Annotated in this window: 32 protein-coding genes; 14 read left to right on the forward strand and 18 right to left on the reverse strand. The window is 38.4% G+C overall.

All coding sequences use genetic code 11. From position 1 onward, the window contains the following. From QNJ50_RS15430 to QNJ50_RS15445, 4 genes are all read right to left on the reverse strand, one after another. A partial coding sequence (locus QNJ50_RS15430; RefSeq protein ID WP_300636707.1) for a WD40 repeat domain-containing protein occupies nucleotides 1–3,408 on the reverse strand: 3,408 nt, incomplete at its 3' end. After that, nucleotides 3,369–4,382: a MoxR family ATPase gene (locus tag QNJ50_RS15435; protein ID WP_300636709.1), complete on the reverse strand. Its 1,014-nt coding sequence runs from the start codon at nucleotides 4,380–4,382 to the stop codon at nucleotides 3,369–3,371. The genes QNJ50_RS15430 and QNJ50_RS15435, both read right to left, overlap by 40 nt. Before the next feature lie 14 nt (nucleotides 4,383–4,396). Beyond that, entirely contained in the window at nucleotides 4,397–5,737 is a 1,341-nt protein-coding gene (locus QNJ50_RS15440; protein WP_300636711.1) for a hypothetical protein, read from the reverse strand. Nucleotides 5,738–5,762: 25 nt separating this feature from the next. After that, on the reverse strand, nucleotides 5,763–6,701 hold the full coding sequence (locus tag QNJ50_RS15445; RefSeq protein ID WP_300636713.1) for a CHAT domain-containing protein: 939 nt from the start codon (nucleotides 6,699–6,701) through the stop codon (nucleotides 5,763–5,765). Nucleotides 6,702–7,472: 771 nt separating this feature from the next. Here QNJ50_RS15445 and QNJ50_RS15450 point away from each other — a divergent pair. From QNJ50_RS15450 to QNJ50_RS15465, 4 genes are all read left to right on the forward strand, one after another. Further along, entirely contained in the window at nucleotides 7,473–13,553 is a 6,081-nt protein-coding gene (locus QNJ50_RS15450) for a translocation/assembly module TamB domain-containing protein (RefSeq protein ID WP_300636715.1), read from the forward strand. A gap of 361 nt (nucleotides 13,554–13,914) precedes the next feature. Continuing rightward, nucleotides 13,915–14,109 carry a 50S ribosomal protein L33 gene (rpmG, locus tag QNJ50_RS15455; RefSeq protein ID WP_300636717.1) on the forward strand — a complete coding sequence of 65 codons (195 nt, stop codon included), beginning with the start codon at nucleotides 13,915–13,917 and terminating at the stop codon, nucleotides 14,107–14,109. Between the two features lie 19 nt (nucleotides 14,110–14,128). Further along, nucleotides 14,129–14,344 (forward strand): 30S ribosomal protein S18, encoded by a 216-nt coding sequence (gene rpsR, locus QNJ50_RS15460; protein WP_058184284.1) that lies wholly within the window; start codon nucleotides 14,129–14,131, stop codon nucleotides 14,342–14,344. A gap of 245 nt (nucleotides 14,345–14,589) precedes the next feature. After that, nucleotides 14,590–16,635, forward strand: a complete 2,046-nt coding sequence (locus QNJ50_RS15465; protein ID WP_300636721.1) for a ribonuclease R family protein — start codon at nucleotides 14,590–14,592, stop codon at nucleotides 16,633–16,635. A 343-nt stretch (nucleotides 16,636–16,978) separates the two neighbouring features. Here the strand turns inward: QNJ50_RS15465 and QNJ50_RS15470 are convergent, their stop codons facing one another. From QNJ50_RS15470 to QNJ50_RS15480, 3 genes are all read right to left on the reverse strand, one after another. Beyond that, a complete protein-coding gene (locus QNJ50_RS15470) occupies nucleotides 16,979–17,530 on the reverse strand; it encodes a pentapeptide repeat-containing protein (protein WP_300636723.1) in 552 nt (183 codons plus the stop codon). A gap of 218 nt (nucleotides 17,531–17,748) precedes the next feature. Further along, complete coding sequence (locus tag QNJ50_RS15475; protein ID WP_300636725.1) at nucleotides 17,749–18,312, reverse strand: adenylate kinase; 564 nt, start codon at nucleotides 18,310–18,312, stop codon at nucleotides 17,749–17,751. A gap of 960 nt (nucleotides 18,313–19,272) precedes the next feature. After that, nucleotides 19,273–20,553: an ankyrin repeat domain-containing protein gene (locus QNJ50_RS15480; RefSeq protein WP_300636727.1), complete on the reverse strand. Its 1,281-nt coding sequence runs from the start codon at nucleotides 20,551–20,553 to the stop codon at nucleotides 19,273–19,275. Nucleotides 20,554–20,958: 405 nt separating this feature from the next. On the opposite strand from QNJ50_RS15480, the gene QNJ50_RS15485 reads away from it, so the two are divergent. Continuing rightward, on the forward strand, nucleotides 20,959–21,423 hold the full coding sequence (locus tag QNJ50_RS15485; RefSeq protein WP_300636729.1) for a DUF4079 domain-containing protein: 465 nt from the start codon (nucleotides 20,959–20,961) through the stop codon (nucleotides 21,421–21,423). Nucleotides 21,424–21,524: 101 nt separating this feature from the next. Further along, nucleotides 21,525–21,689, forward strand: a complete 165-nt coding sequence (locus tag QNJ50_RS15490; protein WP_300636731.1) for a hypothetical protein — start codon at nucleotides 21,525–21,527, stop codon at nucleotides 21,687–21,689. 151 nt (nucleotides 21,690–21,840) lie between these two features. Here QNJ50_RS15490 and QNJ50_RS15495 read toward each other — a convergent pair whose 3' ends face one another. Together QNJ50_RS15495 and QNJ50_RS15500 are read right to left on the reverse strand one after the other, a co-directional pair. Further along, the gene (locus tag QNJ50_RS15495) at nucleotides 21,841–22,209 is read right to left on the reverse strand and encodes a group 1 truncated hemoglobin (RefSeq protein ID WP_300636733.1); all 369 of its coding nucleotides are present in this window, start codon (nucleotides 22,207–22,209) and stop codon (nucleotides 21,841–21,843) included. A gap of 1,023 nt (nucleotides 22,210–23,232) precedes the next feature. Then, on the reverse strand, nucleotides 23,233–23,877 hold the full coding sequence (locus QNJ50_RS15500; RefSeq protein WP_300636735.1) for a DUF1997 domain-containing protein: 645 nt from the start codon (nucleotides 23,875–23,877) through the stop codon (nucleotides 23,233–23,235). Between the two features lie 191 nt (nucleotides 23,878–24,068). Between QNJ50_RS15500 and QNJ50_RS15505 the strand changes: the two genes are divergently transcribed. Further along, nucleotides 24,069–24,728: an NAD(P)H-binding protein gene (locus QNJ50_RS15505; RefSeq protein WP_300636737.1), complete on the forward strand. Its 660-nt coding sequence runs from the start codon at nucleotides 24,069–24,071 to the stop codon at nucleotides 24,726–24,728. A 347-nt stretch (nucleotides 24,729–25,075) separates the two neighbouring features. Continuing rightward, a complete protein-coding gene (locus tag QNJ50_RS15510) occupies nucleotides 25,076–25,783 on the forward strand; it encodes a glycoside hydrolase family protein (protein ID WP_300636739.1) in 708 nt (235 codons plus the stop codon). On the opposite strand, the gene menH is transcribed toward QNJ50_RS15510, so the two are convergent. Then, entirely contained in the window at nucleotides 25,784–26,611 is an 828-nt protein-coding gene (gene menH, locus QNJ50_RS15515; RefSeq protein WP_300636741.1) for a 2-succinyl-6-hydroxy-2,4-cyclohexadiene-1-carboxylate synthase, read from the reverse strand. 261 nt (nucleotides 26,612–26,872) lie between these two features. Continuing rightward, entirely contained in the window at nucleotides 26,873–27,328 is a 456-nt protein-coding gene (locus QNJ50_RS15520; protein WP_300636743.1) for a metal-sensitive transcriptional regulator, read from the reverse strand. Between the two features lie 247 nt (nucleotides 27,329–27,575). Here QNJ50_RS15520 and QNJ50_RS15525 point away from each other — a divergent pair, with 247 nt between their 5' ends. After that, the gene (locus tag QNJ50_RS15525) at nucleotides 27,576–28,802 is read left to right on the forward strand and encodes an HhoA/HhoB/HtrA family serine endopeptidase (RefSeq protein ID WP_300636745.1); all 1,227 of its coding nucleotides are present in this window, start codon (nucleotides 27,576–27,578) and stop codon (nucleotides 28,800–28,802) included. 102 nt (nucleotides 28,803–28,904) lie between these two features. Here QNJ50_RS15525 and QNJ50_RS15530 read toward each other — a convergent pair whose 3' ends face one another. Both QNJ50_RS15530 and QNJ50_RS15535 read right to left on the reverse strand, forming a co-directional pair. Further along, complete coding sequence (locus tag QNJ50_RS15530) at nucleotides 28,905–29,288, reverse strand: hypothetical protein (protein ID WP_300636747.1); 384 nt, start codon at nucleotides 29,286–29,288, stop codon at nucleotides 28,905–28,907. A gap of 183 nt (nucleotides 29,289–29,471) precedes the next feature. Continuing rightward, entirely contained in the window at nucleotides 29,472–29,741 is a 270-nt protein-coding gene (locus QNJ50_RS15535) for a hypothetical protein (RefSeq protein ID WP_300636749.1), read from the reverse strand. Between the two features lie 238 nt (nucleotides 29,742–29,979). Here QNJ50_RS15535 and QNJ50_RS15540 point away from each other — a divergent pair, with 238 nt between their 5' ends. Then, complete coding sequence (locus tag QNJ50_RS15540; protein ID WP_300636751.1) at nucleotides 29,980–30,519, forward strand: tetratricopeptide repeat protein; 540 nt, start codon at nucleotides 29,980–29,982, stop codon at nucleotides 30,517–30,519. 340 nt (nucleotides 30,520–30,859) lie between these two features. Here QNJ50_RS15540 and QNJ50_RS15545 read toward each other — a convergent pair whose 3' ends face one another. Then, nucleotides 30,860–33,052, reverse strand: coding sequence for a prolyl oligopeptidase family serine peptidase (locus QNJ50_RS15545; RefSeq protein WP_300636753.1), 2,193 nt, complete (start codon nucleotides 33,050–33,052; stop codon nucleotides 30,860–30,862). Here QNJ50_RS15545 and QNJ50_RS15550 point away from each other — a divergent pair. Beyond that, nucleotides 33,046–33,357, forward strand: a complete 312-nt coding sequence (locus QNJ50_RS15550; protein ID WP_300636755.1) for a hypothetical protein — start codon at nucleotides 33,046–33,048, stop codon at nucleotides 33,355–33,357. The genes QNJ50_RS15545 and QNJ50_RS15550 overlap by 7 nt on opposite strands. A 291-nt stretch (nucleotides 33,358–33,648) precedes the next feature. Further along, nucleotides 33,649–35,175: a ferredoxin:protochlorophyllide reductase (ATP-dependent) subunit B gene (bchB, locus tag QNJ50_RS15555; RefSeq protein WP_300636757.1), complete on the forward strand. Its 1,527-nt coding sequence runs from the start codon at nucleotides 33,649–33,651 to the stop codon at nucleotides 35,173–35,175. A 138-nt stretch (nucleotides 35,176–35,313) separates the two neighbouring features. On the opposite strand, the gene QNJ50_RS15560 is transcribed toward bchB, so the two are convergent. The 3 genes from QNJ50_RS15560 to QNJ50_RS15570 all read right to left on the reverse strand — a co-directional run bounded on the left by QNJ50_RS15560 (nucleotide 35,314) and on the right by QNJ50_RS15570 (nucleotide 39,295). Further along, the gene (locus QNJ50_RS15560) at nucleotides 35,314–35,694 is read right to left on the reverse strand and encodes a group 1 truncated hemoglobin (RefSeq protein WP_300636759.1); all 381 of its coding nucleotides are present in this window, start codon (nucleotides 35,692–35,694) and stop codon (nucleotides 35,314–35,316) included. Nucleotides 35,695–35,846: 152 nt separating this feature from the next. Further along, complete coding sequence (locus tag QNJ50_RS15565; RefSeq protein ID WP_300636761.1) at nucleotides 35,847–36,320, reverse strand: GNAT family N-acetyltransferase; 474 nt, start codon at nucleotides 36,318–36,320, stop codon at nucleotides 35,847–35,849. A gap of 542 nt (nucleotides 36,321–36,862) precedes the next feature. After that, nucleotides 36,863–39,295, reverse strand: a complete 2,433-nt coding sequence (locus QNJ50_RS15570) for a transglycosylase domain-containing protein (protein ID WP_300636763.1) — start codon at nucleotides 39,293–39,295, stop codon at nucleotides 36,863–36,865. A gap of 264 nt (nucleotides 39,296–39,559) precedes the next feature. Between QNJ50_RS15570 and folK the strand changes: the two genes are divergently transcribed. Together folK and QNJ50_RS15580 are read left to right on the forward strand one after the other, a co-directional pair. Next, nucleotides 39,560–40,069 carry a 2-amino-4-hydroxy-6-hydroxymethyldihydropteridine diphosphokinase gene (gene folK / locus QNJ50_RS15575; protein WP_300636765.1) on the forward strand — a complete coding sequence of 170 codons (510 nt, stop codon included), beginning with the start codon at nucleotides 39,560–39,562 and terminating at the stop codon, nucleotides 40,067–40,069. Between the two features lie 100 nt (nucleotides 40,070–40,169). After that, nucleotides 40,170–40,721 (forward strand): NUDIX hydrolase, encoded by a 552-nt coding sequence (locus tag QNJ50_RS15580; protein ID WP_300636769.1) that lies wholly within the window; start codon nucleotides 40,170–40,172, stop codon nucleotides 40,719–40,721. Nucleotides 40,722–40,784: 63 nt separating this feature from the next. Here the strand turns inward: QNJ50_RS15580 and QNJ50_RS15585 are convergent, their stop codons facing one another. Next, the gene (locus QNJ50_RS15585) at nucleotides 40,785–40,949 is read right to left on the reverse strand and encodes a hypothetical protein (protein ID WP_300636771.1); all 165 of its coding nucleotides are present in this window, start codon (nucleotides 40,947–40,949) and stop codon (nucleotides 40,785–40,787) included. Nucleotides 40,950–41,112 lie beyond the last annotated feature (163 nt).

Here is a 41,112-nt window from a genome sequence, read left to right on the forward strand (position 1 = left end):
GACGATTTTACTAGGATTGTAGTCCCATACTCTCACTGTTCCATCTTCACTGGCAGAAACAATAAACTTGTTATCATTGCTAATCTCTACTCGATTAACGGAGTCTGTATGCCCTTTTAAAACTGTTACAGTTTTATCATCTTGTTTGATTGTTTGATTATTTTGATATTGCTTGAATACTTCCTCTAACTTCCAAATTTTTATGCTGTTATCGCTACTACTGGAAGCAAGAATCTTGTTGTCGGAACTCAACCAGACACTCCGAATATCATCATGCCCTTTAATAATTTCTGCTAATAACTGAGGTTTTTCAGAATCTTCAAAATCCCAAATTTTTATAGTGCCATAATCCCCGACAGATGCAAATCTTGTGCCATCAGGACTAAATCGTACAAGAGTAACTGACTCTCTACTATCTTCACTTTTCCTAATGTTACCAATAGGGCTGAGTTTATTTTGATTCTGCTGCCAATCCCAAATACCTATGCTACCGTCATGTCTTCCATAGGCTACTAAGGTATTATTGGGCTGGAAATCGACACTGTATATAGACTCATTTTGCTTTTTTGCATCAATTTTCCCTTTATTTTTCCCTGCATTTTCTCCATCTATTATCCATAAACTTATTCCGTCATTACCAGAAGACACTAGCAATTGATTATCTTTACTAAAGCTAATATCATAAGCCTCTTTATGAGCTGTAAAGGTATACTTAGGTTCTTTTTCTCCCTGCTTAATTTCTTCTACATCCCAAACATTAACTGTCCCATCAAATCCTGCTGAAGCGATCAATTTACCATTGTGGCTAAACCTAACACTCCAAATCAATTTACTGTTATGTCCCTTAAATCGTGCTAGAAGCCCACCTTCTATAGTCCAAAGATTAATTATTCCATCTGAGCCAGAGGAGGCTATCATTTTAGAGTCAGGGCTAATGGTGACGCTAAAAAACATTGGATTATTCCCTTGTAGTCGATTGCGTTCCCTAACGCTGTATATAACTGATTGAAGTCGTCGAAGATAAAAATTTCGATTAATCATTGGATTAATCGGCGTTTTTCTCAGTGTATCGAGAACTTTCACACTGAATTGTAGTGCCTCAAGTTGCTGATGATTATTAAGATGCGTTTCAGCTAATATTGTTAATATTTCTAAGTGTCCTTTCTGGGCAATTCCTCCTGCAATTAATCCTCCTGCAGCAATAGCAGCGAATAGCCCTGTTAGCAGCAGCCAGATACTGCGTTCTCGCCTCAGTTTTGCTTTTTGTTCGCGATCGCTAACTTTAATAAAATCTTGCTTAGAAGTTGACGATCCATTTTGTCCGATTTTGAATATCTGTGATACTAGATAGTAGGTTCCAAAGGACAAAGTCTTAGTAATAATAATTACTATTTCAAGTAACCAGTTAAATCTTTTTTGTTTTTGTATTAGACGACTGAAAGCATCTGGGATCTCAATAGCGAGTTTAGGTTTCCCTGTCATAAAGCTTAAAAACAAATAGTCCCGCAATGGACTATCTTCTGGCGCTCTTCTAGATAAGATATGGAGTATCGACTTAGCAAGTTTAGGCAGAAAATTATGATGCTTGTTTGCGATTTCTAATTGCAGTCTACCTACATATCCCTGAACAGCAGCGACCAATAAATTTTGGAATACAGTGCGGATTGTATGGTTCTGCTCGTTTGTAAGGTTTTTAATCAGAATAGAACGCAACCAATCTGGCATATAACCATAGCGAAACCAAGGTAAGCGAGCCAAATTCGTCAGCGAACACACCTCAATAAGAGAATGTCCCCTACTAGTTTTGAGAACATTACCCAGATAAATTGTAATGTTCCAATGTAACTCTGGAAAAACAGCACAAGCACTAAGCCAGTAAAAACAATCTTTGCCGAGATATTCTTGCAATGAGTTTAACATTGCATTTATCTGCTCAGGTTTGGGTGAATTGCGCTCAATCCAGTAATCTGGTCGAAGACGCAACGCTTCTGGTAGAGGAATTTGGGCTTGTTCAGAGAGAACATAGGTTGCGTATACCTGGTGTATAATTTGACTAAGCACTTCCATCCCTTTAGGTGTTGCGGGTAAAACAATAAACTTCTGTACAAGTTCTAATTCCTGATAACCCCAATTTTCCACAGGTTTTGGGGTGAGAATAGCCCGATTACCCCAGGCGATCATTTGGTTTACCCAAGATTCTATTTCACCAGTTTGAGCACTAAATAACTTCTCTGTATCTGAGACAACAACAAGGTAATGTTGAGGATATTTTGCTGCTAGTTGCTGGAGTTTTTGTGGAGAGCTTGTAGCATAACTTGGGAAGCAAATTCGCGGATCGTCATCAAAGAAATAACTTGTGATAAAAACTCCATTATGTCTGAGGTGATCGAGCATCTCTTCTATAAATTTAGCCTGATGATCGCGATAGCTGGTACGATTAATCAGAAAGAGATATTCTGGGAGAATTTGGCGAGTACTATATACTGGTGTCAGCCATACACCTTGGTGAAGAGTTGCGTCAATGGTTTTATCAATATCAAGTTTATGAGATGGGATACGGATTCTATGCCTTAAACCTTGAGCAGTACGTATAAACAGAGTTGTAGGAAATAAGTTTTGCTCAAAGTCAGGAATGGAAATTTGATGTAACTCAGGCTGTTCCATAGTCCCATGACGTTGCAGGAACAGGTGAGCACGCCACAACCACCATAACCGCCAGACTAGAAAAGCGAGAAAGGGGGCGAGCAACAAAAGGTAAAATTGTGTTTGCCAAGCTGTTGGTGTATCAGTAGTTGTTGGTGTATCAGTAGTTGTTGGTGTATCAGTAGCTGTTGGGGTGGGAGTAGGTATTGGTGTATCAGTAGCTGTTGGGGTGGGAGTAGGTATTGGCGTGGGAGTAGCTGTTGGGGTGGGAGTAGGTATTGGTGTGTCAGTAGCTGTTGGCGTGAGAGTAAGTATTGGTGTGGATCGTGTATTTTTCTGTGGGTGAACTGAAGACCGCAAAATCCCCGGTAGAGCAAGGATAATAATTATTAGTAGAATTTTTTTTAATAGTCGGGAACCCCTCTGTATTTTTCCCAATTCTTCTGACAGTGTTTGGTCTTTTACATCTACTGTTGCTGGGGTGTGACTAGCATGACTGACGATTTCAGACCATTTGTCAAAGCGTCGCTGAAAATCTTCCTGCTCAGCAGGCGAACTACAAAATATTGGTCCCAGCAGAGTTTTGAGACGCTCTGGCTCATTCAATCTTTCACTCTGAGTAGTTAGTGCTAAGACCAGATCCTGAGCAGCAATGTACTGATCAACACCAATTCTATACCCTGCATCTCTCAAATCATCAATTAAATCACTTAGAAGATTGGGATTCAACCAGCCTGGGTTATTTTTTTCTGTTCTTGCATCCATCGCTCTACAAGTTTTTTAGCTTTTTCTTGATCTTCAGCAGTTTTGACTAAGCTACTGAGGGTAGGGAGAAGCACATCTAATTCAGCTAAGGGATCGTCTAAATCACTAGAAAGGGTTTTGATTGTCAACAGCCAACTCAACAATTCAGCGGTTGCAGGTTTTTTCCTTAAACCACTTTGAGGAGCCCGTAATCTATAAAATAAGTTAAGGGCATCTTGTAAAAATTTATTGCTATTAGAAGTATAAATCCCTAACCGGTTGGTAATTATTTCTGCAAGACACTCCTGTTCTGGAAAGGGGATATTGTAATAAATGCAACGTCGTAGAAAGGCATCTGGCAAATCTTTTTCAGAATTACTAGTAATAATTAAAATCGGTTGCAGTGCTGGATCTGCCTCAATTCTTTTATTTCCAAACTCTGGAATACAAAAATACATATGTTCTACTTCGTTGAGCAGATCGTTTGGAAAGTCACGGGGAGCCTTATCAATTTCATCAATTAAAATAACAGAACGTGTTTTGCCGGGATGGTGGAAATTTGATGGAAGAAGTTCCTCAACTTCAGTCAGATTTCGGGTTTGTAAAATTGCCAGCCCTAAAGCCTGGTAGGTGATGTAATCTAAGGGACTGCTGGAAACTACACCACTTTGGGCATCTTGGAAACGCTTCAAAGCATCATAGGTATAGAAGAGATCCCGAGCGGTACTAGTAGACTTGGTTTCAAACTTCAACGGTGGCTCAAAACCAAGTTCCCAAGCAAGACTGTAAGCAAATTGAGTCTTTCCAGTTCCCGGCTCTCCTGTAAGGAGTAGGGGCTGTCCCAATAGCAGGGCTACATTACAAGCATCTTTAAGTCCTGGATCGGCAATGTAACATTCTGGCTTGAGCAGTTGAGAACGGGGAGAGACAGGCAATTTTGCTGGTGATTCACTCCTATATCGAGTTCCATCACCGATGTAAAATGGAAACTTCATCTCAATTCCCCGATTTATGAAAAGTTGTACTCATTAACTGCTATGGATGTCAGAAGTTTATTTAAGTTTTCGGCTAAATCATCCATAGGAATAGTATTGGAGGAGTGTGTTTCTTCCCAAAGGTCAAACATATCCCTAATTTCATCAATCAAGCTTTCAGTCATTACTTCATCGACAAGCTTCTGTATTGCGTCACTGTGTGCCCAGTTCTCAACCTGGCTTCTTCTAACACTTGTGAGTTCTGGCAAGACAATACCAGACAAACGATTAAATTGCTTAAAGTTTGATGCAGTAAGTGCTTCTAGCTGTTTGTAAATTTTGTGATTTATATCTTGATAGCAATGACGATTGTATAAGTTTCTACAATAACTGAACCAGGATCTATACCAAAATATTTCACTCTGTTTTTGTCGCTTAATTTGGTATTTGATAAACACACAGACGATTAGCTTTTGTCCTGGAATAAAATCAGGCCAATTCTGCCAAAATTCCAGATACTTATTTAAAATTTCAAATCCTTGCTGCTGCCAGTCCTCAGTAAGTAAATTAGTATGAATAATAACTGGATCTATGTATTTGCAGAAGGTTGTATTAATTTCTTCTAAAGTCGCAAAACTACAGTTTAAAACACTATTTGCTAGATTTATGCATAACCTATCCTTTAGTGAATCTAGATTTTTTAACCCCGCAGGCCAACCTAGAAACTTTTCAATTACTGTCTGTTTTGGGTCTAAGTTTAAAGAATCCGGTAGAAAATACTTTTTCAAACATTTTAAAAACATATCATGACTTTGGTATTCGTCGCCATGAATGATGCAAACCAGAGGATAAGATGGAACTTGATTTAACCACCTTTGAACTGCTGTATCTAGTTCAGCTTTCTGTTCTTTACGATTTGCTAGATAAGGTAAAAGTTTGAGTGGTTTGCTTTTCCCCTGATACCGAAGTGTGAGTGGTTTACCTTTCCCCTGATACCGTATTGTTTGTGTATAATTGCTAAACGAAATGTGCCTTGGAAAATTATCCGTTAGAAAATCAAATTTTGATTTAATATTTTTCAAATCGGCAGCATAATTCCCTGTTTGAAACACAGTTTCAAGTAGATTGCATAGTTTACAAAGAGCTTGTTGATTATCTATAGTATGCAAATAGTTAATTAATTCTAAAGCAAAGTCAGCATCAGCTAGTTCTCTTAAAAATCCAAGTTGATGTGGTTCAATTCCAATTTTTATACATAGGGCTTTTCTTGCCGAATATTCTGCGCGTCCACTACGTGTCAAAAGATCGGCAAATTTTTCTATATCAGAATTAGATAATTGTTTGACATCGCCTTCATTACAATAATCTAGAGACATAAATATTAAAATCCGACTTCTCAGACTACTTAAAATTGAGTTTTGATTTAATATTGTTCAAATCAGAAGCATATCTCCCTGTTTTAAACACCGTTTCAAGTTGATTACAGAGTTTACAAAGAGCTTGTTGATTATCTATAGTATGCAAATAGTTAATTAACTCTAAAGCAAAGTCAGCATCAGTTGATTGCCTTAAAAATCCAAGTTGATGTGGTTCAATTCCAATTTTTATACACAGAGCTTTTCGTGCCGAATATTCGGCACGTCCACTACGTATCAAAAGATCCACAATTTTCTCTAGATCGGAGTTGTTTAGTTCCTCAACGGGCTCAGAACTAGATATTGTAACTGGATTTGGTTTTTTCAACAGTATGGGAATGAAGTGTTCGGGAACCTTAAGTGTTTCAGTTACACCTACTACTTTTCCTTGACGAATTGCTGTTGAACGGTTAATTTCTAATTGAATGCGATCGCAACCCCACTCGAAAGCAAAATTGATCGATTCTCCATTACCCAGTGCTTGATAAAAGCCGCGTGTAAAAGCCCTAGCTGCATCATCTAAAATATCTTGCTGCATACCAATAACATAATTGATATGCTTGACAATTTCTTGTGCTTGAACTTGGGAATAGCAGGCATTGAGTAGAACACATTCTACTTTATCGGTAAAATGCCGAAATAAATTGGCGAGAGCTTCCGTACTCGCGAAATCTTGCTGTCCAGCATTGTTCTCCAAAACCAGTCCTTCGCTCCCCCTACCATGTCCACAAAAGTGAACAATCCAGGGTTTAAGCTCCAATAGAGCAATTGTTAGGTCTTCAATACGTACAGCTTCCCTTATTTCGAGCGTAAATTGTTCTCGGTTGGCTGAACGCATTAGTCCTTCCCGAATATCACGTATTTCTTGTGATATTTTTAAATCTCCTTGGGGATTTGCTGACAAAACCAGGATTTTCTTAAGCATCGTCGAAAACAAGGTTACCTAGCTTGGAAATTGGGAGTCTATAGGACTTGAGAATGAAAGATATTTTTATAGATGATGTTAGAGACTAAAATGCAGCTATCATTTACCAGTATTAAGACTTACATACGTAAATAATTCTGTAATTTTTAATTTACCCTTAAAATGTGAAGAATATGTGAGCAAGTAAATAAAATGACACAATCTCACATATATGGAAATTCTTGAATTTTCGTAGGAAATTAGAAAGTATAAGATACTCTAGGAAATCGTTGCAAAATAGGGTAATTTTAAAACCGTTAATTCAACTGTAAACAGTTACCTATCATTTCCGTTGAATTGCTCAATATATAGCAATTTTTACCTTAATATTTTCCTGTAAAATGTGAGTATGAAAACATTTAATAACAAAACCCAAACCCTGACAGAGGCGCAACGTATTTTCCCACAGGAACTGTAATACCAATTTCATTTAGTGGGGCTACCAAGATGAAACTCAATTACAAGATATGATTTTATTCCTGGAATACCATCTATAGCTTGAATTTAGGAAATTGGTATAAGCTTTTTACTTTTTACTTTTTACTTTTTATTTGCGCGTAGCGCTATAGTTAATCTGGATTAGGGTTTGTATATAAGCTTTTGAGTAATTGAATAGGCGTAATATTAAGCGTAAACTAATTTAAAGTTATATCACTTAAGGTTCAATAACCTAAAATTGATTCAAAATTTATTTTTGTGGGGAAAATACAAAATCTCTAGAACCAAAAAGTTATGACATCTCCAAATAGTCCGGATGAAGCTGACTTTCAAGAACCTCAAAACCAGAATGATACAGGTTCTTGGTTTCGTAAAATTGCGCTTGCAACTGGTATTGCTCTTGTCGGAATGGGTACGGTTGGCTATTTCGTAACAGATTTTTGGATTCGTCGAGAATTACCATCTTTGGTTGAAACTCAACTTGGTAATTTCCTCAATCGTAAAGTTGATATTGGGGAAGTACAAAACTGGAGTTTAACTGGGATTAGGTTTAGTTCGTCTTCCCTTCCTGCGACTACAGAAGATCCAAATCAGGTTTCAATTACAACAGTTGATGTCAATTTTAATCCTATCCCGGTAATATTTTCACGAACTTTACCTGTTGATATTACGCTAATTAAACCAAAAGTCTATCTTCAGCAAGGAAATCAAGGAGAATGGTCTAGGTTCGATCTAGCTTTGGAGGATGAGGGAGAACTTCCTGTCAAGTTAGATACAACTTTGCGGGTACGAGATGCTAAGGTTTCTTTACTTCCTCGCGGTTATAAAACTCCATTGGAAAGTAAATTAAATGGTTCTGTCAACTATAGTGAGGTAGATTCTAAACATCTACTATACGACCTTGATGCAGAAGTATTTCAGGGTAAAGTGAAAGTTAAGGGGAAAACCCAGTTAGAAAATGGTGAAACTTTAGCAAATGCCAAAATTGAAAAATTAACCCTCGCTAAACTTAATCCTTTCCTCCCCCAAGTACCACTTAATATTTCTAATGGTGAGTTTTATGCCGATCTGAAGATTGAACTTCCTACTTTTTCTGATTTACCTTTGGTAGTAGGTACGGCAAATTTGCAAAAATTAAAAGTTAAAAGCAAGCAGTTACCAGTTTCAATCAATGCTGATGCTGTGTTGCGATTTGCTGGACAAAAGGTAAGTTTTGAGAAAGCTAAGGGTAGTTATGGTAGTCTAACAGCCTTACTATCTGGCGATATGGATCTAAATAAAGGATTCAATCTCAAGGTTGATGTCAATCCTTTCGGTGTCCGAAATGTTTTAAAAACAGTACCAGTAAAGTTACCTGTTGGGATTGATGGAAAGTTAAGAGCGAATATGGCTCTGAAGGGAAAATTTGATAACCCAATTTTAACAGGTAATATTTTTAGTGGGGAAAATGTTCGCGGCACATCAGAAGATTCTAAATCTGCAACTGATACAATTATTGTTGACAAAGCGAAGTTTAGTAAAATAAATGCCAGTTTTGTTGGCGACCTATCCCAATTTTTACTTAAAGAATTTCGAGCTACTCCGATAAGTGGTGGTGAAGTAGTCGCCAAAGGTAATGTTAAATTTCCCCAACGTCTGACAGAAGTCAAACATTTGGAAGTCAAAAATTTGGCTCAGTCCCAGTTAGCATTTAATGTCAATGCGAACTTATCCAACCCAGGAGCTACCATCGCTCCCTATGGAGTAACAAATGATTTAGTAAAGTTAAGTGAAATTACCGCAGTTGGTTCGGCTCGGGGTACTCTGCAAAATCCCCAAGCAGTTCTATCTTGGAAGTTACCTAATGCAGATACCGCAGTTGTTGGTAAAGTTTCTGGTGCTGGGGATATCTTGTACGCAGCAAACAAGGTCAGTCTGCGCAACACGACTTTGGAAACAGAAGACGGTAAAGTTAATGTTGATGGTGAAGCAAATCTGGCAAATAACATTTGGCAAGGTTCTGTTAATGCTAATGCTTTATCCTTGACACCATTGTTGTCTAAATTGCAACAAAGTCAAACATCAGTTGATGTGCCATTATTTTTAGAGCGGGGCAATATTAACTTAGCAGGTAAATTGGATAACTTCCAACCAGCTAGTATTGACGCGAATGCAAAATTAGATCTAAATGTTAATGGCGGTAAAGTTGCAGTAGATGGAGTATTAAATCGGGGTATAATCTTAGCTAATGCAAGTACAAACAGAGTTTCTCTAAATAAATTTTTACCCCAGTTAGGAACGTCTGTGACTTTAGCAGACATTCGAGCTAATGCTTCTGGTTCCTTACAACAATTATTATCATTCGCTACTAATAACAATCAAAAAAATCAATCAAGTAATAAATTAAGCGATCGACTAAATAATAAATTAAATAGTTTTCGTGCTGTAACTTCCGGTAAATTAATTGTTTCTGAAAAACGAGGAAGGGGCACAATTAACTTTAATGGTAGAGGCGATTTAGGATCAGAAACTTGGGAAGCATCTATTAATGCGAATTCTGTCACGTTAAATCCTTTTCTCTCCGGATTTCAATCACCTCAATTAAATCTTAATCGACCAATTAATTTGCGACAGGGTAAAGTTAAACTAGCTGGAAATTTAGATATTTTAGATAATCTCAATCCAGAAAATATTGATTTAGCAAAAGTTCAAGCTATTGCTAACCTAGATTTAGATGTCAATAATGGTAAAGTCGCCATTGATAGCAAACTAGAACGAGGTCTTGTAGAAGCGATCGCCACAGCTAAAGGAATTTCAGTTTCCCCATTTTTACCCGATCTACCCGTACCCGTCACCATCGCAGATAGTCAAGTCAATTTTTCCGGTTCTGTAAATCGATTACTATCCCAAGGTGTTGATAACATTCGAGCTAATGCGATCGCCAGACTGGGCGTCCAAGGGGGTACAGTTAATACCGTCACCAAGTTAAATAACGGTATTTTTTCCAGCAATACAACTGCAACAAATATTAACACTCCAGCTATTTGTCAAAACTTTGATCTCTCCTGTCCCGAAGTCGGAAAATTATCTGGTAAATTTAATCTGGCAGGAAATATCAATCCCTTCATAAAAGGTAATTCGCCAGCTACAATCCAAGCTAAAACCATATCTTTGCAAGCAGGAGAACAATCACTTACTGCTGACGGTCAAATATCTTTAAATCCAAATCTAACGACAAGCAAAAATGTAACTTGGGGAATAGGTACTAATTTAAATGTTAATGCCCGTTCCAACTTAAACAAACTTCCCTCCACCTTAATCGCCCGATTTTCCGAACAAACCAATATTCCCATCGCTGGAAATGCTGCTTTTCAAGGTCGCTTCCAAAGCGATAACTTACTTGGAGATCCCCTAGCAGCAGGAAATTTACAATTAACTGGTAACTTACAACTCAGGGATTTTGCAGTCGATAAAATCGCCTTTGAACCATTACTAAAAGGTTCAGTAAATTTACAACCGGGTAAGACTTTAGCAATTAATTTACAGGGTCAAAAAGACCAAATCTCAGCCCAGCTAGAACCTTGCGTTCGGAAAGAATGTATCCTACCTTATCTTCCAGTTTCTTTTAACCTGCAACAAGGAGAAAATTCCAACAACCCTATTTTGGTAAGTGGTCAGCGTAATGACGATCGCTTCAATATCGATCTGAAAAACTTTTCCCTGGCTTTGTTAAATGTATTACCAGCAGTCCAAGAAAATCTCCCTGCACGAGTTGGGGGAATAGTCACCGGAAAACTTGACTTGAACCTGTTTGACTTTACAAACATAGCTGGGAATTTACAAGTTAACAAACCAAGTATTGGATATATTAAAGCAAAAGAAGTTGCAGCAAACTTTTCTTACAATGCTGGAATCGCAAATGTCCCATCAGCTTACCTGGAATTAGGCCAAAGCCGATATAATCTTCAAGGTGAACTAAATCTGAACTCGGGTGATGTCAACGCCAAGATATTTACAAAATCAGCCAAGTTAGAAGATATCTTTGCGACCATCAACGCATACAGATTAGAAGACCTGCAAAGCATTTTCTTTGGCTCCTCTAACTTTACTAAAGCTGCAGCCATTGAAACAGATCCAGTAGGAAAACCCAACGCACCCTTAGCCCGACAGTTCCGCTTACTTAGGAAAGTAGATCAACGGATTAGAGAATATGCAGCCCGCAAGCGAGAAGAAGAGTCAGCAATTCGGTTAGACTTGAGGGGAGAATATGACGCCCAGATCGACATAGCAGGCAAATTTTATAATCCCCAAGTAGACTTTCAGCTAGATGGTAACAACTGGGAATGGCGTCCCCAACCCAAAGTTGTTACTGTCAACCCTCGTAAAGGTCCAGTTGTTCGGGAAGGAAAGCCATTAAATATTAACCAGGTAACAGCGCGGGGAAATTATAAAGATGGAAGTATTAAAGTAGACCCATTACGTGTAGCCTTAGAAGAAGGCACAATTGCTTTTAAGGGAGAACTAACAGGAGAAAAAACATCAGGATTTATCCAAGTACAAAACTTTTCCTTAGATAATCTCAAAAAATTTGCCTTTATTGATGTTCCCGTTGACATTGGTGGAAAAGTAAATCTTCAAGCCAAACTGGATGGTACGATCGCTCAGCCCCAAATTCAAGAAGGAAAAATCTCCTTAATCGACGGTAGCTTCAACCAAGACCCATTGGGAACATTTGCTGGCACGTTCAGTTACGTAGATTCAGTCGCTAAATTTAATACTACGCCCGATTCCTTTACCCAAATTAACGCCAAAATACCCTATCCACCTCAACCTAATACAGATAACTCTATAAATTTAGATGCTAAAATTGGAACTCAAGGATTAGCCTTCTTAAGTACTTTCACTCAAGGCCAATTAGAATGGGTCAAAGGAAATGGAGAAATTGCACTTAACGTTGAAGGACCTTTAAATTGGTCTGCCCAAACTCCTCCTCAACTAATAAAAGATTTAGCAGGTACTTCCAGAATTCAAATTGAAAACGCCACCGTCAAAACCAAGCAACTAGGTGAAGAAATCAATCTGAATGTTGCTGGTGATATAGCTCTGCAAAATCAAAACATTCAAGTAAACCAGTTAGAAGGAAACTTTGCCGGAAGTCCATTTTCCCTTACAGGTAGTTTACCTTTAGTTCGTGCTGGAATTACCAACCCCGATAGTCCCAACTCGCTGATATTAGCCCTAGGTCCGGGAAAACTCAATCTTGAAGGACTTTACAAAGGAAATGTTAACGCCAACCTTGAAGTATCCCAAACAGTTACGCGTCCCATAATTGGCGGAAATATCCTTCTCAGTCAAGGAAGAGTTATTGTCCCAAAACTGAATAATGACGTTGAAGAAAATCAGAAAGAACCAAACAAGCAACAAAAATCAGCTAAAAGAAGAAAAAAACGGGCTAAAGATAATTATTCCTTTGAACCTATCTTCAAGGACTTAGAAATAACTATTGGCGAAGGATTTAAATTTAAACGATCCGTACCCCGAACAAACTTTTTAATTGCGGGTAACTTAACCTTAAATGGTCCCTTGAATAACCTACAGCCTCAAGGAGTTATAAACTTGCGTCGAGGAAGTATTTATTTTCTTGATAACTCCTTCTTCCTTTCACGCGATCGCGAACACTTCATTGTATTTTCCTCAGACCAAGGCTTATTCAATCCATACCTCGACATGGAATTACAAACAATAGTTGTTGACGCTCCCACTTTTGATCGTCCCCAACCCGTTGATTCCGAAATTCGTGACGATGCGATCGCGCCTACCAACTCAGATCAAATTGATGTCAGGATCGGTATTGAAGGAGAAGCCAGTCAATTAATTGGTTCCCTTGACAATTCAAGCTGTCAAATAAATTCTCCCCCAGTAAGTCCCAGTAGTTCTGTGCTGTATTCACCTGAAAGACTGAAACAAATTGAAGACTGTATAAATAAAGACTCTAGAGTTGCAATCCAGAACCAAGACCTACTTAATAATCCAATTGTGGAACTAACGAGTACCCCAAACAGGAACCAAACAGAAATATTATCTCTACTTGGCAACCGTACTGTAGCAATTGTTAAAGAAGTTGAACAAAAACTTGCTGAAGGTCAAGAAGAAGAACTAATTAGATCGGCTTTTGTTGACTATGTTGTACTCCCCATTGCCGATGACTATTACCAAGAATTCCTATGGAATGTTCAAAGACCAGTGAATTCTGTAGGTAAGAAAATTGGTCTCACACGCTTACAAGTTTTTCCTTCAGTCACAGGTCTAAAAGATATAAACGAGAATTCTTCTGTCAGATTTATTTATAACTATGATTTTGGGGAATTTCGGGTCGAGTATCAGAGGAGATTTTAGGGGGTTGGGGATTATCCCCAATCCCTAATCCCTAATCCCCAGTCGCCAATTCCCAATCCCCAATTCCCAATCCCCAATCCCCAATCAATCCCCAACCCAAATATTTTCTGCTACTTTTAGCAATAGAATTAGGAATTCTACTGCTATAGTACTAAGCATTCCCCTAGGATTCCTCTGCAAAATAGCTTTATCTGGGTGTTAGATAAAGCTTTAACTTGAGGTAATGTTAGGACTATCTCAACTTCGTCGCAATGTGGGCACTAAATCGACATTAAAGTCAACATTTTAGTTGAAATATTGTGGCGTCATGTGGGAAAATATTTGATCGTATTTATTCTCTCCTGGCTGTCTATCTAAAATTATGGCTAAGAATAAAGGTGTCCGGATTATAGTGACACTCGAATGCACTGAATGCCGCAGTAACTCAAACAAACGCTCTCCTGGCGTTTCCCGTTACACGAGCACCAAAAATCGTCGTAACACCACCAACCGTCTAGAGCTAAAAAAGTTCTGCACCCATTGCAATCGTCACACCGTCCACAAGGAAATCAAGTAAAAAAGGAAACTGAGCAAAAATGAGTTATTATCGTCGTCGTCTGTCACCAATTAAGCCAGGAGACCCAATCGATTACAAAGATGTGGATTTGCTGCGGAAATTTATCACCGAACGGGGTAAAATATTACCGCGTCGGATAACTGGATTGACATCTCAGCAACAACGGGCTTTAACCACCGCAATTAAACGCGCTCGAGTTTTAGCTTTGTTGCCATTTATCAACGCTGAAGGATAAACTTTGCTGAAGGACTAACTCCTAATTGATTGAGTGTCAGAATACCAGGGATAGTAAAATCATCCCATTGAGTTAGATGTTTTATACGTTAAACTTGGTATTTTGAACTTCAAAATCTAAAATTAATTCAGGAGTTCAAATCAAGCTCCTAATATCTAAGTATTGGCAGTTATTAACTAGATATCAGTCTAAAATAATGCCAGTTATTAAAGTCCAAAATAGAAAACTGATTCACTGCGAGGCTTGTGGAGAAGGGCACATTAGTTGAATTTAGAGTAGGGGGCGATCGCCGTCTGGGAGTTGTAGATCGTCCAGACGGAAAATCCCGTTGGTTTGTGATAGATAAGGGAGGTCAATCCCACAGCCTAGCGCCTCGACAAGTTACCTACAAAGTCGATGGCGGCGACTACAAGCCTTCGCAGATAGACAGTTTTTTAGAACAAGTCAAACCTTATTTGGATCCATCTAGCTTGGAAGTGGCTTGGGAATTACTGGTGGAAGATGGTGAGTCCGTTAACCCCCAAGGTATGGCGAATTTACTATTTTCTGAGTCTGAAGCCCCTCATAGTTATGCAGCCTATTGCTTGTTGTCAGATGACAAAGTCTATTTCAAGCAAAAAGGAGATAATTATGAGCCCCGAAGTGCGAACCAAGTCGCAGAGCGCAAACACCAATTGGAAGTAGAAGCGCTCAAAGCTAAAGGACAAAAGGAATTTTTGGAGCGAGTTTCCCAAGCGCTTAAAGGTGAGAAAGTAGAGTGGCAGCGTCACGATCGCCACCGCTTAGAAGCCTTAGAAAAGTATGCAGCATTGCTGGCTGATATTCCCCGTACTGGTGTAAATTATGAATCATTAGCTCGTGCCTTCCCCCCTCCCGCACCAGTTTTGGAAACGATGGGCATGTTGGGACGTCAGGCTACACCCCAAGGAGCTTTTCAGCTATTAGTAGACTTGTGTTGGTGGAGTCCCCATGAGAATTTATTCCTGCGCCGTTCATCGATTCCGGTTCAATTCCCAACAAAGGTAATAGAAGTGGCGCAACAGCGACTGCAAGCACATCCACCAGATCTAGATGCTAATCGACTGGATCTGACAAATTTAAAAGTTTATACCATCGATGACGAGACAACCACTGAAATAGATGATGGTTTGAGTTGGGATAAACTTGCAGATGGTAGAGAGCGATTGTGGGTACATATTGCCGACCCCTCGCGCTGGGTATTGCCAGAAGATGAATTAGATTTAGATGCTCGAAAACGTGGCAGTACAGTCTATTTGCCCACGGGTATGGTTCCCATGTTCCCAGAACTATTGGCGACTGGGCCCATGAGCTTAGTTCAGGGAGAAGTTTGCTGTGCCCTAAGTTTTGGAGTTGTTTTAAATGAAAATGGCGGTGTTGAAGAATACAGTATTCATGCCAGTCTAATTAAGCCAACATACCGCCTAACCTACGAAGACGTGGATGAGATGTTAGAGTTAGGCGTAACTGCAGAACCAGAAATTGAAGCGATCGCCAAATGGGCACGTCAGCGTAAGACTTGGCGCTACGAGCAGGGAGCCGTCAGTATCAGTATGCCTGAGGCAATGATTAAAGTCAGAGAAGATGAAATCAATATTGATGTATTAGACGATTCTATGTCCCGGCAGTTAGTAGCAGAAATGATGATTCTTGCTGGCGAAGTAGCTGCTCGTTATGGGAAAGAAAACAATCTTCCCTTACCATTTCGCGGTCAACCACAACCGGAATTACCTCCGGAAGAAGAGTTATTATTGTTGCCAGCAGGATTTGTTCGTGCTTGCGCGATGCGTCGTTGTATGCCTAAAAGTGAAATGAGCATTACTCCGTTACGTCATGCTGGTTTAGGTTTAGATACTTATACTCAGGCGACCTCTCCAATCCGCCGTTACAGTGACTTGCTAACTCACTTTCAAATTAAAGCTCACTTGAGAGGAGATTCTCCACCTTTTTCAGCCGACCAACTCAGAGAAGTAATGATGAGTGTAATTAGCACCACACAAGAAGTAACAATGGTGGAACGCCAAACCAATAGATATTGGGCTTTAGAGTATCTGCGCCGCCATGTTGGTAATATTTGGCAAGTAACGGTGTTAATGTGGCTTAGAGAAGACAGTAACTTGGCATTAATTTTAATTGAAGAATTAGGTTTGCAGTTACCAATGTTCTTCAAGCGTATTGTCAAGCTTGGGGAACAAGTATCGGTTAAAGTTATCTTAGCCGATCCACAAAAAGATATAATCCAGTTTGAAGAGATTATTTATCAACAAGCTTAATCATCAACAAGCTTTATCGGTACGCGAAATTCAGTTCTAAATATATTTACGTAAATATTTTCTGCTGTGTACAGATATATAAATCAATTAGAGACGTTCCATGGAACGTCTCTACTTATTCGTAGCAGTAACCATTTAGATAATTTCCACTCCTCGCATATTCTAACCTTCTAAATTCAAGCAAGTCTTCCAAATTCAAAACCTAACTAAGTATCCAAAACCTAAGTATCCAAAACCTAAGTATCCAAAACCTAAATATCCAAATACTCAAATTTCAAATACTCAAACTCTGAAGAATTGAAGGAACCCCCAATAATCTCATATCCGTAATTTTAGAAGCCTTTCAAGTTCTTACTAGGGGTTCGCTGACACGACCATCAGGCATAATTGCTCCAGTTGTAATCGCACGTGATAATTTCGCCCCAGTTAAATTTGCTCCTCGCAGATTTGCATTCACTAAAAATGCTGCGGTTAGATCTGCTCCGCTGAGGTCTGCTCCGCTTAAATCAACCTGCATTAAATTTGCTTGTTGTAAATTTCCTCCCTGTAAAATTGCACGGGAGAGAATTGCTCCTTGAAGATACGCTCTACGGAGAACGACTTCAGAGAGTACAGACCCTTGAAGTTTAGCTTTTTGTAAATTTGTACGATACAAACAGGCTTTACTCAAATTAGCTGCTGTTAGATCTACTTCCGTAAGAATAGCTTGGGAAAGATCTGCATGATTCAAGTCTATTCCAGTCATAATAGCTAGCGAAAAATCTGTATCCCGAAGTTTGGCTGAACCCAAAGCTACTCCACTCAAATTTACGCGTCTGAAATTTCTTTTCCCTGCTGCATAACTTTGTAATATTTCTGCTGCACCAATCATTTTAGTATCCTCACTGAGAAACATAATTTTCACAGGTCAATTAGTAATTGGTAATTGTTAATTGGTAGTTATTAGTTAGTAATGAGACGCGTCCTGAAGGACAAACGTAATTTGTAATTACCCTTGAATTCTTACTTCTTAACCCTTACTTCTTAACCCTTACTTATCACTTCTGACTTCTGAACGCCGCAGAAGCGGTTTGTTTTGTCTACTGACTATTGCTTTTGAATGCTCTAACGGGTCTAACTTTTTGGTAATGCAATCAATTCCAACAAAGTCTTCGTTACATCAGCAACAGGCGCATTCCCATCAACTATTTTTAGACAACCTTGCTGACGATAAAAGTCAATTAAAGGAAAAGTTTGTTCTTGATACACCTCAAAACGACGGCGAATTGTTACTTCGTTGTCATCTTGACGACCTCGTCCTAACATCCTTTGAACTAAAGCTTCGGTCTCTACTTGGAAATAGATTACGAAATCATAGGTCTTTTGAATGCTCTGTAGTAACTCTTCCAAGGTTTGAGCTTGGGAAATACTTCGAGGAAATCCATCCAAAATCCATCCCTGTTGACAGTCTAACTGATTCAGACGTTCTCTAATCAATTCAATAACCAGAGAGTCAGGAACCAATTCTCCTTTGTCCATAAATGACGAAGCTTGTTTCCCTAAAACATTTTGCTCTGCTACCGCTTGACGCAGCAGGTCACCAGTTGAAATATGGGGTATTTCCCAGGATTCTGCTAAAGCCGCAGCCTGAGTCCCTTTCCCCGCTCCAGGTGGTCCGAGAAAAATTAATCGCAGCATTTGAGTGAGTATGTATGAAAAATTATTAACTTGTGAAATTGGTTATGATTCATAGGCAATGTGTTTATTTTGTCATCTAACTCACACAGACACAGTACCTGTAAAAAATCTATCAATTAGCTAACTACATGCATGCTGTATTTCGCAACAAGCACTCTTGTCATGATTATGACTGGATTCACAACAAGACTAAAAAGCGTAATTAAGAGATTGAATTTAACAGGTTTTTGCAAAAAGTATAAGAAAAACTTCTGAAACTTATCATACACCTTAATGGAATTAAAGTGTTTATTATTCTTTATTTATATGTATTTTTATGTAGCATCTTACCAAAGAGATGTAATTTGCAAGATGTACTTATGAGTTGCAATAAGAACTACCGTATTTAAGATCTGAAATTTATATTACCTTTGGTACTTGATTTGAAGAAAATATTGTTAATATTTTGTGATATAAATTTAGCAATTGCAAAAAAACTCAGAGTAAATACTTGTTTTAAATTACTATTGATCGAACTAATAAATACAAACAAGCGGGTAATAAGTAATGAGTAATGTTAGTGCCTAGCATTAGCGTACCGGATCCGTAGGTAGCGCAGCTATAGCTAGCGCAGCTATAGCTAGAGCCTGCGGCATCGGCGAAGCCTCTAGGTATTGTGGGGCGCGACCTAGCGTAAGCGTACTGTAAGTATTGCGCACAGTAATAAGTAATGAGTAATGTTAGCGCCTAGCGGTAGCGTAATGAGGTTATTACGTTAACTTTGCGTAAGTCCTACAACAATCAAATTAATTTTTATGTTGTCGCGAATAGTCAAGCCTTGAATTTACCTGCCAAGAATTCACGCACTTGTAGGTAAATAAATTTAATATGGTATTTTCCTCCCCTGAGGGAGGTCAGGAAGGATTACAGAATTATCTTCCACCACACTAGGAGCTTAAAACTATAACTATACTGGTGATTTTATGCTGCTCCCAAAGCCTGTAAAATTTCCACCACGTCATCATATTTATTAAATTGAGCGATCGCTAATGCGGTATAACCACCTTGATTTTTCAAATTCACATCAGCATTAGTTTGTAATAATAGCTCTACTGCTTCAAGGTAACCCCTTGATGCAGCCCACATTAAAGCCGTTGCATCAGCTGAATCCTTGATATTTGCATCTGCGCCTTTGACGATAAGCAGCTTTATTACTTCGACATGGTTGCGTTCGCTAGCGTAAATTAAGGCTGTTTTACCATCTTTCCCTTTAATATTTACGTCTGCTTCCCAATCTAATAAAGTCTTGACTACTTCAATATTTCCCCGAGCAGATGCCAAGGTCAGTGGGGACTCTCCTAAATTATTAATATTAGGATTTGCACCACCTTCAAGTAATAATTTGACAATTTGGCTGTATCCCTGTAAAGCTGCAACTAGTAAAGGTGTATCGCCAATGTTATTTTTGAATTCTGGATTAGCACCGCGACTCAATAAATTTTCCACCACATCTGTATGACATTCAACCACAGCAAGATGAAGTGCTGTTTCGCCTTCTAAATCTTTCTCATTAATATCAGCATCTTTATCCAGTAACGCCTTAACAACCTCATTGTGACCGGCTGCTGCTGCTGCTAAAAGTGCTGTTCCACCACTAATATCTTTTTGATTAATATCAGCCCCTGCAGCCAATAATATTTGGACAATTTCTACATTACCCAAGTCAGCTGCCAACATTAATACAGTCTCACCTTCAGTGTCTGTTTCGTTGACATTTGCACCTGCTTGTAACAACTTTTGCGTTATGAGTTTGTTACATGTTCGTACGGCTAACTTTAGAGCTGTATCATCATCATTATCTTTGATGTTAACATCAGCGCCAGCGGCCAACAAAACTTCTACTACTTCCAGGTAACCTTTAAAGACTGCTGCCATTAAAGCCGTACTACCATCTTCGTTAGTGCTATTTACATCAACACCTTTGTCGATCAACAGACGCATAACATCAATTTGTTTTGCGTTGGATGCCAACATTAAAGCTGTCAAACCATAGACTTCTCTTGATGCATTAATATCAGCACCAGCATGGATGAGTGTCTTAGCAATTTCTGCATAACCAAAGTTAGCAGCAAACATTAACGCTGTTGTACCATCACCATCTTTCGCATCTGGTGAAGTACCGGTTGCTAACAGCGCTGGAATTTTATTTACTTCACCTTGTTTTACCGCTGATAACAGCAGAACATCATTACTTGCGGTCATAATTACTTACCCATAGCTTAAATCAGATTTTTCTTTAATGGCAAAATAGTTGGCAATATTTCCAATATTTACGCAATTTCTATTTCCCAAAAAATTTTGGAATAAGCAAAAATACTTTAGCACCTAGCAGTTAGTAGCTGTTATTAGTTCGTGTTGATATGACAAAGTCATACACCACAAACCTCGATCTTGCCTTTCAACAGAGCGTAAATTTTGATCTGATAGCCATCCATAGATGATGTAGCTAATTTCCAGCTACAAGTCATAAACCCCGCAGCTTAGAATCATACAGCTTTCTTTGGCATGTTTGAAGCTATTGCAGGAAGAATTTTGATTACTTTAGCGAGCAAAAATAAGGTTATGCTAATTTTTATGAAGAAGATTTAATAGTCGGGGGAGAACACAATGATCTCAGCAATTCCAGAATCAGTCAAATATGGGATGCAATTTTTTCATCCAGCACTAATGTGGGTACTGTTTGCAATTACCTTATATGCAGCTTACTTAGGTCTGCAAGTACAGAGGGTAAGAAATGCTCAGGGAGAAGAGAAAAAAGAACTGATAAAAGGAAAGTTCAATATCAAGCACCATCAAATTGGTTCCCTGCTTTTGGCAGTTATGGTAGCTGGTTCAATTGGCGGTATGGCTGTTACCTATATAAATAATGGTAAGTTATTTTTTGGTCCCCACTTACTTGTGGGTTTGGGTATGACAGGAATTATTGCCTTTTCTGCATCCTTGTCTCCATTTATGCAAAAAGGTGCAAACTGGGCGCGAGTTACCCACATCATTTTAAATTTTACCTTACTGGGTTTATTTACTTGGCAAGCGATCACTGGAGTCCAAATAGTTCAAAAAATCCTCAGCTAATAAACTTAGTTTAGATAATAATCAATGAGGAACAAAAAGAATATCCAGTAGTTTTTTACAGAACTTCCTACCGTAGGTATTGGATAATTTCAGCCACGGGAATGATTGTAGAGACGCGACATATCTTCCTCCAGGAATATTTTGCTCCCACGTCTCTACAGATTCTCAAGAGAAAAAACAATCAACTAAAAGCAATGGGCATGGAATACTCTTGGAGAGACCCCGTAATCATTTATGCCAGCCTTTGGTATGCTGATAATCCTTAATTTTCCTCAAGCAATCTATATATATGAAACTAACTGAGTGTTTAATTCTTCTAAAGTTCCTGTAAAGTTTTAACGCAGAGACATTACATCGCTACACCTTTCTTATTTTTCCTTTGATATGCTAAAGCGCCATCGGGGACACAGATAATTCTCAGTGGTTAAGAACTTCACCTCGAACAGATTCTGTAATTTGTGCCACTTCTATAATTAAATCTTCAGGTACGTTCAACTCTCGGAGAGTCGCGACTATATTTTCTATTAATGCATCGAAGTGGGTATCTGTAAGCCCAAGATGTTCTACTAATCTCTGGTGGGCTTGTCGCATTGAACGCCCATCATAGCCAGTCTTACCACCGAAAGCATAGGTCAAAAAAGATGCTAAATGTTCTCTCTGCTTGTTCATGTCTATACCAGCAAAGAAATGGCTTACTTTTTCGTTTGTCATGAGTCGCAAATATAGTTTATCTACTGCAGCTTCTACAGCAGGCTTGCCACCAATCCGTTCAAACAATGTACTCATTAGTTAAATGATTCACCTTTAGTCAGGACTAAATAAGTATTATTTTTGCTTTTTGCGATCGATAAACTTCGTCAAGCTTTATCTCCCTTAGGAACAATATTTGAATTCTTTTAGCTTTAACCAACTCAAAAATACAACTTGCTAGTTACAAACTTGGATTTCTATATTATGTTAAATCTGCTTGAAACAGATTAAATAGTTAAAAATCCACTGAAAAGTTGATTAATGTAGGTAAAAGTCATCATATCCCACCTGTAAATTACAGTTGGAGTAAATAGAAATACGTTTAATAACAGGTTCGCAATATTCTTGATTAAGAGCTAAAAAATTTCAACTCAGTTACATCATTCAGCAGAAGTTTTCTCGATATGAGGAATACAATACAACATTATTAGATAGAGTAATAAATAAATTCCTAAAAATTACAATTTTTTGTATGTATGCTGCAAAATTATCAGTATTATGTGATTTTTTTGTGAAATATTGAAGGGCATTATAAATTTAAAATCAGGATTTGAAGACTTATCATTATTTTCTGATTCAGACTGATATTTAACTTCATAAATTTCTACATAAACAATCTTAAATATCAGTTTCAACGGAATAAAACGAAACTGGAAGAGGCTTCTAATCGCCTCGATACCCAAATAATTAAACTACTTGTATAAAGGATATAATCCCTATCTCACCAACAGTTACAGTTTCATTTATTACACAAGATTAAGTGTATTTAAATACACAGGTAAATCGATTTTTAATTTTAGTAAAATCTTAAATTCTATTATTAGTAATAATCCCTAAGATAAACAGGTGACTCATCCTTATTCACTAGAAATATTTCATATTTATGGCAATAGAATTACTAAATCAATTAAATGCTACTGTCATATTATTTCCGAGAAAACATAGAATTCAACAAGTATTTAGATCGCTGGGGGAGAAATTGAGGAGGTTTGAGCAATTATTTCATTTTTATCGCAGTACTTGGTTAAAAATGAACTCTATTCTCCTCCCATATTTCAACTATATATTTTGATGAAAATCTTCTTGTACTTTGCGGGTTAAGCGTCGGGAAACTTGTCGAACAATTTGATTGAGTAATTTGTCACCAGTTGATTTAACTAAAGATTTGGGTAATCGCTGAATAAACTTGGGAAACTGAATATACACCTTCAAGTCTAATTCCCATTCCACTCTAGTTGTGTATTCTACAACACCATTTTTCTCTACGGAATCTTCAAACAATTGTAGGGATGCATGGTAATCCACATCATAGTTAATGGGGTCGTATCCAGGAATGGGTATTGTTCGAATCCTGTAAATACCTTGTTCTTGAGGCAATAGTTCTAGACCAATTTTGGGCTCTAACTCGTAACCAAAAGAGCCAAAACGACCGATTACTAGGGCATAACCATTCTCACCCAAAGGTTGTACTTTCATTGGTATAGCACAACGCACAAACCAGGAAGCGTGATTGTCAAGGTACTCAGCTACATTTTCAACAGAAGCAGACATTTCCATACAGTCACTGTAATGACCGCAAAATTCAGTAGGAGCATTAAAATTTAATTCTTCCGTCGCCTCCGGTAATACTCCGAAATTTGATTTTGCTGAATATACTATGTTGCTTTTCTCCTGAAATTGATGTTCCCGGTTTTTTGAAAGCATAAACCCATTCCTGTGTCTTGACCAATTTTTTTCTCTAAATTAATAATTCCCCTTGGAGCGGGGTAATTTCGCACTAGTCTTATTTGTCAGCAAAACTTTAATTATCTGTTATCAAGTTCATCTCATCTCTAAAATAGAAAACGAAAAACAAACATATACAGACATATTAGTTTCCTAGGGTAGCGTAAATCGTGAAAGCATTTGTAGCAGGGGCAACAGGCGAAACTGGACGTCGGATCGTACGAGAGTTAGTGGCACGTAATATACCTGTTCGTGCTTTAGTTAGGGATATTGAACAAGCAAAAACTATTTTGCCAGAGTCCACCGAGTTAATACAAGCGGATGTTCTCAAATCTGAAACTTTTGTGTCTTCATTAGAGGGATGTAATGTATTGCTATGTGCAACAGGAGCAAGACCCAGTCTCGATCCCAGCGGACCTTATAAAGTAGATTATGAAGGAACAAAAAATTTAGTAGATGCAGCTAAAAGTCAAGGAATAGAACATTTTGTTTTAGTTTCTTCAATGTGTGTTTCACAGTTTTTTCATCCACTTAACTTATTTTGGTTAATTTTGTATTGGAAAAAACAAGCTGAGGAATACATTCAAAAAAGTGGTTTAACTTACACTATAGTTCGCCCGGGGGGTTTAAAAAATGAAGATAATTCCGATTCAATAGTCATGACAAAAGCCGACACTTTATTTGAGGGTAGTATTCCCCGTCAAAAAGTAGCACAAGTTTGTGTAGAAGCACTGTCAAATCCAGAAGCACGAGATAAAATTGTAGAAATTATCGCTAAAGCTGATGCTCCAGCCAAGAGTTTCCAAGAACTTTTTGCTGACGTGACATAAATCTCTAGGACGTAGTATTCCTGCGTCCTAATAGAATCCTTTGTAAAAATATCTTTCGTCAATATTTTTTGATATGTTTGTCAATACTTTTTGACTTTGAATATAATTTTTAGTTTAACTTTAAGTTTGAATTAGAATTTGACTTTGACTGCAGTTAAGAAATTGGGGCAAATATATCGTTTTTTGCTTCCAAAAAGGGAATGGGGATTGGAAATTAGGTGCTTGTTACTAGAAGAAATCAAAGTTAGATAAATCCCTTAGCTTTCAGCCCTGTAACAAGTGATTTTACCGGAATTTAGGTATAAAGACTTGTGTTTATATTCTGATAACCATATCCAATAATCTTAATGACACGAACTATTAAAGGGTTCCAAATTAAAGGAGCAGAGAAGTTTATTGGTCCACTCGCTGCACTTTTAGGCTTTGTGTTTATGATGCAGTGGTATATACACGGAACTTTAAGACCATCTGGATTCGATCCAGTATTTCAAGTTCAACAACCACCTTTGATTATGAAAGGGGGCGATCCCTATATTCGGGCATTAATGCGAACTATTTCAGCTAGCGAAGCTAACGATCCTCGTCCTTATTCAATTTTATATGGTGGAAAACACGTAAGCGACCTCAGTCAGCATCCTGAACGATGTATAACAATAGTTAATGGTCCCAACAAAGGAAACTGTTCTACAGCAGCAGGTCGCTATCAAATAATCAATACCACTTGGTATGATATTGCTCAGCGGTATCATCCCCAACCGAGCCAATTTATGTGGTGGACGAATTATAGTTTTGAAGCTCAATATCAAGATATGGTGATTTACCGTTGGTTGAGCGATTCAAAATTTTGGCAAACAAACTTTTCGCAATCATTAAGAGAAGGAAAGGTAAAAGATGTTTTACGACGTTTATCCCCCACTTGGACAAGTTTGGGATATGGGATTGAAAATAATTCTATGAGTCGCCATCTCCCAAATATATACCAAAAAATGTTGAAGGAAGAATTAAAGTTGGCTAATAAGGTACAGGGACAAGGAGCAACAGTGAAAGGTCAGTAGTTAAGATTTGGTAACAAAAAAATTCTTGACTACACTGACAAATTCTAATGGTTTTGCAAAATGAATATTGTGAGCAGTATCTCTAACTATTTCTAGTTGAGAATATTTTGCTTTTTGCTGAATCTTTGTATTTATTTCCACAAACTTTGGATCTAATTCTCCTACTAGCAATAACAAAAGAACATTGTTCGTTTCAAGTTTTGACCATAAAGAAGGTTGAACGCCAGTCCCCATCATTTTGAGGGATTTAACCAGTTGTTTTGGATCGTTTTGTAAGCGCTGTTTTATTAATTCGGAAAACTGGGTGTGGGTTTTTATATTGCCAAAAATTTCTTGGCTGTACCAGTTTGTAAGAAAAATAGTAAAATCTTCTGGATTAATTGTTCTACTTAATTTGCGAGCTATTTGACCATCCCGTTTAATTCTTCCCAATCTTTCTGGTTCTGTAGCTAAACCAGGGGAGGCTGATTCTAAAATGACCTTGGTAAAATATTGGGGAAAATGTAGAGCAAGATAAAGGGCTAATCTACCACCCATCGAATAGCCAATTAAAAAACATTGATCAAGATTTAATTTTTTCAGTAATTTATCTAATAATTTCATTAATGCTTTCGCAGTATTTGGCATTTGATAGTATTCATCACTACCAAAAACTTGAGTTTTACCATGTCCTGGAAGGTCGATTGTTAAACAATAGAAATCCTCAGCTATTATTGATATAACTTCATCAAATTCTCCAGTATTACCCATAAAACCATGTAAAAAAATAATCAGTGGCTTGTGGGGATTGCCACTGAAAATATAGTTAAATTGATAGTTGTCAAACATTAATTCTCTGGCATTTTAACAATACAAATATAATTTTTAATATTATGTCAGGTAAATTAATGGATCATCAGTGTTAGCGTTGCGCAAGCAATTAAGTGATGAGTATAAGCAATGAATACACACCCACCCGCCTCTATATCTACGATGCGCTTCTACTAAAGGCAAAGTGGTAATGGGCGATCAATAACTGGTGATGGAGATAATAAATTAATCAAAATCTGTCCACAACCAAAACTATGTTATCCAAAAAAAGAAACTTATCTAAGGAAGAAATCTATCTAAAGCAGCTTTTAATTCATTAATTTCTACCTCAATATTACCTTCATCTACAGCTCTGGCAATACACTCAGTTAGATGTTCATCTAAAACAATTCTTGCAACCCTATCTAATGCTCCCCTGACAGCCGCAATTTGTAATAATACATCAGGACAAGGACTACTTTGTTGCACCATAGTCTTGATTCCACGTACATGTCCTTCTATTCTCGATAGCCGATTAACAATACGTCGTAGTGACTCTTCACTGTGAATGTGAGCATGGGTATGATTTGTATCATCTTGAGTGTTATGAGTTTGAGTTTTATTGGTTTTATTTCTATTAGTTTTACTTCTTTGAGTTTTACTGATATTTTCTTGCTTGACATCATAACCGAGTACATCTGAATTTTCTTGTGAGGCGGATAAGGATTCTTGAGAAAATCGGTTAGTTGTATTCATGAGCTGAATATTTTATCTTAGTATCTCAATTAAGATCCTAGCCTACAGGTCAGCACAGATGAGTAATTTATTGATGATTTAATTTCGATCACTACATTAAAAAGAAACTATAACTGGAAAACAAACGTCTGCGACCCAAGATAAAGGACAAATCTGTCAGAATATCAGTAAATGTGATTGTCACGACTAACTAACAAATCAAGAAGTGCAAATCATTAAAAACTAGAAATTAACAACAGTTGTGTCTATGGGATTTTCCAAACTACCTCGCTCAATACGTCAATTAACGACCCATCTTTTAGCTATTTTGATGGGGGTTGTGTTTACAGTAAGTACTGTTAGGGTATTACCTTCACAAGCAGAACCTGCACCCAGTGTATCGAACACAGATTCTGGTCAGTTGCTAGCACAACACCAATCACCTGCAACTGCTGCGATTGGTAATCGTAGTTTTGTTACAGCGGCAGTAAAACGAGTTGGCCCGGCTGTTGTACGTATTGATACTGAACGTACAGTTGTTAGTCGCCAACGGCGTCTAGATCCATTTTTTGACGATCCATTTTTCCGGGAATTTTTTGGCGACAGCTTTCCACAGCAAGCACCTAGACGCCAACAACAACGTGGATTAGGTTCGGGTGTTATTTTTGATCGCACCGGACTGATACTGACTAATGCTCACGTAGTAGATAAAGCTGATAAGGTGACGGTTCATCTGAAAGATGGACGTAGTGTGGAAGGTAAGGTTCGAGGTGTTGATGAAATTACTGACCTAGCAGTAGTAAAGATTGATGCTGGAGATAATTTACCAGCTGCGGTTTTAGGTTCTTCCGGTGATGTTCAAGTGGGAGACTGGGCGATCGCAGTAGGTAATCCTTTGGGATTTGACAACACCGTTACTTTAGGAATTATTAGTACTCTTAGACGTCCAAGTTCCCAAGTAGGAATTTCTGATAAACGCTTAGATTTTATTCAAACTGACGCAGCAATTAACCCCGGAAATTCTGGCGGACCTTTATTGAACGATCGCGGTGAAGTAATTGGGATTAATACTGCAATTCGAGCTGATGCAATGGGTATTGGATTTGCAATTCCGATCGACAAAGCAAAAACAATTGCAGCAAAATTACAGCGTGGGGAAAAAGTCTCTCACCCCTTTATTGGTGTGGTGATGCAAGATTTAACTCCAGAAATGGCAAAAAAATTTAATCAAGATCCCAATTCGCCAGTAGAAATACCTGAAATCAAGGGAATTTTAGTCCGTCGAGTCGTACCTAATTCTCCAGCTGCAACAGCAGGTATTCGTCCTGGTGATGTAATTATTCAGGTAGATGGGAAACAAACAACTGAGGGCGAACAATTACTTAATATTGTTGAAGACAGTGAAGTCGGTCAAACATTACAAGTAAAAATTCGACGGGGTAACCGCACACAGCAAGTTTCTGTGAAAACTACTCAGTTACGAAGTTCTTCGTAGATGGGGGACTGGGTATTGGCGACTGGCGAATAGGTATTAGGTACTAGGGACTGGGAAAATAAGAAAATACATCCCAAGTCCCCAATCCCCAATAGCCAATCGCTAATCCTCATTACTGGTCAAAAACTGACGCAAGCTGAGTAAGCTTAAGCTTTGTCCGAGGGATATGGGTAGCATGGATACACCTTCCAAGCGAGATTGCACCCAACCTTCACCCCAGTACCATTCATGGAAACCATCTATACCTTGGCTCAATAGCAAGCGCAAACAGTTTTCACCTGCGACATCAACTCGATGATGAATTGAAATAATCCCCATCTGAGTTGTAAATTCTAATCCTGAATGTAGTTGGTTGGCGCTTGAATTTAATTTACCCCAAGGAAGCCATTTTTTTAGTGTTACGGGATTCAAGAGACTTTCACGAATTTTATCGGCTGAAGCTTCAACTTCTATTCTTAATTGACTTTTTTGAAACTTTCCCAACATTTTGGTTTTTATCGTAAATTCTTTCTAATTTATAACGAATAATCAGTTACCAGTTACCAGTTGTCAGTGAACACTTATTAGTTTATGCCTAATGCCACGCCCTTAGGAGCTACCATTTTCCCGCACTCCGGACGGTGTATGCTTTTAGGAAGTTTCAATCCCTGATAGGAATTAAGTTGAGTTTCAACCACTAATTCTTCGATCAAATTGATGGTCTGAGTTTCGTTTCAATCCCTGATAGGGATTAAGTTGAGTTTCAACCGCTCGCTCCAGAACCCTTACTATATTTGATTTTCGAGGTACACTTACGCCAACCTCACCTAAAAGTATCGTTTCAGCCCCTAGCTTGTCAACAGTAACCAAAATAAAACCCCTGAAACCCTCACACAGAAAAAATTTCAGCGATTGCGCCAACCTCCAAAACTCAAAAAAGCCTTGAAACTCTTGCTGCATAAGATTACTGATTTTTGATTCGCAATAATCCTTACTTTATGTTAAACAATTTGCCCAAGCTTGGCGGTGCGTTGCGGCGTGATTGAAGGTTGCTTATGAATATTTTATTTTTTTTGCACGCCCAACAGCACCCTACGGGAACAAAAATTAATTTTTTCTACTATTCTTCTCGATTCCCCGTAGGTTATTCTCTATTACTTAATAATAGAAACAGAAAAATCGACAGTTCATAAAGGCAATGGATAACAACCTAGCGATTATTTATCTTTCTGTTTTGGTTGCGGTGCTGCTGTTCACCGTTATCAGTGTTTTTCGCCAAATTTTTAAAAGTCGAAGAATTGAAGGTTCTTTTTCTAAATTGCGGAAAAAACTGACTAAGGAAAAAGGAACAGCTCAAGAATATTACCAGTTAGGCAGCATTTACTCTGACAAGAAATTATATGCTCAAGCACTGACTCTGTTTAAAAAAGGAATTAAAGCTCTTGAGGATGAGGGAAAACTAGAGGAAGAACAAGAAAATCTTGCTCTCATTTACAACGCTTTAGGTTATGTGTACTTTGCTCAAGAACAGTACGATCTCTCCATTCGTAATTATAAAGAAGCAGTCAAACTAAAACCTGACTACGTCACTGCTTACAATAATCTCGGTCATGCTTACGAAAAGAAAAAGTTAAATGCTCCAGCTCTAGAAGCTTATGAAGAAGCGCTGAAATTAGACCCCAAAAATAGTACAGCCAAACGCCGTTGTGAATCTTTACGACGCTTGGTTGCAGTTTAGGTTGGGGACTGGGGACTGGGGATTGGGGACTGGGGAGAAGTCAAAAGTCAAAATTCAAAAGTCAAAAGTCAAAAAAAGAATTAACGGGACTTAGACATTTTTTTGTTCAAAAAACAGCCTCAAAGCTTTATAAATCAATGGTTTTACGTCGAATTAGTTGTTTCCTTGATATATCTAGGTTATGGCTAACGCCACGCACGCTACGCTAAGAGCGATTTTTAGGGCTTTGAAGTTAATCCCTTGTCATGACTGGCTTTGAGGCTTTTTCCTGCTTGTTTTTTGTCTAAGTCCCGTTAACCAATCCTTAATCCCCAATCCCCTGTACCCAATCCCCAATCCCCTAAATATAAAGCCCGCACCAACGTTCCATTTCCCAAAGTACGTGGGCTACAGCTTCGCGGGAACTGTAACTGTGACGCTCAAATGGTAGTGATACCCATCTCACATTTCCCCCAAGTCCTTTGAGTGCTTGATAAAGTCGTTTGGTTTGTAATGGGTATGTACTGTGATGATCGTCGCTCGCACCGTGGATTAGTAATAGCGGAACTTTAACTTTATCAACATGGGTGAAGGGAGACATTTGAGTATATGTTTCTTGTGCTTCCCAATAGTTACGCTGTTCTTCTTGAAAACCAAAGGGAGTTAAGGTTCGGTTATAGGCTCCGCTACGAGCTATTCCCATTTGAAATAAATCTGTATGGGCGAGTAAATTTACTGTGGTAAAAGCCCCATAGGAGTGACCCCCAACACCGATCCGTTTCGGATCGCCAACACCACGTTCTACAACACAATCTACTGCTGCTTGAGCTCCAGCAATTAATTGTTCTACGTAGGTGTCATTGGGTTCGGTATCTCCTTCGCCAATAATTGGTAGGGTGGGACCGCTTAAAATTCCATATCCTTGGGTGAGGAGAAATAAAACTGAAGCTCCCCAAGGACGAACAAAAGCATTTTCCGCTGTGGTTACCTGTCCGGCAAATTCAGCATCTTTAAATTCTCTCGGGTATACCCAAAATAGTAATGGTAATGGTCCGTCACGTTCCACACTGTAACCAGGGGGTAAATAAAGTTTTGCTGAAAGTTTAACGCCATCTGCTCGGCGATATTTAAGCAATTCTTTTTGCATCCCAGCTAATTGGGGTGCGGGATCTTGGTTATTTGTGAGGGGGGTTTTATTGGTGCGATCGCTAAGATTAAATAAAAAATAGTTTAGTGGTTCTGTTGGGGATTGACGATTAGTAATTACAGTTTGGTTTTCCGGGTCGAGCAAATAGGAAATACCTTCAAAATAAGGGTCTTGACATTGCCATAAACGATCTGTTTCCGTTGTTTCTAAATTAAATTTATCTAAAAAGGGATATACACCTTTAGGCGATGCACCGCGACCGCTCAGATAGATGGTGTTATCTTCTGGTGCAAAGCGCAAAACTCTGTATCCATATTTCCCTGTGGTCATGAGGGGAACGCCAGGGGAATGGTATCTGTCCTCAGTACTGCGATCAAATAAAAGTTTTGCTGGTGTTTCAGGTTGCTGGGGATTAATACACCAAGTTCTTTGTTTGCGGCTGTCATACCATCCTTCTACAACTACAGCAACATCATCTTTTCCCCAACGAACGCTACGAAATCGATATTGCGACCGCCAAATTTGTTTGGGTTCCTCAGTAAAAGGAGTATCTAACTCAAATAAAACATCCCGAAAAGGTACTTCATTGTTGGGATTTCCTTCATCTAAAGCTTCTACCCAATACAAAGTCGCCGGACGATCCCCGCGCCAATTAATTTTTCTTGGACCTTGGCGTACTGTCTCATGTTTAGTGGAAGGTCGTTCGTAGGTAGCTAGGTCAGCAAGTTGATAAATTAATTTTCCAGCATTATCAATTACCTTGACTTGTAGGGGAAAACAAGAAGCCCGAACTTCATGGGAAAATGGACGATGTATTGTGGTTAATAAAATAAATTTGCCGTCAGGTGATGGTGTTACTGTGTAAATTACAGATGGAGCTAACAAATCTAATTTCTGACATGCACCGTCAAGAGTAACCTTATTCAATACAGAGGTTAAATAATACTCAAATAGCGCCTCATCATGTTCGGTTCCCAGTAAATGGGTGTGGGTGCGTTCTGGTCTTTTTTGACCTTGATTTTCTTGAATTAAGGGTCCTGGAGGAATTTCGGGTATGAGGGGAGGTTCCCCACGTTGGGGAGGTACACATTTGCAGATCAGCGTATCGTTGTTTAACCAACTATAAGGAGAACCCCAAACTCCATTTAAGATAGGTTCAGTTAGGCATTGGGTTACTCCTTGTTTAAGATCCAAGACCCACAGTTCCAAACCATCGGGCTGAGTTAAGGTAAATGCCAGTTTTTGACTATCAGCTGACCACCTTAAAAAATCAATTTGGGCATTTTGCGGTAAATTTGCAGTAATAACATCTGCAGAAGCTAATTTTCGATACTTTAAGGTATGGTAGGGACTGTAACGAGCCGGTCCATTAGATTGGGGATGCCAACGCAATCCCGCTAATGCCATGGTTTTCTGTACGGATTGAGCGATCGGTACAAACGAAAATCTTTCTAGTTCTACCATCCATTGCCGATCCGGAGAAAGAAATACCAGTGGAGGGGGTGGAGAATCAAGAATTCGATTTATTGGATCTGCGGGGGATTGCCAAACTCGATCTCGATGAGAAGAATCAATCATGTGTAGTGGGATTAAATAGGGCTCATCCGGTTACGAGTCAGCGATCGGGAGTTAAAGGTGCGCTATGGGTAAAACTTGCTCTGACCCTCGCTCTCCAGGATGAAGATTTATTGATGCTAGTTTTTAGGTACTAGTTTATAGCAACTATTTTATTTATAACTATTTTACTGGTATGGAATCTCACTTCGCCGGGAAAGCTTCAAAATATACACATTAAATTATGTTATCAGTTTGACTATTTTCCTTATTATTCCGTGAAAATTGGGGATTAGCGATGGCTATTAAAAGTAAGAAGTAAAAAGTAAAAAGTCAAAAGTAAGAACTAAGAACTAACCAATCCCCATATGCCGCAAGGCGGCACGCAGTGCTATCCCTAATCTCCAGTTCCCAATCCCCAATCCCCATAGTAAAGAGAGAAAATAAACATGAAATTAGCCTACTGGATGTATGCAGGTCCCGCCCACATTGGCACTTTAAGAGTCGCTAGTTCCTTTAAAAATGTTCATGCAATTATGCATGCTCCATTGGGAGATGACTATTTTAATGTTATGCGCTCAATGTTAGAGCGGGAGCGAGACTTTACCCCAGTAACAGCAAGCGTTGTAGACCGCCATGTTTTGGCGCGAGGTTCTCAGGAAAAGGTGGTTAATAACATCACTCGCAAAGATTCTGAAGATAATCCGGATTTGATTATCTTGACTCCCACTTGTACTTCCAGCATCCTCCAAGAAGATTTGCAAAATTTTGTTGACAGGGCGCAAATGGACTCTAAGGGTGATGTGATGTTAGCAGATGTAAATCACTATCGCGTCAACGAACTGCAAGCAGCAGATCGTACCTTACAACAAGTTGTTCAGTATTACACTGAAAAAGCTCGGAAAAAAGGCGAATTACCACAAGGAAAAACCGAAAAACCTTCCGTTAACATCATCGGTATTTCCACCCTTGGTTTCCACAATCAACATGACTGCACCGAGTTGAAAAAATTGATGGGAGATTTGGGAATTGAAGTAAATGTGGTAATTCCCGATGGTGCTTCCGTTCATGAGTTAAAGAATCTATCTCGGGCTTGGTTTAACCTTGTACCTTACCGGGAACTAGGTATGATGGCGGCTGAATACCTAGCAACAGAATTTGAAATGCCCTACGTAGATATTACGCCTATGGGTGTAGTGGAAACTGCTCGGTGCATCCGTAAAATTCAACAGGTAATTAATAAGCAAGGTGCGGATGTTAATTATGAAGAATTTATTGAAGACCAAACCTTGCATGTATCTCAAGCTGCTTGGTTTTCCCGTTCCATTGACTGTCAAAACTTAACTGGGAAAAAAGCTGTTGTATTTGGCGATAATACCCACGCTGCAGCAATGACCAAAATCTTGGCGCGGGAAATGGGTATTCACGTTGTTTGGGCGGGAACCTATTGTAAATATGATGCTGATTGGTTCCGGGAACAGGTAAGTGAATACTGTGATGAAGTTCTAATTACCGATGACCATGGTGAAATTGGTGATGCGATCGCGCGGGTCGAACCTTCAGCTATTTTCGGCACCCAAATGGAACGTCATGTAGGTAAACGTCTGAATATTCCTTGCGGTGTAATTGCTGCTCCAATCCACATTCAAAACTTCCCCATTGGTTACAAACCATTCATGGGTTATGAAGGTACCAACCAAGTTGCAGATTTAGTTTATAATTCCTTCACCTTGGGAATGGAAGATCATCTCCTAGAAATCTTCGGGGGACATGACACCAAAGAAGTAATTACTAAAGGTATATCTGCTGAATCCGATCTAAATTGGACAAAAGATGGTTTAGCAGAATTAAACAAAATACCTGGCTTTGTACGCGGTAAAGTGAAGCGCAATACTGAAAAATTTGCTCGCGATCGCGGGATTAAAAATATTGATGTTGAAGTACTCTACGCTGCGAAAGAATCTGTAGGGGCTTAGTCAAATATCATTTTTATTTTTGGGGTGCGTTACACATACTTGGTAGCGCACCATTTTGTTATTGATTTATTTTATTTTTGGCGACTCTAAACTTTTTAACATACTAGTTTTTAACACACTAGTTAGTATGAACTTAAACTATTTGTTAAGAATGTAACTTCTAATTGATTCTAAATTTTCACCTACTTCTTTGATTAAATCTTCACGTACCCTTAAGTCTTTAAGTGTTGATACTAAATGCTCAAATACTGCATTAAAATGTTCATCTCTCAATCCAAATTCTTCAACTAAGTTTTGATGAGCATTCCGTAATGAGAGACCTCTATAATAAGAACTTCCACCAAATGTAAATCTTAAAAAAGCTATCTGATGCTCCCGCTGTTTCTTCATATCAACTCCAGCAAAAAAATGATTTATTCGACTATCTTCCATAACTCGAGTGTAGAAATTTTCAACAACAGCTTCCACTGCAGGTTCACCGCCAAGTCGTTCAAAAAGTGTACCTATACGGTCGGTCATTTTTAGAATTCACATCAAAAATAAACACAATTGATTCTACTATTTTTTATTTTATTTATGATATTTTTCATTAACTAATCAACACTTATACGATCTAATTATCAAAGCATATGCTTATTGACATTATCATGAATAAAGTTCAAATATACTGTTTAAAGTAACTTCATGAAATAATATTCTTGATAAGGCATTCCACCATCATATCTATCTATAGTTTCACCTTGTTTGTAACCATTTTTTTGATAGAAAGAATGTGCCCGCGTAAATCTTGTATCTGACCACAGATGTAATTTACGTATTTGATTTTGCTTACACCAATCGATAGCTGTATTATGCATCTTTTTTGCTAACCCCAATCCGCGATATTCTGGTAGCAAATAAAACCTTTTCATTAAAGCTGTATTTTCAATATCTAATTCTTTCTTAACTGCAATTGAACCAATAATTTTACTATCGTCATCATTTACAGTTTCTACCCAAAATTTACCATTACTGAAGTAATTATTTTCTATATCTAGCAAATCACGATCGTAACCTTCTAAATATATGAAATCACCATATTCCTTATAAATAGAATCAATCATTTGAATAATACTATCTTTATCTTGCGAACGATATATTCTCATGATTTTTACTTTTGATAATTGTTGCACATTAATTTTTTGATTTTTTTATAATTTGTCAGTATATTTTTGGGAACACTATAACTAAATCGAGTAGATTCTCAAACCTGATATTGGCCTGAATCAAAGTCTCCAGCAATACTACTGTCCATAAAAAGTAATATACTTTTATGAAAATTCTAAATAAGTTATTTTTTTGACTGTTTTAAAAAAACCACATTACCTACCACGCTTTTATCTAACAACTTTATTAATCCCAGTATTGTAGGGTGTGTTAGACGGAAGTCGTAACACACCAAAAGCTTTAAGGATGGTGCGTTACGATTACGACTAACGCACCCTATGTATTTCAAACGCAAAGCGCAGGCTTACCCTAACAAAAATCTGCGGATGATTCCTATATGTCGTGTTTAATTGTGTATTCGACGAAAATGCAAACTGCTGAATTAAGCCTTTATTTTTAGGCTTATTTCATTTAGTTTTCAATAAAGCCGTAAGGTGTGGGCTGTGACCAATTACCAATTACCCATTACCCATTACCAAACTTAATTTGGTTTAAGCCGCTCGCGCCAGGAAGGCGTACTTCTTGGTGTTGTTTTTGGACGCGGCGATCTCGGTGCAACAACAGGTACTCTCCTTGTCCTAACGGGGGTCTGTTTTGTACTGCGTCGCGACCTTGATGAACCCGAATTATTAGGACTTGATATGGTACTTCTGCGTCGTCTATATCGCCTGACTTCAGAAGAATTACGCTTAAGTCTACGTCTAAGTCTGCGTCTCAGAGAGTTTTGACTACTATTGGGACGAGAATTACTTCTTCTCCGACGTCTACGAGAAGACCTTCTGGAATTTCTTCCTTCTGAATCTTCATCACCTTTTTTCGGAATCGGACGATTTATCAGTTTTTTAGGTTTAATTGGTTTGGCTTTTATTGAAGATTTTCTTCCTTTTAATTTTGGTCGAGGAGGAAATTGTTCTATTGACATCCCCTCAACAGCATTTTTCATAAAATCACGCCAGGTGTAAGCTGCTGTAGTGCTACTACCTCTAGTTGATTTATTATCATCATTACCCAACCATACCCCTGTGACCATTTGAGGTATGTAACCAATGAACCATAAATCTCTAACGTCATCCGTAGTACCAGTTTTACCTGCAACTGGGCGATTATGTAAGCCAGCACTACCACCCGTACCCTGTGTCACTACCCTACGTAACATATGGGTAGTAATAGCTGCGCTATCACTATCTAAAGCACGTTTAGCATTAAACTTATTATCTGATTCAACATTCCAGATTTCTTTTCCCTGGCGATTAAAAATTCGGCGAATACCATGGGGTTCTATATGTAATCCTTTATTGGCAAAAGTTCCATAAGCACTGGTTAATTCCAATAAATTTACTTCATTAGAGCCAAGTGCCAAAGAGTACATCGGCTTTAGATCGGATTTTATACCCATATCATTGGCTAATTTAATTGTGGGTTCAAAGCCAACTTTGAGCATGACTTTAAGTGCCACAATATTTACCGAACTTGTTAAAGCTTGTTGCATGGTCATCCAACCCCGATAACCCTTATCAAAGTTCTTAGGTTCGTAACCATCAACAATTACTGGCGCATCTAAATAGCTATCATAAGGATTTTTTCCACTAGCGATCGCCGCAGCATACACAAATCCTTTAAAAGTTGAACCTGGTTGACGCTGTGCTTGGGTAACGCGATTAAATTGATTTTTGTCAAAGTCTTTTCCCCCCACCATCGCTTTAATTTCACCGTTGCGGGGATCGATTGCAACTAAAGCTGCTTGTTTAAACCTTTGCCATTTTCCTTGTCTTTTTAAAACTTTTGTAATAGTTGCTTCTGCAAATTTTTGCCACTTTGGATTAAGAGTTGTTTCTACCGTCAAACCACCAGCTTTGATAACCTCTGGAGGAATAAATTTTGGTAACTCTTTATGAATATAGCTAGTAAAATAAGGCGCTTTAACATCCAAACGCTTTGGCTGGTTGGGCTTGAGGACAATTTTTTGTTCGAAGGCTTCTTGTTTTTGAGTTTTAGTAATTACTCCATCTTCAAACATCCTCTGCAAAACCAAATTGCGTCGTCTTTTTGCAGCTTCAGGATTCTGTATGGGTGAAAATACACTAGGTGCGGGAGTTAAACCAGCAATGGTCGCAGCTTCTCCCAAGGTTAATTCATCTACTGATTTACTGAAATAAACCCAAGCCGCATCTGCAACTCCATATGCACCAGAGCCCAAATAAACTAAATTCAAATAGCGCTCTAAAATTTCATTTTTCGTCAATTCCTCTTCCATATTTTGCGCTAAGCGAAATTCCTTTAGCTTGCGCCAATAGGTACGCTCTTGTTTGAGGAAAAGAATTCGTGCTAATTGCTGAGTGATGGTACTTCCACCCTGCAAATTTTCTGAACGTATATTATTGTAAACTGCACGAGCAATCCCTTGATAATCAACCCCACCGTGCTTCCAAAATCTTCTATCTTCGGAAGCAATAAAAGCTTGTTTTAAAACATCCGGTATTTCTTCTAAATTTAGTTGCTCTCTAGTAGCTTCACCACGCTGCTGTAATATCGTTCCATCAGCAGCTTTAATGGTCAGAGTTTGTTCTCGAATAACTGTATTTAACTCTGCTTTATCCGGTAAAGTTTTATCTATCTCGGAAATGCCATGATTGAACGCAATTATTCCACTCGTAACACCCAAACCAGCCCAAAACAAGTAACGACGATAAAGTGGTTTGCGACGACCACCTGAGATTTTACCTAGCATCCCAGATGAAAATTTTCTCAGCCCATGGAATAACCGCTTTGTCTTTACCAATTTTGTTTTAGGTAAGGTATTTTTTTCAGATTGATTGGTTCCTTGAGTATCTTCAGATGTTAATTCTGGCTTTCCCCTATTCCCATCGTCCGATTTGGTTGGTTTATTATTCAACCAAGAGTTAAACTTCGGCACCTCAGCTCCTCGCTTCTAGCAGTTAGTTAATTAACTACCACAAAAAATTATTTAAGATTAACGTAACGTATCAAGACTGAATTGTTGGGTTGCGCTAGTATAATATCTCGTAAAAATCTAGTGATGTCTACACTTAAAAACCATTTTTTCATAGTTTTTTTATTGTTTCTTTAAAGTTAAATTGTAAATTATGATACCTTCTCTTAAAGGAATCTAAAGGTAGTAAAATATTATCATTCCCTAAGAAAAATCTGGTAAATTCAGTTGTCACATCAGGCAAATAGTTCAGCAAGTAAAGTAGCAATTGCCCTTGGAAGCAATTTGGGAGATTCAATTGCAATTTTAGAGGCTGCAATTAAAGCTTTAGAAAGAATGCCAGGGATTGAGATTATTATTGTATCCAGTTGGTATCAAACCAAAGCAATTGGTCCGCCACAGCCAAATTATATAAACGGCTGTGTTTCAGTCCGAACAGAACAAAAACCGCATTCGCTTTTGCAAATATTGTTAGGAATAGAAAAAAAGTTTGGACGCATTCGCCGGGAAAAGTGGGGACCGCGCACCTTAGATCTGGATTTGTTATTGTATGATGACTTAATTTTGGAAACTCCAACTCTTCAAATACCACACCCCAGAATTCGAGAACGGGCTTTTGTGCTTGCTCCCTTAGCGGAAATTGAGCCATCTTGGATAGAGCCAGTTTCTGGGAAAAGCATAAAAGAACTACTCAAAGCGGTGGACTGTACTGGTGTAAATTTATTAAGTAACAGATAAATTTGTCACTCATAAAAAATCCAAGACCGTAAGTTTCATAGACCGTAAATTTCATAGATTTGTAGTGCAAATTTTCTGTGTAATTTCAGAATCAAAGCTTATGCCATTAGGTAGAGAAGTACCGCAATTACTTAAAAAACGTTTGTTTTACACCGGACGCAAGTTTAACTTTGAAGTTAATCGCTTACGTTTACCCAATAAAGCTGAAGGTGAGTGGGAGTGCATACGTCATCCCGGAGGTGCATTGGCTATACCTGTAACACCAGAAGGTAAATTAGTTTTAGTGCGCCAATACCGTTTTGCTGTCAGCGCTAGGTTACTGGAATTTCCTGCAGGTACTGTAGAAGTAGATGAGAAGCCTTTAGAGACAGTAGAACGGGAAATACAAGAGGAAATAGGTTACAAAGCCCACGAATGGCAGGAAATCGGCGAATTCTTCCTTGCTCCCGGTTACTCTGATGAAATCATCTACACATTCTTAGCAAAAGGTTTAGAAAAATTGGAAGAACCACCCGTTCAAGATGCAGATGAAGATATAGAAGTCGTCTTCTTTACGCCTTCGGAACTAGAACAAGCAATTATGGACGGTGAACTCGTAGATTCAAAATCTATTTCTAGCTTTCTCTTAGCTCGTCACCTTTTGAAATGTTAGGTGAAGTGAGACAAAATAAAATAGTTTTAGTTTTTTAGCTGAAATGGCTTGACACTCCCGGGCCTAAAGGCGTGAGGATTCTTTGTTCACAGACTCGGCTTGCTGAGATAGGTTTGCACCTAAAACAGTAGGGGCTAAATCTCCCGTTTGCGTAGCATGGCGAGCAAAGCGAGTCATAGCGTTCGGATCATCTGAGACCCAAGTTCCCACATGCCCTGTGGTACTCAAGGCAACGTTCAGAATTTAAAACCATTATTTTCGGTAAAAAAACTGATAAACCGCAATCTGTAAATTTGCGGTTTATTGATTGTTATCATTTACTTTTAAACTCCCCAGGTAGGATTCGAACCTACGACCAATCGGTTAACAGCCGACCGCTCTACCGCTGAGC

The sequence above is a fragment of the Mastigocoleus sp. MO_188.B34 genome (assembly GCF_030065675.1).
Taxonomy (GTDB): domain Bacteria; phylum Cyanobacteriota; class Cyanobacteriia; order Cyanobacteriales; family Nostocaceae; genus Mastigocoleus.

Bases quoted from the DNA above. Each gene is read 5' to 3' on its own strand.
- QNJ50_RS15475 (WP_300636725.1), bottom strand. From the start codon at position 18,312: ATGCTGCGATTAATTTTTCTCGGACCACCTGGAGCGGGGAAAGGGACT.
- bchB (WP_300636757.1), top strand. From the start codon at position 33,649: ATGAAATTAGCCTACTGGATGTATGCAGGTCCCGCCCACATTGGCACT.
- QNJ50_RS15520 (WP_300636743.1), bottom strand. From the start codon at position 27,328: ATGAATACAACTAACCGATTTTCTCAAGAATCCTTATCCGCCTCACAA.
- QNJ50_RS15550 (WP_300636755.1), top strand. From the start codon at position 33,046: ATGCCATGGTTTTCTGTACGGATTGAGCGATCGGTACAAACGAAAATC.
- QNJ50_RS15540 (WP_300636751.1), top strand. From the start codon at position 29,980: ATGGATAACAACCTAGCGATTATTTATCTTTCTGTTTTGGTTGCGGTG.
- QNJ50_RS15560 (WP_300636759.1), bottom strand. From the start codon at position 35,694: ATGACCGACCGTATAGGTACACTTTTTGAACGACTTGGCGGTGAACCT.
- QNJ50_RS15495 (WP_300636733.1), bottom strand. From the start codon at position 22,209: ATGAGTACATTGTTTGAACGGATTGGTGGCAAGCCTGCTGTAGAAGCT.
- QNJ50_RS15510 (WP_300636739.1), top strand. From the start codon at position 25,076: ATGACACGAACTATTAAAGGGTTCCAAATTAAAGGAGCAGAGAAGTTT.
- QNJ50_RS15435 (WP_300636709.1), bottom strand. From the start codon at position 4,382: ATGAAGTTTCCATTTTACATCGGTGATGGAACTCGATATAGGAGTGAA.
- rpmG (WP_300636717.1), top strand. From the start codon at position 13,915: ATGGCTAAGAATAAAGGTGTCCGGATTATAGTGACACTCGAATGCACT.
- QNJ50_RS15545 (WP_300636753.1), bottom strand. From the start codon at position 33,052: ATGGCATTAGCGGGATTGCGTTGGCATCCCCAATCTAATGGACCGGCT.
- QNJ50_RS15535 (WP_300636749.1), bottom strand. From the start codon at position 29,741: ATGCAGCAAGAGTTTCAAGGCTTTTTTGAGTTTTGGAGGTTGGCGCAA.
- QNJ50_RS15580 (WP_300636769.1), top strand. From the start codon at position 40,170: ATGCCATTAGGTAGAGAAGTACCGCAATTACTTAAAAAACGTTTGTTT.
- rpsR (WP_058184284.1), top strand. From the start codon at position 14,129: ATGAGTTATTATCGTCGTCGTCTGTCACCAATTAAGCCAGGAGACCCA.
- QNJ50_RS15445 (WP_300636713.1), bottom strand. From the start codon at position 6,701: ATGCTTAAGAAAATCCTGGTTTTGTCAGCAAATCCCCAAGGAGATTTA.
- menH (WP_300636741.1), bottom strand. From the start codon at position 26,611: ATGTTTGACAACTATCAATTTAACTATATTTTCAGTGGCAATCCCCAC.
- QNJ50_RS15490 (WP_300636731.1), top strand. From the start codon at position 21,525: ATGATTGTAGAGACGCGACATATCTTCCTCCAGGAATATTTTGCTCCC.
- QNJ50_RS15565 (WP_300636761.1), bottom strand. From the start codon at position 36,320: ATGAGAATATATCGTTCGCAAGATAAAGATAGTATTATTCAAATGATT.
- QNJ50_RS15450 (WP_300636715.1), top strand. From the start codon at position 7,473: ATGACATCTCCAAATAGTCCGGATGAAGCTGACTTTCAAGAACCTCAA.
- QNJ50_RS15470 (WP_300636723.1), bottom strand. From the start codon at position 17,530: ATGTTTCTCAGTGAGGATACTAAAATGATTGGTGCAGCAGAAATATTA.
- QNJ50_RS15485 (WP_300636729.1), top strand. From the start codon at position 20,959: ATGATCTCAGCAATTCCAGAATCAGTCAAATATGGGATGCAATTTTTT.
- QNJ50_RS15525 (WP_300636745.1), top strand. From the start codon at position 27,576: ATGGGATTTTCCAAACTACCTCGCTCAATACGTCAATTAACGACCCAT.
- QNJ50_RS15440 (WP_300636711.1), bottom strand. From the start codon at position 5,737: ATGTCTCTAGATTATTGTAATGAAGGCGATGTCAAACAATTATCTAAT.
- QNJ50_RS15530 (WP_300636747.1), bottom strand. From the start codon at position 29,288: ATGTTGGGAAAGTTTCAAAAAAGTCAATTAAGAATAGAAGTTGAAGCT.
- QNJ50_RS15480 (WP_300636727.1), bottom strand. From the start codon at position 20,553: ATGACCGCAAGTAATGATGTTCTGCTGTTATCAGCGGTAAAACAAGGT.
- QNJ50_RS15500 (WP_300636735.1), bottom strand. From the start codon at position 23,877: ATGCTTTCAAAAAACCGGGAACATCAATTTCAGGAGAAAAGCAACATA.